Raw genomic sequence first — 55696 nt, forward strand, 5'->3', positions numbered from 1 at the left:
GACGGAGAGCCACTGGTGGACGCGGGGCACGTCGATGCGCGCGGGATCGGTGGATATCTCATACATGCCGGGCAGCGTAGGGCTGCTTAAGAGTTCCGTGCACGACATTTAACTGGACCTTGCGGTTCCCGGCGGCGCACACTCGCAGGCATGATCCACGTACCGCTGATCACGCCGTTCGCGCCGGACGGGCGGGTCGAACCGGCCGCGCTGGAACGCCTCGGGCACGGCCTGCTGGACGCGGGGGCCGGCGGCCTGGTGGCCCTGGGCACCACCGCGGAGGCGGCCGCCCTCGAATCGGAAGAGCGGGTCTCGGTCACCACCGTGGTCGGGCGGGTCTGCCGCGCGCACGGTGCCCGGTTCACCGTCGGGGTGGGCGGTGCCGGCTCCACCCGGCGCGCCGCCCGCGAGGCGGCCGCCCTCGCCGATCTGCCCGATGTGCCCGACGCCGTCCTCGCCACCGTCCCGTCGTTCACCCGACCGGGCGAGTCGGGCGTGCTCGCCCACTTCCGCGAGGTCGCCGCCGCGAGCCCGGTGCCGGTGCTCGTCTACCACGTCCCGCACCGCACCGCGCAGCCGCTCTCCGCCGCCGCGCTGGCCGCCCTCGCGGCGATCCCCGGGGTCGTGGGCGTGAAGTACGCCACCGGGGAGATCACGCCGGAGACCGTCGCGCTCCTGGCGTCGGCGCCGCCGGACTTCGAGGTGCTGGCCGGGGACGACGTCGTCGCACCCGCGCTGCTGGCACTCGGCGCGCACGGCGCCGTCCTGGCCGCGGCCCACCTGGCGACGGGGGAGTGGGCGGCCCTCGCCGGGGCCGGGCCGGACGGTGCGGCGGAACCGGAGCGGGGGCGCCGGCTGGCCGCCCTGGCCGCCGCCGTCTTCCGCGAGCCGAACCCGGCCGTCGTGAAGGCGGTCCTGCACGCCCAGGGCCGTATCCCGACCCCGGACGTGCGCCTGCCGCTGCTCCCGGCGAGCCCGGGCGCGCTGGCCGCCGCGCTGGAGGCGCTGGCCGCCGTGGCGGACGGTGAGGCGGCACCCGCGGCAGGGGCCGCGGCAGGCCCCGGCCGTCTCGCCCCGTGAAATCCCGGGGCGCCCCACCCACCGGCCGGGGATACTCGAAACGGACGGGCACCCCCAGACAGGCATGATCGGAGAGATACCGCAATGAGGATCGGAATCGTCGGAGCCACCGGACAGGTCGGCGGGGTCGTCCGCAAGGTGCTGGCCGAGCGCGGGTTCCCCGTCACGCAACTGCGCCTGTTCGCCTCGGCCCGTTCCGCGGGCCGCGCCCTTCCCTGGGAGGGCGGTCCGGACGGCGCGACCGTCACCGTCGAGGACGCGGCGACCGCCGACTACACCGGCCTGGACATCGTCATCTTCTCCGCCGGCGGCGGCACCTCCCGCGCGCTCGCCGAGAAGGTCGCCGGCCAGGGCGCGGTGGTGATCGACAACTCCTCCGCGTGGCGCCGGGACCCCGACGTGCCGCTGGTCGTCTCCGAGGTCAACCCGCACGCCCTCGCGAACCGCCCGAAGGGCATCGTCGCCAACCCGAACTGCACCACCATGGCCGCCATGCCGGTGCTCCGCCCGCTGCACGCCGAGGCCGGACTGGTCTCCCTGGTCGTGGCCACCTACCAGGCGGTCTCCGGCTCGGGTCTGGCCGGCGTGGCCGAGCTGCACGGCCAGGCCGAGAAGGTCACCGGGCAGGCCGACCGCCTCACCTTCGACGGCTCGGCCGTCGAGTTCCCCGCCCCGGCCGTCTACCAGCGGCCGATCGCCTACAACGTGGTGCCGCTCGCCGGGAACCTCGTGGACGACGGCAGCCTGGAGACCGACGAGGAGCAGAAGCTCCGCAACGAGTCCCGGAAGATCCTGGAGATCCCCGAGCTGAAGGTGTCCGGCACCTGCGTGCGGGTCCCGGTCTTCTCCGGCCACTCCCTCCAGATCAACGCCCGCTTCGCCCGTCCGATCAGCGTCGAGCGCGCCTACGAGGTGCTCGCCGCCGCGCCGGGCGTGGAGATCTCCGACATCCCCACCCCGCTCCAGGCCGCGGGCGCCGACCCCTCCTACGTGGGCCGCATCCGCCGGGACGAGACGGTGGACAACGGCCTGGCGCTGTTCGTCTCGAACGACAACCTGCGCAAGGGCGCCGCGCTCAACGCGGTGCAGATCGCGGAGCTGGTGGCGGCGGAGCTGGGAGCGGTCGCCGTCTGAGGCGGTGCGGGGCGGGTCCGCGCCGCCGGGGTGCCGGGCGGGGGCGGTGCACGGCGCGGCGGACCCGCTCCGTTCCGGTGCCTTCATCCCCCTCGTACCGTCATCCGCCTCGTGCCGTCACTCCCCGGCGACGGCCAGCCGGAAGGCCGCCAGCACCGCTTCCGACTGGAGCCTCACCTGCTCCTCGACCGGCACCCAGACGGGATCGTGGCCGGTGCTCAGCTCGTCCGCCCAGCGGGTGAACTGCTGCGCGCACGCGGCCCTGACGCCGGTGGTGGCCGGGTCGGGACTGCCGTCGAGCAGCCGCATCAGCAGGCCAGCGGCCCGCAGCGGGATCCGGCGGGCGGCGATGTCGAGGGCCGCGACGTGCGCGGCGGTCAGCGGCATCGTGCCCGGGGGCAGCGCGTCCGGTGGCAGCCGTTCCCACTCCGCTGCCACCTGCGGGCAGGCCGCGGCCAGCGCCGCGACCACGCGCAGCAGGTGGGCCCGCTCCGGTGCCCCGGTCGGCAGCACCGCCCGCGCCTCCGCGAGGAGCACCTCCACCCGGCGCGCGTGGCCGCGCAACTGCCGCCCGATCCGGGCCAGTTCCCGCTCCGAGTCCGGGCACGGCGCGGGATCGGCCACGCTGCGGGCCGTCCACATCGGCACCTCGAACAGCGCGGTCATCCCGCCGTGGCGGTGCGGCCGGACCCAGGTCGAGCGCTCGACGTCCGCGGCCGCCGACCGGTCCCCGCAGCCCCGCGCGCCCGGCTCGGGCAGCACGTAGACGCCGGGCCCCGACACCGTCCACCGCAGCGCGTCGTACGTGCCGATCTGCACGGGCACGTCGTGCTCGGCCGCCAACTTGCCCAGCGGCTCGGCGAGTCCGGGGACGTCCCGGGTGAGCTGGATCCAGCAGCCGCCGACGTCGTTGGCGTGCAGCGAGCACTGCATGACCGGGCGCAGCTCGTCGATCAGGTCCACCAGTGCCCGCGACTCGGGCAGTTGGTCGTCCGGCGGACGCACCGACGGCGCCCACTCCGGCTGCTCGTCCGCCGGCGGGCGGTAGGCGTGCCGGAAGTGCGCGGCGGGCGTGCGGCGTATCGCGGGTCCGGCCTCGTGGCGCACCGCGCCGTCCGGGTCCAGGCAGAGCAGCAGGTGCCACGACACGTCCGCGCCGGCGTGCAGCACCGGGTCGTGCGCGACGTGTTCGGCCAGCCGCAGCGCGGTCGACGCCCCCACCCGCTCGTCGGAGTGCGGACCCGCGACCACCAGGACGTTCCGCCGGCCGTGCCCCACGGTCAGCAGGTGCAGCGGTCTGCCCGCCCTCGACCTGCCGACCACCCGCAACGTGCACAGCCCGGGGTGGGACAGCGCGAACGCCGCCGCCGTCGCCACCACACCCGCGACACTCGGATAAGCATCGGCCATCGCCGGAGTCACACTCCGCCGGTCATCGTCGCCACGGGATCTCCTTGCTGTCCAAACCAGCCGAACCGGCGCTGAGTTGACGGGGAAATCGCCGATTTGCCCGATGCCCCGCCAAGGTTCCGATCCCCCGGCCCCGCTGTCAAGACCGCCCCGCGCCCCCGCGACGACCTTCGGCCGCACCGTCCGCGGGCGGTGGCGGAGGCGGTGGCGGCGGGCGGCCCGCCCCGCGGCGGCAGGACGGGTGCCGGCCGCCGCCGCGCCTACCCGATCCGCGCCGCGGCGGCCAGCACCGTCCGCGCCTGCAACTCCATCTGCTCGGGTATCGGCACCCACACCGCGTCCATCGCCGCGATCAGGTCCGCGGCACCGGCGTCCAGGCGCCGTTCCAGCCGCGCCCGCAGCCGGGCGGGCCCGCTGTCGGGGTCCTCGTCCAGCCGCGCCTCGTCGAGCAGCCGCAGCAGCATCCCGGCGGCGCGCAGCGGCGCCCGCCGCGCGGCGATGTCGCAGGCGGCCACGTGGGCCATGGTCAGCGGCAGCGACGCGTCCCGCCCGACCGCGTCGAAGTCCGCCGCGATGGCCGCCCACGCGCCGACCGCGTGCCGTGCGGCCCGCAGCAGCGGCCCGTCCGCGGCGTCGCCGAGCAGTTCCAGCGCCTGCCCGAACGCCTCCTCGCCGGTCGCCCCCTCGTTGCGCAGCCGCGCCGCCAGCACGGCGAGGGCGTACTCCGGGTCCGGGTGCGGCTCGGCGTAGGCCACCCGCCGGGTCGCCCACATCGGCACCTCGACCCTCACCTCCGTCCCGCCGTACCGCTGCCCGGCCGCCGGCGTCACGAACAGGCCGGGCCCGGCGCCCCGCGAGGCCAGCGCCTCGTACGTGCCGGCCTGCACCGGGATGTCGAGTTCGGCCGCGCTCTTGCCGAACGGCTCGGCCAGTCCCGGCACTTCGGCCGACAACCGCACCCAGGCGCCCCCCACGTCGGTGCCGTGCAGCGAGCAGCTCAGCACCGGGCGCAGTTCGGCGACGAGGGCGGACAGCGCCAGTGTCTCGGGGAGTCCGCCGACCGGGGCGAGCAACGAGTCGGCCGCATGCGGGTGTTCGGTGCCGGCCGGCCGGTAGGTGTGCCGGAAGTGCACCGCGGGCGGCCGTCGCCCGGCCGGCCCCCGCTCGTTCAGGAGCGCGCCGTCGGGGTCGAGGCAGAGCAGGAAGTCCCAGGTCAGACCAGCCGCCTTGAGTCGGCGGCGGTCGTGGACGGCCTGCTCGGCGAGCCACAACGCGGCGCCGCAGCCCGCCGGCTCGTCGCAGTTCGCGCCGGCCACCACCAGCACGTGGCGGTCGCAGCCGCGCGGGGCGCCGACGGACAGCAGCCACAGCGGCTGACCGGACCGGGACTCGCCGGCCAGCCGCATCCGGCACAGGTCCGGGTGGCGCAGCGTCAGCATCCGGGCCGCCGCGGCGACGCCCGCCACCGTCGGAAACGCGTCTGGCCCCCGCATGACCGCTCCTTCGCTGCCGTCGCCCGCCGCCCCGCCGCGCGGCCGTGGCGGCACGTGCGGGGCGGTGCGTTGCCTGCGTTGCCTGCGTTGCCTGCTCTGCCGTGCGTGCCGTGCGTCCTGTGCGTGCCGTGCGTGCCGTGCGTGCCGTGCCCGTGGTGCGGACCGCGCCTGCCGTGCGCGGCGGGTGGCGGCGCGTTCGGTCGACGGTGGCGCGCCCCGCCCCAGCGTCGGCGGGTGGCCCCACGGGTGTCAAGAGCGCCCGGCGGCCTGCCCGGCGGCGTGCGAACGGGCGATGTCGGGCCCGCGGTACAGCTCCTCGGGGATGCTCGCCAGCGTGGACTCCCGCAGCCGCCCGCCGAGTCCGTACAGTTCCTGGAAGCTCATCAGCAGGGGACGCCACCGGTCGGGGTCCACGCGGTCGCGCGTGCCGGGCATCCGGATCGCGTCGTGCACGAAGACCCGCTGCACCCGCGCCTCGAAGACCATGACGCCGCCGCGCTGCCGCGGGTCGTCCTCGGCGAGCGGGTGCGCGGCCTCGACCACCGCCTCCATGGCCACCGGGCACTGCGCCGCGCGGGGCGGCCGCACGGTCTGCGAGCCGACCGGGGTGAGGCCCGCCCGCGCGAACTTCTCCTTGTGGAACCGGTACCCGCGCCGGTGCTTGCGCTCGGGCACGGGGTCGCGGCCGGTGGTCAGCGCGAGCGCGTCCACGGCGGAGGCGAGCGAGTCGTCCGGCAGGTTCAGCACGCACTCGCCGGTACGCAGCAGGTTCCGCGCGGTCTGGGACCCCGCGCCGAGGCCGAGCACGGCCCGCCAGCCGAGCCAGAAGGCCGACGACATCGGCGCGAGGTTCGCGCTGCCGTCCTCGTTCTCGGTGGAGAGCAGCACCACCGGGGTGCCGAAGTAGAGGATGCCGGGTTCGATCCGGGTGTGGGCGGCGGCGGGACCGCCGGGGCGGCCGCCACCGGTGGTCCGGTCGTTCTGCGTGGTCATGCGGCCAGTCTTTCCGCGGCGGCGGGGCGGCGCTGGCGGGAATCGGACGTCGCGTTCGCGCCGGGCGGCGGGAGCCGTGTTCCCGCGCGGGGGAGCACAGCCCGCCCGCGTGTCCGGTCAACGGGATCACGGTGCGGCGGGGCCACGGTGCGGCGGGCTTACGGTGCGGCGGGATCACGGTGCGGCGGGATCACGGTGCAACGGGCTCGCGGTGCCGCCGGGTTCCGGCGCTCCGGCCTTTCGGTGCGACAGGTCCACGGTGTCCCGGCCGCGCGGCACCACGACCCGACGGTGCAAGGGGCTCACCGCCCGGCGGCCCGGCGGTGCCTGACGGCCTGACGGGCCCGGCGCGTCCGGGTGCGGTGCGTCAGGGGGCGGCGCCGTCGAGGAGGAAGTCGAGGAGGAAGGTGCCGCCGGCCGCCTCGGCCAGTTCGGGACCGAAGAGCGCGCCGGGGGTGTGGGCGCCGGGCTTCGCCTCGCCGCGGGCGAGCCGGACGGCGACCTCGGCGGCCACGCAGGTCGTGAAGCCCATGCCGTCGCCCGCCCGCAGCCACCCTTCGCGGATGCGGCCGTCGGCGTCCTGGACCACGGCCCGCGCCCAGGAGAACTCCCGCTTCCGTGCGCTGTGTTCCACCTGGACCCGGGCGAAGCGGCGCTTCACCGCGGTGCCGATCGGCCGGCGGGCGAGCAGCAGGGCAGCGGCCGGCAGCACCGCCCGGACCGCCCGGCCGGACGGCATCATGCCGGACGCGGCGACGACGAACGGCGCACCGCTGGCGCGGCGGGCCGCCACCAGTTCGCCGGACGGTCCGCCCGCGCCGTGGGCCGTCGAGCCGTCGGGCAGCGTGAACCGCTGGAAGTCGCCGCCGAGCCGGGCACGCACCAGCCGGCCTCCCTCGTAGCGCCGCCCGCCGACGGCGATCGCGTCCACGATGCTCGCCGCCAGGGCGGAGCCGATCGGACCGGGCTCGCCGTCGACCGCCGCCATCGCGTCGACCCTCACCCGCGCGGGGGCGGGCCGGCCCGCGCACATCTTCAGCACCACGCTCTCGGTCGCCAGGACGCCGAACCCGGCGCCGCTCACCAGGCAGCGGCCGTCGGCGGCGGCCTCGTCCTGCAACGCCAGCAGCCCCGTGACCGCGCGGAGTTCGTTGGCCAGGTCGAGGTAGTGGGTGCCCGGCGGGCACGCGCGGGCGATCGGCACCGCCGTCTCGGTGAACGGGCCGATCGTGTTGACCACCACGGCGTGCTCGGCGGCCGCGAGCCGCGCGGTGACGGCGGCGACTGCGGTGCCCGCCGGTGCGCGCCGGCGACCGCCACGGGTACCAGGGCCGCCACGGGCGCCTCGGCCGCGCCCCGCGCAGCCGGTCCCGCCCGGCAGGCCGCCGCCGTCCGTTCCGGCGGCCGGACCGACCACCACCGTCCGCGACGTCCCGCCGACCGACACGGCCACGTCGTCCAGCCGTGCCGCGTCCCGCCCCACCAGGACCAGCGGCGCGCCCGACGCCGCCAGCCGGCCGGCGATCGCGCGGCCGGTCCGTCCGGTCGCTCCCAGGACCCAGATCTCGTTCATGGTCTCCGCCCGCTCCGCCGTACCGCCCGTTTCGCCCGTAGGGCCTGCTCCGCCGTACCGCCCGCACCGGCCGTCCCGCGCGCCGCGCCGTCAGGACCGGCCGACCCCTGCTGCCACCTTGCGGGAGCCCGCTGCCACCGGTCCGGTGAATGTTCCGGGAGGCGCGTCCCGGTTCGCGCATCACCGCAGCTCACCGGCCATGGAGGTGCCGCGACGGCCACACCGCCCCGCTACGCCGAACTCATGACGGAACCGCCCGCCCCCGCCGGCGGCCCTGACCTGCGACGCGTCCGCCCCTCCGCCGCAGCCGAGCGCCGGGACCCCGGGCGGGCCGCGCCCCGACGTCGTGGCGATTCGCTGGAGGGCGTCGAGCCGGGCCGCGTGGTGCCGGCCGCATGGCCACCGCCTTCCGCACGTGCGGTGAAGCCCTGCCTACCGGTCCCGGAGCGGTGGGCCCGCGGGGCCCGGGCGCCCGCCCGTAGGGTGCGACGGCGGGTTCGCGCCGGCCGCGGGCCGTCGGCCGCCCGTGCCCCGGTCGACGAGCCGACGCATCCGGACGGCGCCGCCGTCCGGGTACGGCGGCTGTCACAACCGCGGCCCCGGCGGTGTCTTCATGCCGGACACACCGACATCCGAGGAGGCCACCATGGCACCACGCGTACCGAAGGCACAGATCCCCGCCGCCCTGCGGGAGCAGATGACCGGGCAACTCGGCGCGGTGCCCGAGCCCGTCGAAGTGACCTGGCACAGCCCCGCGGTCGCCCGGGACAACCTGGAGTTCGGCAGTCGGGTGGGGCGGTGGGACGCGGCCGACGCGAGCCTGAAGTCGTTCGCCCACATGGCAGTCGCCGCGCGGGTCGGCTGCGGTTGGTGCCTGGACATCGGCTACTTCCAGGCGGACGGCCAGAACCTGGACCTGGCCAAGGCGAGCCAGGTGCCGCGCTGGCGCGAGGCGGACGTCTTCACGCCGCTGGAGCGCGACGTGCTGGAGTACGCCGAGGCCATGACGGCCCCCCCGCCGACCGTCAGCGACACGCTGTCCGCCCGCCTGCTCGACCGGCTCGGCCCGGCGGCACTGGTCGAACTCACCGCGGTCATCGCCTTCGCCAACCTCGCGACCAGGAGCAACACGGCGCTCGGCATCGAGTCGCAGGGCTACTCCGCCGCGTGCGCGGTTCCGCTCACGGCGGGCCCGCAGGCGTCCGGCGCCACTCCCGCGCGGTGACCGCTGACCCGTTCGCCGCCCACCGCGGCCTGCTGTTCACCGTCGCGTACGAGATGCTCGGTTCCGCGGCCGACGCGGAGGACGTGCTCCAGGAGTCGTGGCTGCGGTGGGCCGGCGTGGACCGGGCGCAGGTCCGCGATGCGCGGGCCTACCTCGTCCGGCTCGTGACGCGGCAGGCGCTCAACCGCTTGCGCACGCTGGCGCGCCGGCGCGAGGAGTACGTCGGCGCGTGGCTGCCCGAGCCCCTGCTGACCGCCCCCGACATCGCCGACGACGTGGTCCTCGCGGAGGGCGTCTCGATGGCGGTGCTGACCGTGCTGGAGACGCTCGGCCCGGCCGAGCGGGCGGTGTTCGTGCTCCGTGAGGTCTTCGAGCTGCCCTACGGGGAGATTGCCGCGGCGGTCGGGAAGCCGGCCGCCACCGTACGGCAGATCGCGCGCCGGGCCCGCGCGCACGTGGCGGCCCGCCGGCCGCGGGTCCGGGTCGGCCGGTCGGAGCAACAGGCCGTGGTGGAACGGTTCATGGCCGCACTGCGCACCGGTCGGCTTGAGGAGCTGATGGCGGTCCTCGCGCCCGACGTGGTGATGATCGCCGACGGTGGCGGTGTCGCGGCCGCCGCGCTCGCGCCGGTCCGCGGCGCCGAGTCGGTCGCGGCGCTTCTCGCCCGCGCCCACCGGGCGGCGGCCGGGTTCAGCGCGGCGACCGTCTGGCTCAACGGCGCGCCCGCGGGCCGCGTCGAGGTCGGCGGCGAACCGGCCGCCCTCGGCCTGGTGGTGGAGGAGGGACGGGTCACCCGGATCTACGCGGTGCGCAACCCGAGGAAGTTGACGCGGCTGGACGAACCGGCGGAGCTGAGCCGGCGGTGAGGGCGGGGACGGGGCCTGGGGCATGGGGCCAGGGGGCGGACCCGGGCCCCGGGCAGGACCAGGATGGCCGCCCGGCCCCGGTCCGGGCGGCGCTGGGCACCGTCCTGTCCGGGCTCGGACCGTCTTCCCACCCCTTCCGGGCCGCTGTTCGGGTCGTCGCCGGGATCGAACCCGGCGCCGCGCGGAGGCCCGTACCGCGGAGGCACCGCGCCACCCGACCGGGCGACGCGTACGGTCCGCGCCGCTGTGAACGCCCGCAGCCGCGCTGGTCCCAGCGGTGGACGGCGAACCGGTCCGCCAGCAGCCCGGCGAGGCCGCCGAGGAAGTCCCACAGCCCCGGCCCGCCGTGGCAGAGCAGCACCGGAGCCTCCGCGCCGGCGCGGGTCGCCCACAGCCGGGTCCCGTCGTCGGCCACCACCGTCTCGTCCGCGCCCATCCGCCCACTGCGCCGGCCTCCCGGGTCGGTTGTCACGGCGGCGCCGAGGTCCGGGCAGTGAGGGGGCAGGGGGCGGGGCGGGAGTTCTCAGGAGAGGACGGGCGGGGCGGGCGCGGGCGGAGGGAGGCCGGGCGGGGCCGCGGGGTCAGGCGAGGGACGCGACGAGGTCGGCGACATCCTGCGGCCGGGACAGGAACGGGTGGTGGCCGGCGGCCAGTTCGACCACCTCGTCCGCGCGGCGGGCGAACGCGCGCTGTGCCTCCGCCGGGGTGCCCCGGTCGTCGGCGCACAGCAGGTACGTCGTCGGCAGGTCGTGCCACGCCGCCGCGCGGACGGGCTGCCCGGTCACCGACAGGGTCTGCCGGGCCAGCCGGGTGGCCGCCGCGCGGGCGACGTCGGGCGGGCAGTCCTGGACGAACGTGTCGGCGAACAGCTCCGGCCTGGCGCCGAACGTCCCGCCCTCGGGGTCGAAGTCCAGGAACGGCGGCGGTACCGGCGCGCCGAACGTCGACAGCGACTCCCCGGGCTCGGGCAGGTAGCTCGACACCAGCACCAGGTGCCGGACCGACTCGACGCCCGCCGCGGCCTCGGCGGCCACGATGCCCCCGTAGCTGTGGGCCACGACCACGGCCGGCTCGTCGGTCGCGGTCAGCGCCGTCCGCACCGAGGCGACGTCCTCGCGCAGCCCGGGGCCCCGCGGCCCGGCCGGCCGGTCGCCCTCGCCGCAGCTCGGCAGTGCCGGTGCCGCGCTCCCGACACCGCGCTCCCGCAGGGCCGCGGCGGCCCGGTGCCACCACCACGACCCGTCGCGGACACACGCTCCGTGTACGAAGACGACGCGCATCTCTTCCTCCTGACCAGGCGTTCCGCCTCCCGTGGCGCCGGTGTCCCGGCCCCTGCCCCCACGGTAGACGTAGTGGGGATTACGTGAAAAAGTGCGGCGGTGGGACGGCACAAGCAGCCCGAGATCCGCGACCGCATCCTCGACGCCTGCGCCGACCACGCGCTCGCGCACGGGCTGCCGGACCGCTTGGAACCCCTGGCGAGGGCGTCCGGCACCTCGACGCGGATGCTGATCTACCACTTCGGCACCCGCGACGCGCTGCTGCGGGAGACGCTGGCGCGGGCGCGCAGCCGCCAGCGCGACTTCTTCGGCGGGCTGGTCGCCCCGCGACCCGGCGAGCCCTACCCGGACACCCTGCGGCGGGCCTGGCGGGAGATGACCGGCCCCGCCGGGCGCCCGTACCTCCGCGTGTTCGGCCGGCTCCGCGAGGACGCCGGGCAGCGGCTCTGGCCCGGGTTCCGCCGCGAGGCCACCACGGACTGGCTGCGGCCGCTGGAGGAGGGGATGCGGAGCATCGGCCGTCCCGAACTCGGCACCCTCGTCCTCGCGGTCGTCCGCGGTCTCGTCATGGACATCGAGGCGACCGGCGACGTCGCCCGCGCCGACCGCGCCTTCGACCACTTCCTCGCGTCCCTCACAGCCCTCCCCGCCCCCGTCACAGCCCCCGTCGCCGTCACCGCCCCTGCGCACCCGCCCGGCGGGGAAGCCCCCGGCCCCCACCCGCCCCGCCGACCCGGCGCCCGCTGACCTGACCCTGGCCGGAGGCGCTCGCCGAGCACGATGGCCGGGGATCGCCCGTCTTCGTGTGGACACGGGGAGGTTCACCGTGACGTGCTCCGAGCACATCGCGGCGGGACGGACTGCTACGTATGACGTGCGCTCATCCTGAGCGCGAGTTCTCGTGCGTGGTCGGCTGCTGCCGGTCCACGGTTCGGGTCGGGGGCCTCGGACAGGAAGACGAGGGCCAGCATCAGTGCGGCGTCCAGGCGGCCCACGGACAAGGACGGATCGCTGTCGGGCGGAACCGTGGCCGTCCTCGCGTATCCGCTGCGGACCGCAGCCACGTCGAGCTCGTTCTCCGGGTACCGGGCGTACTCGACCAGGCGCCCGAACTCCAGCGAGGGAGATCCCAACAGCGCGTTCGACCAGTCCAGCAGGGCGACGGCGCGTCCCTGCCGGCGCCGGATGTTGTCACTCCGGACGTCGAGGTGGAGGAGGCTGTCCTCGGTGAGGCCGGCGAGTCGTCCGGCGATGAGGGACGCGTCCGGCGGACCGGGCCAGTCGTCGACGAGGTGGCCGATCTCGGCCCAACGGCGCCTGATGCGTGCGGTGATCGCGCTCGCCGTGGGCACACCCTCCGACGCGACGAGCTTCAGTCCCGGCGGCGGCACCTGATGGAGCCGTGCGAGCAGCTTCCCGAGCGCGAACGAGTCGAGGTCCGACCCGTCATCGGGGACGTACGCGGACAGCAGGACGTCAGGGGAGGCCGGCTCGTCCGCCAGGACGAGCTCCCTGGCCTCCGCGACCGGTAGACCGTGGGCGGCCAGATGCCTCGCGATCTCGTACTCCTGGAGGAGCAGAGCCCGGGTGTCCACCTGGGGGTCGTTGGCGTTCGAGTCGAATCGCCGGTGCGCGAGACGTACCGCGACGGGCTGCCCGTCGCGCCCCTGTGCCCGGTAGACGGAGAATTCCAGTCCCCTGCCGGCCGGTTCCAGGCTGCTCAGGCCCCACCGTTCGGCCAGGCTGTCCAACTCGGTGGATCGCTCACTCATCATGTGCACCTTCGGGGGTCAAGCGGGTGTCGGTGAGTCTGCTGTCCCTCGACAGCGTGAAAGCGACGGGCAGGCACATCACCAGTGTGACCGCACCGCCGACCGCGAAGGCCGTCCGCGGTCCCGCTGACGTGCTCAGCCAGCCGAACGCCAGCGCGCCGAGGGGCATCGTCCCCCAGGCGAACAGCCGGTACACGCCGGTCGTCCGGCCGAGGAGGCGATCCGGGATGAGTTCCTGCCGCAGGGAGACCGCCACGACGTTCCAGACCATGAGGCCGAACCCGGCGGCGCAGTATCCGGCGGTGACCGCGTACACGCTGTCGGTTGCCGCCACCGCCAGACCTCCGACACCCATGAGGGCCAGGTTCCCGATCAGGGTGGGGACCCGGCCCACCGCTGCGGCCATGCGGCTCGCAGCCAGACTGCCGACCACGCCCCCGGCGGCTCCGGCGGCCAGCAATGCCCCGTACGCGGCGTCCGGAAGCTCCAGCACGTCGCGCACCAGGATGACGAAGACGGCGATCTGTCCGAGGTACACGGCGTTGATGACACCCGCGGAGAGAGTCAGGGCGCGCAGCAGAGGGTCACGCAGCACGTGGACCAGACCCTCGCGGATGTCGGTCAGGAGCCGGGGCCCGGCCGCGGACCGCTCGGGCCGCGGCACACGAACGGCGGTCAGCAGCGCTGCGGACATCAGGAAGGAGAGTGCGTCGAACAGGAGGGGAATCGCCCTGCCCACCACGAAGAGCACACCGCCGAGCACTTGTCCCAGCAGATCGCGGCCCACGGTCTGGACCGCGAAGAGTCGGCCGTTCGCCGCCTCCAACCTCTCCTTGGGAACGACGCTCGGCAGCAGCGCGAAGGACGCGCAGTCGAACAGCACCTCCCCGATGCCCAGCAGGAACGCCGCGGTCGTCAGGGGCCAGAACGTCAGCCGGCCGCAGGCGAGCAGCACTGCGGTGACGATCAGCGTCAGGGCGCGCAGCAGGTCGGCGACGACCATCAGGCGACCGCGCTCGAACCGGTCGGCATACGCCCCTGCCGGCAGGCCGAACAGCAGCCAGGGCACCGTCGTGGCCGCGGTGACCGCGGACACCTGGAACGCGTCGTGCAGCAGCGCGGCGGACAGCAGCGGAAGGGCGGCGAAACGCATGCCGTCGCCGACCGCCGACGCACCCGCGGCACCGATCACCCGGTGATAGCCGGAACTGAAGCGGAAGGCGGTGGGTGCGCTCACCTCGGGTCCCCCGGTGAGAACACGGCGCACCGCAGCTCACTGGTGTAGCGATGACCGCGCACGCTCAGCCAGCGTTGGTCGGGCGTGGGCAGCATCTCGGAGATCTCCAGCGTGCCGACCTGCCGCGCGGCCAGTCGGCACAACTGCCGTACCAGGAGCGGAGCCTGCCAGTCGACGTAGATCGGCTTCGGCTCACCGGAGATCTTGACGAAGACGTGCCGGGGCAGGCCGAGCTCGAAGCGCAGCCGACAGGCCGCGACGAACCCCGCGGCCTCCTCCCCGCCCGTCTGTTCCGCGGGGCCGTCGAAAGCGGCCGCACCACGCAGGCGGGCGGCGGGGACCCGCCAGGTCTCGCGTTGCAGGACGACACGGCCGCACCGGATACGGGGGAGGTGTTCCAGGGTGGGGGCGTCCAGTCCCGCCCCGCCGAAGTGACGCGGGAAGGCGAACGGGGAGAGCGGGTCCTGGCGGATGCTCGGTCCGCCGGCCGGGGGCGCCATGAGGCGCAGTCTTCCCGCGACACCGTGGGCACGCAGCTCCAGCCGTCCGTCACGCAGCACGACGTACAGGTGCGAGGGCTGCACCACCCGGTCGCGCGACTGGCCGGAACGGCCGTAGACCTCCAGGTCGTGGCAGGGGTAGACGAGCTGTGTCGAGGACTTGTCCGGGTGGCCCCGGGACAGGTTGGCGAGGACCTCGCCGTCGTCGAGCAGGGACTGGTAGCCCTCGTGGACCTCTGGCAGCAGCTCCGGGGCGCGTTCCTGGATCAGGGGGCCGAAGCTGGTGTGGGTGATGACCTCCCGGACGGCGTGGCAGTCTCCGATCACCGCGGTGAACCGGCCCTCGCGCAGGTCCTGACGGCTCGTGGCAGCGAACAGCACGTCCGGATCGACGACCGCGGCAGGAGTGCGGGGATGGGCGGCGAGGATCGCCTCCATCCGGTCCCGCTCCACGACGACCTCCGGCCGGTCCACACCCCCGCTCCCCAGCAGGGCGTCGGTGATCGACCGGTCGAGCGCCGCCAGTTCGGCCTCGACGGCTGCGCACTCCTCCTCAAGGGCGTGCCGGTCCCGGAAGAACTCCGAGTAGAGGCGGTCCAGGGGGACCTCGACGTCGGCGCCGAAGCGCTCCGCCACCCATCGGGTGAGAACGGCCAGTTCACGCCGCATGCGCAGCCGTGGACGCGCGAGCACGGTCTCGTACACGATGGACAACTCGTCCGTGATGAAGCGGGCGATGTCCGGGCCGATGGTCAGGCCGGCCGGCTCGCCGTGGGCCTCCTCGAACAGGATGCTCCGGTCGGCGTAGTGCAGGCCGCTGTTGCGGTTTGCGGCGGTTCCCGTCAGCTTCTCGAACCTGGCTTTCGTCGCGGTCAGCGCGGCAGGGCGCTCGGCGAGGGGCAGCCTCGCGAAACAGGCCAGATCCTCCTCGAAGCGGCCGATGGCCGAGAGCACCGGTGCGGCCTGTTCCGGTGGAGCGGGCAGCAGTTGTCGGCGCAGGGCGGCCAGCGGCTCGTGGTCGCCGACGGGGATCTCGAACTCGGCAACCACCCATTCCCGCACGACCAGCTCCTTCAGCACCTGGTCGAAGGGGACGGGGGCGTGGGAGCCGAGCTCGGTGTCCCACTCCGAGCGCAGTTCGCGGAGCGTTCGTTCGCCGTCGCAGCGCTGCCACAGCCATGCCTCGTGGGCCGCAACCTCCCTGCCTCCCAGGTGCTGGAAGTTCCAGTCGGTGTCCAGCCCGTCCCGGGTGGTGAACGCGTAGAGGTCGATCCGTCCCTCGCGCAGGAAGGACAGCGGGCGCCTTCGAGGACGTACGAAGTCGAACAGGCCGGGGACCGCCGCGGCGCTCTGGGCGAGCTTCTCCGCCGCCCAGTGGCTGAAGAGCGTCCGGCGCTCCATCTCCCGCTCCGAGGTCCATGCGATGCCCGGCACGTCCCCGACCCGGCCCACGGTGAACGGTCCGAAGTGGGAGTGGGTCTCGTTCTTCGTCGTCACCCGCTGGAGGTACATCGTGAGCAGGTCGGTCATTCTTCGGGAGTGCCGGCCCATCTCCCCCTGGAAGGCGTCGAGCCATGCGGCGAACTCCGGATACGCGGCGTCGTTCGACAGCAGCAGCACTTGCCGCAGGCGCTCGTCGCCGAACGCCTCGGCCACGGCGGTTCTCGCACGGTCCAGGCGGGTGCGGTGCCGGGCGGCGAAGTCCTCCAGTTCCCCGGCGAACTCCTCCGCGGACGCCTGGTAGGCGTGCAGGGTGCGGGCCGCCTCGTCGGGCAGCGCTGCGGTGGCACGTCGCAGTTCACGGCCTGGCAGCGGTCGCAGCCGGCCCACGCGCGACGCCGACTGCGGGCAACCGGGGACCGGGTGCTGCCGCAGCACCGGCTTGAGTTCCCGCGCCAGCGAGGCCAGCCGACTCCTGCTCCGCAGGAGAGCGTGGGCCTCATCGACGGAGGCGGCGTCCACGAGGGGGTCGAGCGCCTCCATCGGAAAACCGGCCTGCCGGAGCACGACGACCGGTACGAGTCTCCACGCCCCGCCCGGGACGGGGTTCGTGGTGGTCTGGGAGTCGTTGACGCTGATCACAGCCCTGCCTCGGTACTCGTGCGGACGGGACGACGGTCGTGCAGCGCGTCGATGACGGCCAGGGGATCCACGGGGAGCGCGGGCAGCAGGCCGGGCCGCGGCGCCCAGGGCTTGACCCGCACCCCGTGGTAGTCGGACCCGGCGGTCGCGACGAGACCGAGCCGGTCGCACACACCGGCGAGGCGGTCGCTGTCAGCCGGCGTGTGCCAGCTCGTCCACACCTCGAGCCCGGCCAGCCCGGCTTCCCGCAGCGGCTCCAGCAGCGCCACGCACTCGGAACCGTCCAGTGCCGTCACGAACTGGCCGGGGTGTGCGAGGACACCGACCCCGCCCGCCTCCTCGATCCATGACAGGACGTCGACCACGTCGGGCTTCTCAGGATGCTCCACATGGAGCGGCCGCCCGGGACGGCACCAATCGGCCACGAGCCGGCCGTAGTCCTCCGTCGGGTAACCGGCGAACCGCGGGTCGCCCTGCGCCGCCTCCAGCAGCAGGGCGAGATAGTCGCCCACATAGGCCACACGGTGGCCGCCGAGGCGTCGCGCCACCTCGTCCCAGGTGAGCGGCACTCCGATGGCCTGCGCGCGGTCGGTCCAGGCGCGCCACCACGCCAGCTCGGCGTCGTGGACACCACCGATCCGCTCCTGGAACCGCAGGTCGTGGGGATCGACGAGGTAGGCCAGGCAGTGGGCCTCTTCGCCACGCCAGGTGGCGGTGACCTCGCAAGCCGGGACCACGGTGAGGCGTCCGCCGACGGCCTGCTCGAACGCGGCGATGCCGGCCACGGTGTTGTGGTCGGTCACGGCGGCCACATGCAGCCCCGCGTCGACACAGCGCCGCGCCAGGTCGGCCGGAGCCTCGTCCCCGTCGGAGTGCCGGGTGTGCAGGTGCAGGTCGACCGGGGTGGCGAGCGTGGCGGACGCCCCCCGCATCAATGCGCTCCGGGCAGGGAGCGCCGCCAGGACGCGGCCAGCCATCGCTCGTACTCGGGGCCGGCGGGGGTGTCCATGACCAGGCACAGCGGCTCGATGATGCGCCCCGGGCCGCCGGCCAGGCCGCCGTGGAGCATGGTGAGGTTGTGGCCGAACAACAGGTCGCAGTGCTCACCCGGTGCGAGCACCTCCCAGCGGTGTCGGAACTGCGTCCAGGTCAGGCCGGTGGCCATGAGGACCTGGTGGCAGAAGAGACGCGCCGCCTCGCCCTCGCACTCCCCGCAGGCACAGCGCCGGGACAGCGGTACGGCGGCGGGGTGGCGGACGCGTTCCTCCTTCGTCAGCACGGCCTCGCCGTGGTGGAAGGACAGGCCGTGCCAGAGGGGCTCCTCCAGCCCGAGCATGGCCCCGAACGACGGATAGGCGCAGCCGTGCTCCGGCTGGCGTTCCAGCCCCCGGCGCAGGTTGCCACCGAGCCAGCGCGCCGCCGTGGCCGACCGATCGTCCCCCGTGTCGATTCCGCGTCGGTCGAGCACGTCGTCGATGACGCCGAGCCAGTCGTAGTACGTGGTGACGCTCAGTCCCTCTCCCACGTCGGGGAGGAAGATGCCCTGGTACATCTTGTGCGCGGGCGTGGTGGTGTAGCCGGAGCTGCCGAACTCCCGCCAGGCGGGATCCCAGTCGGGTGCGTCCTGGAGACTGGGGGTCAGGTACGAGCAGTGCTGTCCGTCGTGGTGGGGCAGCAGGGTCCGGGTGGAGAAGCCCTCGGGTACGTACGTCTGCTGCGGTCGGTCGATCTCCAGCCGCGTCTGCGCGGGGACGCCACGAGCGATCAGCGCGGTGCGGATCCGTTCGGCCAGGGCTGTCGACAGCCTGCGGCTCTCCTCGACGCCCAGCCGCAGGCGGCCGATGCGGAACACCGCGAAGCCGACCCGGTGGATGACGTCGACGGACGCGGTGGCCAGGTCGTCCAGCGCCTGCTCGCGCCGGTCCTGCGGCCCGGAGACGAGACCGGCGCAGTCGAACTGAGCCTCGGCAGGGGTGAATTTCACTGGTGCTCCAGGGGTTCGTCGCAGGTGCTGTCGGACCAGGGCGCGAGCTCGGAGGGAGCGCACTCGGTGCGGAAGAGGAACTCGAAGAGCAGGCGGGCCGCGATCTGCGCGGTGCCGCCGGACGGGTCGTAGCGGGGGGCGACCTCCGCCACGTCGACAGCGCCGACGGGAAGCGCGCGGAGCTCCTCGTAGACGTCGAGGAGGTCTCCGGTGCCGATGCCGCCCATGGTCACATGGCCGGTGCCGGTCGCCGAGGCGCTGTCGAGCACGTCGATGTCGAGCGAGACGTAGACCGTGTCGCATCGCGAGCCGAGTTCGTCGATGAGGGGGCGCAGTGCGGCGGCGGCGCCCTCTCTGACGATCCGGGAGCCTGGCACGATGTGGAAGCCAGTGTCGATCAGCCCTCGGTACTGGTCGTACTTGGTCACGTCGCCGACACCGACGAAGGCCATGTCCTCCGGACGCATCTGGGGGATCTCGCTGATCCTGCGGGAGTTGGAGCCGTGGTACAGCGGCCCGTGCAGCGTGCTCCAGTTGCCGAAGTCGAAGTGGTGGTCGATGTTGATGAACCCCACGCGGCCCGCGCCCCGGTCGAGCCGCCCGGCACGGAAACCGGCGAACGTCGGGAAGGTGCACGAGTGGTCACCGTTGAGGAAGACCAGGCGCGGCGCGGACTGGCTCAGCCGGCGGCTCTCCGCCGCGACGGCCTGGAACGTCCGCACGGTGTCCGTCGGGTAGACGTGCAGGTCGCCGGCATCCGCGACCTGGGGGGCGCGGTAGCGGAAGGCCTGGCCGGTGCGGGTGTCCAGCATCCGCCACTCGCCCAGACTGGTCAGGTAGCTGGAGAAGACCAGGCTCGCCTGGCGGATGGCCCGGGGCCCTTCCGCGGCTCCCGGCCGGGAACTGGCGGTGGCGTCGAAGGGAACGCCGGACACCACCCAGCCGTCCTCTCCGACGTCCACCTGGTCGGCGCGGGTGGTGGGGGTGCCGAAGAGCGTCGCGACGCCGGCCCATCCCGGCAGCGGGTCCTCTTCGAAGTCCTCGGCCTTGACGCTGTTCTGCAGCGCTTCGAAGTCGGGGAGCTCGGTCATGTCACTTCTCCTGGGCAGAGGACGAGGGAACGGTCACGGGGGTGCGGATGATGTCGTGCGCAGCGGCGATCTTCTGCTGGAACAGGTCCCAGCTCGCTTCGGGAGACAGGTGCTGCGGCCGGTAGACGACGGGTACGTCCTCCCGCCAGTCGGCGAAGTCCCAGTTGAATATGCGCTCACGCAGCCTCGGGAAGTCCGGGGTGAGTGGGTAGGGAACGAAGTTGTAGAGGTTGAAGAGCCACAGCGCCGAGCTGTTCTCGCGCATCCAGTCGACGGTCTGGCCGTGCGAGGCTTCCGTTTCCTCGTCGAGGCCGCCCATCATGTTGAGCACGACCTTCAGGCCGGCGTCGCTCAGTTGGTGGATCTTCGCGGTGTAGTCGTCGAGGCCGCGGGAGAGTTTGTTGAGCCGCTTCAGCATCTGGGAGTCGGCCGACTCGAAGCCGAGTTCCACGGCGACGACGCCGAGTTCCAGCATGGCGTCGACGATCCAGTCCTTCACCTGCATGACATGTGTCTGCACGATGAACCGGTATCCGGGCCGGCCGCGGAAGACGTCCACCAGGTTGGCGACGGCTTCACGTGACTGGCCGAACGTCTTGTCGCCGATGTAGAAGAGCCGGGTGTCCGGGAACCGGGCGGTGAGTTCGTCCACCTCCCGCTGGAGGGCGCCCTTCTCCACGAGTGTGAGCTGCTTGCTCCAGGCGTCGCCGCAGAACGAGCACTGGTACAGGCAGCCGTGGCTGGCGTTGAGCCGCAGCAGGGGAACCCGGCCGTCGTAGCCGCCGAGATGGCGGTAGTCCGGTGCCCAGGTGATCCGTTCGGACGCCAGCCCGGGAAGAAGGGGCTTCTCCAGGTCCCCGCCCGTTCCGGAGGCGAGCCCCACGATCCTGCGCACGAAGGTGGCGTCGAGCTGGCCGCGGTGTACCGCGTGGACGGCACCGTCCGGGGCGAGCGGGGCCATGTTCCCGCCGAGGACGACCCGGCGTCCGGCGTGCTCCAGGTGTTCGGCCACGTCCAGTGCGAGGCGGAAGTTCTGGGCGAGCGGCGACATGAGGACCAGATCGCCGGGGGCCGTCGCCTCCAGCAGTGGTGCGGAGCAGGCGTCCGGTTCCGCCGGCGTCCTCGACAGGTCACGGAAGACGGAGTCGATGCCCGCGGTGTCCAGCAGGGCAGTCAGGTGGGCGACCCACAGCGGCATCTCCCATAACCCGTCAGTGGGGATGAAGTACTCGGGGAGCGACGCCCGGAACCTCCGGTCGTAGTCGTCGTAGTAGCTCGACAGGTGGGGGTCCGGGTCATGACTGGAGGGGAAGGGAAGTTGGACTATGCAGCTCTTGGGCATGGTCGTCCCTTTGCTCGATGACGATGGGACATCCTCGAAGTGGAGCGGTCAGCCGGAACCGCGGGAGAAGACCGCACAGCGCAGTTCGCTCGTATGGCGTTCGCCGTCGATCTCGAGCCAGAGTTGTTCCGGCGACGGGAGCATCTCGCTGAATTCCAGGGGGGAATCCGATCTCCGGGCAAGACGGAAGATCTGCCTGACGAGGAGAGGGGACTCCCAGTCGACGTACACCGGCTTCGGCTCGCCGGGGATCTTCAGGAAACCGTGGCGGGGCAGACCGAGGCCGCGGCGGAGCCTGCGAGCGGCGGCGAACTCGGCCGCGTCCCCTTTCGCCGGCCGCGTCCCGGGGCTCCATCCCCGCAGGGCCTTCGCGGGTATGCGCCAGCGTTCCCGGTGCAGTACGACGCGGCCGCAACGGATGCGCGGCAGATGATCACGGCCGACGCTGCGTATGCCGACGCCCCCGAAGTGCCGGGGGAAGGCGAACGGGGACAACGGGTCCTGGCGGATGCTGGGTCCGCCCGCCAGCGGAGCGAGCAGCTTCAGCCGGCCTTCCACGCCCTGAGCGCGGAGTTCCAGGCGTTCGGCGGTCGCCACGACGTATAGCTGACGGGGCTGGAGCACGGCGTCCCGGCTCTTCGGGGACAGCCCGTGTACCTCCAGGTCCGGGCAGGGGTAGGTCAGTTGGACGGCGGTCTTGTCGGGATGCGCGCGGGAGAGGTCGATCAGCACCTCGTCCTCGTCGAGAAGGCCCTGGTACCGCGCGTAGACCTCGTCCAGCAGGTCCGGAGCCTCGGCCTGCATCATCGGGGCGAAGCTGGAGTGGGTGAGCGCCTCGCGGACGGCGTGGCAGTCGCCCACAACGGCGAGGAAGTCGCCCTTGCGGAGCGCGTCCGCGTCCCGCGCGGCGAGCATGACGTCCGGATTGCACAGCGCCGGCGGCGTGGCCGGATGGCGGGCGAGCAGTTCGTCCAGCCGACCCCGGTCGACGACCGTCTCGTGCTGATCGCCGGCGGTCCCTGCCAGCAGTACGGTGGTGATCTCGTGGTCGAGCGTCGCGATGTCCCGGTCCACTTCCTCGCACTGCCGGGCGAGCCGCGGCTTGTCCTCGAAGAAGCCGGCGTAGAAGTGCTGGAGAGCAACGGGGTTTCCCAGGCCGAAACGTTCCTTCATCCAGCCGTGCAGGATTTCCTGCTCGCGGCGGACCCGGAGCCGGGGGGCGAGGAGTGTCAGATCGTAGACCACGGACAGCTCGCGACCGATGACGCTCTCGACGTCCCGGCCGAGGGCCATGTTCCTGACGGGGCTGTAGGCCTCCTCGTAGAGGACACTCCGGTCGGAGTAGTGCAGTCCCTGGGAACGGTTGGCCGCGGACCCGGTGACCTGCTCGAAGGTCTCCTTGAGGCGGCCCAGCAGAGCCGCACGGTCCTCGGCCGGTCCGTCGGCGAACTGTCGCAGCGTGTCGGCGAACCACCGCACCACCGCGAGTTCGGCCGCTCCCTTCTCCAGGTGCCCGTTCAGCGTCCGGAGGGGATCGGCGGCCCCGACGGGAATCTCCCAGCGCGCTGTCAGCCAGTCCCTGCCCACCAGTTCATGAAGCACCTCGTCGAAGGTGCGACGGGGCGGAGTGCCGCCGCGTCGCGTCCATGCGGCGCGAAGCTGTGCCACCGTGCGCTCACCGTCGCATCGTTCCCACAGCCACGACTGGTCGTCGTCGAACGTCTCGGCCGTCACCTCGACGAAGCGCCAGTCGTCCGGCATACCCGTCCGCGTCTCGAACGCGTACAGCCGGATCCGCGAGTCCTGGCCGAACGCGAGCGGGCGCCGCCGAGGACGTACGGTCTCGAAGTGCTCAGGGCGGCCGCTGAACGCCTCGGCGATCGCCTCACCGGCCCAGTGGCTCAGGACGGTGACGCGGCGCAGTGCACCGGTGGACCAGGAGATCCCCGTGGTGCCGGGTGTCACCCGGGCTACCGCAAGAGGGCCGAAGTGCGCATGCGTCTCGTTCTTCGTCGTGACCCGCTGGAGGTACATGGCGAGCAGGTCGGTCATGCGCCTGACATGCCCGTCCGAACCCCCTCCGCCACCGTCGATCCAACTGGCGAACTCCTCGAAGCGGGCGTCGTTCGACAGGAGCAGGACCTGCTGGAGCGCGGGGTCCCGGAAGAGGCCTGTGACCGTCTCCCGACCGCGAGCCAGCGCGGCGGCATGGTCCTTCTCGAAAGCCGTCCACAGGCTGTCCAGAGCCAGGACCGCGTCCTGGTAGCGCTTGACCGTCTCCATGGACGTCGGGCTGAGATCCGCCTCCAGGCGGGTGAGGTCCCGCGGTGGGAAAGGGCGCAGCATGCCCACCCCGGAGGCGATGTCTCCCTTCGTGCCCACACGCTCCTCGCGGAGCAGCGCCTTCACCTGCTGCCCGATCCGAAGTGCCTCGTCACAGTGGGTGAGTACGGCGTCCGCGGCTTGCGGAGTCGACGGATCGGCGACCTTCTGAAGGAGCGAGCAGGGGAACCCGGCGTGGCGCAGCAGCATGACCGGGGCGAGCGCCCACTCGTCGTGGTCGTCGGAAGTGTCGGCCAGGGTCCCGCCACCCTGAAACCGTGTGCCGTCCTGTCCTCGCCCGTCCATGACTGCCCCCGTCGGCCGCGCAGTGCCCGCAACAGGGCGTGACGCTAGTCACGCGATGAGGTGCCTTCAACGGCATATGCGAGGGCTCGCCGACTTCCAGCCAAAGATGGCGTGATCACTCTGTGCGTCGGGCGCCTCGCGCTCCGCCGCTCAGGCCGTGCCGGTTTTTCCGTCCCGAGCGGTCCGGCGGCACGCTGGCGGGGCTTTTCCCGGCGCACGAGGGGCGTCCCGCGCATGCGCCGGGAGTCGGTCTCCTGACCCGTACGGGTGATGGGGGAAACAGTTGCAAGCGGGTTGCTTGCAAAAGTTAGCGGACTGCTGCACGCTGGAGCGCATGAGTGCGTTGAAGGTGGGCGGGCTGGGGGAGTTCCTGCGGGAGCAGCGGCGCAGTGCGCAGCTGAGCCTGCGGCAGCTCGCCGATGCCGCGGGGGTGTCGAACCCCTATCTGAGCCAGATCGAGCGCGGGCTGCGGAAGCCCAGCGCGGAGATCCTGCAGCAGCTCGCGAAGGCGCTGCGGATATCCGCCGAGACGCTCTACGTCCAGGCCGGCATCCTCGACGCGCGCGAGCGGGACGAGCTGGAGGTGCCCGCGGCGATCCTGGCCGACCCCTCGATCAACGAGCGGCAGAAGCAGGTGCTGATCCAGATCTACGAGTCCTTCCGCAAGGAGAACGCCGCGGCGCCGGACGGGGCGGACGGCACGGGCACCGGCTGGGAGGCGGACCGCGACGAGGCGGCCGCGTCGGTGGCCGCGCGACGGGCGGCGCAGCACACGACGAGCAAGCGACGAAGCAAGGAAGAAGAGGGCTGAGAGCAATGACGATCACCGACGACATCGTGAAGGGCCTGCGCAACCCCACCCCGCTGTACGCCGTCGCGGGCACCGCCGACCTGGCAGCGGAGAAGCTGCGCGAGGTGCCGGGGATGCTGGACAAGCTGCGCGAGCAGGCGCCCGAGCGGATCGGGAAGCTGCGGGCGACGGACCCGAAGGACGTGCAGCAGCGCGTCACCGAGGGAGCCCGGGACGCCCAGACCAGGCTCAACGAGACGTTCTCCGACCTGGACCTGAAGGAGCTGCGCCCCGACCTGCGGAAGATCGGCGAGTCCGTGCAGGGACTGGCGCTCCAGGGCGTCGGCCGCGCCGCGGGCTACGCGGTGCGCACCCGCGAGACGTACGACGAGCTGGCCGAGCGCGGCAAGGGCGCCGTGGCGAAGTGGCGCGGCGGGGCCGCCGACACCGGGAAGGAGTCCGCGGAGATCGCGGCCAAGCCGCCGGCCGGGCCGGCGGACGAGCCCGCGCCCGCGGCCAAGGCGAAGCCGCGGTCCGCCGAGGCGGCGGACGCGCCGAAGCCGGCCGCCCCGAGGAAGCCCGCCGCCCAGCGCCGCACCACCCCCAAGAAGCCGGCCGAGTAGTCCGCCGAGCGAAGGGTGACAGCCCCCGTCCGGGAGCGGGCGGGGGCCGCCGGACCGTGGTGGCGGACCGGGCACGGGATGCGCGTCCGGTCCGTTAGGCGGGTAGGACCGGTACGGTGGCCATGACCAGACAGTGACTGAGGCGGTGGACGACTTGCTGATCACAGCGTTCTTTTCGGTGTTCGGCCTGATCTCGTTGGCGCTCTTCCTCTTCGCGCTCTTCGCGTTCGTCGACGCGGCGATCCGCCGTGAGGACGCCTACCGCGCGGCGGACAAGAACACCAAGGCGTTCTGGCTGATCATCCTCGGCATCGCGGCTGCGGTGATGAAGCTGTTCAGCATCATGTCGTTCCTGCCGGTCATCGGCCTGATCGCGGTGATCGTGTACATGGTGGACGTCCGTCCGGCCGTCCGCGCGGTCAGTGGCCGCGGGCGCGGCGCCGGCCGGATCGGCGGCCGTTTCGGGCGCCGTGGTGGCGGGGGCAGCAGCAGCGACGGCCCCTACGGCCCGTACAACGGCCGCCGCTAGGAGCCAGCCGAGCCGGCCGGGGGAGCGGAGAGCCGTGACCGGTCGGGGGCCCTGGCCCGCCGGCAGCCGTCGGACCCGTGCTTGAGGGGCTGCTACGCCTGCCGCTCCAGCAGCACCACGGCCACGTCGTCCGTCAGTTCCCCGCCGTTCAGTTCGCGCACCTTCGCCATGGTCGCGTCGAGCAGTTCCTCGCCGCCGAGCCCGGCCGCCATCAGCTCCCCGGCGAGCCCGATCATGCCCTCCTGGCCCAGCCGCTGCGTGCCTTTGCCGATCCGGCCCTCGATCAGGCCGTCCGTGTAGAGCATCAGTGACCACTCGCCGTCGAGCCGCACCCCGATCCGCTCCCACGCGGCGTCCGGCAACAGCCCGAGCGCCGGACCGCCCGCCTCGTACGGCAGAAGTGCCGGCGGCCGGCCGGGCGCGGCGATCATCGGGGTCGGGTGCCCGGCCAGGTGCAGCCGGGCCGTCCGGTTGTCCGGCGCGATGTCGACCGCGCACAGTGTCGCGAAGACCTCGTCGTCGGCCCGCTCGTGCACCAGCACGTTCTGCAGGGTGCGCAGCAGTTCCTCGCCGCCCAGACCGGCGAAGGTCAGCGCCCGCCAGGCGATCCGCAGTTCCACGCCGAGCGCGGCCGCGTCCGGGCCGTGCCCGCACACGTCGCCGATCATGGCGTGCACGGTTCCGTCGGGGGTGCGCACGGTGTCGTAGAAGTCGCCGCCGAGCAGGGCCCGGCTGCGGCCGGGGCGGTAGCGCGAGGCGAACCGCAGCCCGTTCGCCCCCTCCAGCAGCGGAACGGGCAGCAGTCCGCGCTCCAGGCGCCGGTTCTCCTGGGCGAGCAGCCGGGTCTCGGTGAGCTGCCGCTGCGCGAGGTCGGCGCGCTTGCGCTCCACCGCGTAGCGCACGGCCCGGGTGACGGTGCCGCCGTCGACGCCGTCCCGTACGAGGTGGTCCTGCGCGCCGACCCGGACCGCCTCGGCGGCCGCCTCCCCGCCGTCCGTCCCGTCGGTGAGCACGAGCACGGCGGTGCCCGGGGCCAGCCGCAGTACCTGCTGGAGCCCGTCGAGCACGTCCGGCAGGTCGAGCAGGATGCAGTGCACGTCGTCGGTGAGCAGCCGCCCCGCCGCGGTCAGGTTGCGGGCCCTCAGCACGCGGATGCGGGGGCCGCCCGGCTCGTGGAAGTAGGGCGCGGTGAAGGCGCCGGCCGGGTCGTCGCCGATCACCAGCAGCGTCAGCACGGTCGGGTCGGGGACGGTGTCCTGCCGCTGGCGGGGCAGCGTGACCGACGGCCCGCCGCCATCGGGCTCGGCGCCCGGTGCCGCCGGCCCGGAAGGAGCGTCCTGCCGGGCCGGGGCATCCGTCGAGGAATCCGTCGCGGCGTCCGCGGGCACGCCTGCCCGGCCCTGGGCACCGCTGCGGGTGTCCGAGGGCCGTTCGGTGCCGCGCCTGGCTGCGGACATCACTCGACTCCTTCCCTCCCCTGAGGTCTCGGTCTGGCGACCCTAGTGGTTCCGGAGGACGGTGAGGGAGTGCCCAAAGTGAATCCCGAGCGGCATATGCCGGGGCGGACGGGCGGTTTGGGAGCCAATGAGGGCATCCGCGCATGACGAAGGTCACGCGTGGTGGGTGCAACCGTGTGGCGAACGCGACCCTGATCCGGGTCCGGGGCCCTCCGCCGGGCGGATCACGCGGTCGTCTGGGGCGCTCACCGGTCCGGTTCGCGCGGTGGGCGGGCGGCCCGACGTTTCGGTTCGCGCGGTCGCCTGGGCGCTCGCCGGTCCGGGCCTTCCGTCCCGCTCGCACGCCGCGCTCGCCCGCCCCGTCGTCTGCCCGGCTCACCCGTCCGGCCCATCTGCCCGGCTCACCCGTTCGCCGAGGTCGTTCACCCGGTCGGCCGGCATCCGATCAGCCTGCATCCGCTGATCCGCCGATCCGCCCGATCAGCCGATCCGGCGGCCTGTCGGCTTCTCGGCCCATGAGCCCCGGGCCCGCTCAGCCGGCGGGCGCGACGGACGTCCACGCCACCGTGACCTCGCCCTGCCGCCAGCGGGCGGGCCCGTCGAGCACCGGCCACCCCTGCCCCCGCAGGTCGCCGACCGCCCTGATCCAGCGCTGGCGGGCGCCGAGCGCGGACAGGGGAGCCGCGGTGGCCCAGGCGCGGTCGAAGGCCGTGAGGAACGCGTGGACCGGCTCACCCGGCACATTACGGTGGATGAGCGCCTTCGGCAGCCGTTCGGCGAGGTCGGACGGGCGGTCGAGCGAACCGAGCCGGGTCGCGAAGGTGACGCTGCGCGGGCCTTCCGGCCCGAGCGCGACCCAGACGTGCCGGCGCCCGATCTCGTCGCAGGTGCCCTCCACCAGGAGGCCGCCGGGTGCCAGCCGGCCCCGGAGCGCGGCCCACACGCCCGCCACCTCGGCCTCGTCGTACTGCCGCAGGACGTTCGCCGCGCGGATCAGCAGCGGGCGGCGGCCGCCAGGCAGCGGGAGCTCGAAGCCGCCGTGCAGGAAGGCCAGTCCGTCGCGGGTGTAGGGGAGCGCGGCGGCGACCCGGGCGGGATCGATCTCCACGCCGACCACCTCGGCCTGCGGCCGTACCCGCCGCAGCCGTCCCAGCAGCTCGACGGCGGTCCAGGGCGCGGCGCCGTAGCCGAGGTCGACGGCGAGCGGGTCGGCGGCGCCGCGCAGCTCCCGGGCGAGGGTGGCCGCGATCCACCGGTCCATGCGGCGCAGCCGGTTGGGGTTGGTGGTGCCCCTGGTGACCGTGCCCACTGTGCCCACCGCGCCGGTCGGGTGCCTGCCGCTCATGGAACGAGGGTAGAAGCGGTGTGCGGGCCCGCCGATCCGGGGCCGCCGCGGCGCCCGGCCGCGCATGCCCGCCGGCGGGTCGGCGGGGTGCTCGGAGGGGCTCGCCCCGCGGGAAGGGCCCTGCCCGCCCCGTAACGACCGGGCATCGGTTCGGCCGGCCGGAAATGGAATCGCCGGTTCCGATGTTGACGCGGGTTGACGACGAACGTACGGCTGCCGGAAGGATCGCATGGTGACCACGCACACGTCCCGGCTCGCCGCCCGCCGCGGGGCCCTCTACAAGCGGTGGGCGGGCGGACGCCGGGTGCGGCGGGTGGCGATGCTGAGCGTGCACACCTCCCCCCTGCACCAGCCGGGCACCGGCGACGCCGGCGGCATGAACGTGTACATCGTGGAGCTGGCCCGGCGGCTGGCCGAGCAGAACGTCGAGGTCGAGATCTTCACCCGGGCCACCACCGGCGACGCGCCCGCCGTGGTCGAGCTGGCCCCCGGCGTGCTGGTGCGGCACGTGGACGCGGGACCGTACGAAGGGCTCGCCAAGGAGGACCTGCCGGCGCAGCTGTGTGCGTTCACGCACGGCGTCATGCAGGCGTGGGCCGGCCACCGCCCCGGCCACTACGACCTGGTGCACTCCCACTACTGGCTCTCCGGCCACGTCGGCTGGCTGGCCGCCGAGCGCTGGGGCGTCCCCCTGGTGCACGCCATGCACACGATGGCGAAGGTGAAGAACGCGGCGCTGGCCGACGACGACTGCCCCGAACCGACCGCCCGGGTGATCGGTGAGACGCAGGTGGTCGCCGCGGCGGACCGGCTGATCGCGAACACCGACGAGGAGGCCGCCGAACTGGTGCGGCACTACGACGCGGAGCCCGACAGGGTCGCGGTGGTGCACCCCGGGGTGAACCTCGACCGCTTCCGGCCCGAGGCCGGCGGCCGCGCCGCCGCCCGGCAGCGGCTCGGACTGCCGCAGGACGCGGTGATCCCGCTGTTCGCCGGCCGGATACAGCCGCTGAAGGCACCGGACGTGCTGGTCCGGGCGGCGGCGGTGCTGCTGGAGCGCGACCCCTCGCTGCGCGACCGGCTGGTGGTGCCGATCGTCGGCGGTCCCAGCGGCAGCGGGCTGACCAGGCCCGAGGCGCTGCACAAGCTGGCCGCGCGGCTCGGGGTGTGCGACGTCGTCCGGTTCCGGCCGCCGGTGGACCAGGAGCAGCTCGCGGACTGGTACCGCGCGGCGACCGTGCTCGTCATGCCGTCCTACAGCGAGTCGTTCGGGCTGGTCGCGATCGAGGCCCAGGCGTGCGGCACGCCGGTGGTCGCCGCGTCGGTCGGCGGTCTGCCGGTCGCGGTCGCCGACGGCCGGACCGGCTTCCTCGTTCCCGGGCACGACCCCCGGGACTATGCCGAGGTGTTGCGGCGCTTCGTGGACGACCCGCAGCTCGCGGACGGCCTCGGCGCGGCCGCGGCCCGGCACGCCCGCGGCTTCGGCTGGGACGCGGCGGCGGCGCACACCGCCGACGTGTACGCGGCAGCGCAACAGGAGTACCGCCGTCACCTACGATCGGCCCATGGCTGACGATTCCCCGGAGCGGCCCGGGTCCCCACAGTCCTCCGCACCGAAGGGATCGGCGGCGGCCCCCGCCGCCCGGGCCCGCGCGGCGGTGGAGCAGGCGCTGCGCGAGGCCGAACTCCCGTGGGAGTCGCCCCGCGCGGGCACCTACGTCACCCAACTCCCGGGCACCCGCAAGCTGTCCACGACCACCCAGCTCATCGTGGGCGAGCACACCCTCTCCCTCAACGCCTTCGTGATCCGCCACCCGGACGAGAACCACGACGCCTTCCACCGCTGGCTGCTCGAACGCAACCTCCGCACCTACGGCGTCGCCTACGCCGTCGACCGGCTGGGCGACGTCTACCTCACCGGCCGGCTGCCGCTGGCCGCGGTCACCCCGGAGGAGGTCGACCGGCTGCTCGGCGCGGTCCTGGAGAACGCGGACGGCCCCTTCAACGCGCTGCTGGAGATCGGCTTCGCGTCGGCGATCCGCAAGGAGTACGCCTGGCGCGTGTCCCGCGGCGAGTCCACCCGCAACCTCGACGCGTTCGCCCACCTCACCGAGTCGTAAGGCCCGCTTCACGATTTCACGCCTTACGTGGGGAGGCGGGGCGAGGCCGGATCGCGACGGCTGCGGCGCGGGTGCGGGGCGGCGGAGGGGCGGGGCAGGGCGGTCGAAGGGCGCCCGCCGATCTCCATTACGCTCGGGGCATGGCTGCTGCTGCGTACAAGCTGATCCTCCTCCGCCACGGCGAGAGCGAGTGGAACGCGAAGAACCTCTTCACCGGCTGGGTGGACGTCAACCTCAACGACAAGGGCGAGAAGGAGGCGGTCCGGGGCGGCGAGCTGCTCAAGGACGCCGGCCTGCTCCCCGACGTGCTGCACACCTCGTTGCTCAAGCGCGCGATCCGCACCTCGCAGCTCGCCCTCGAATCGGCCGACCGCCTCTGGATCCCGGTCCGGCGCTCCTGGCGGTTGAACGAGCGGCACTACGGCGCGCTCCAGGGCAAGGACAAGGCGCAGACCCTCGCGGAGTTCGGCGAGGAGCAGTTCATGCTCTGGCGCCGCTCCTACGACACCCCGCCGCCCGTGCTCGCCGACGGCGGTGAGTTCTCCCAGTCCGACGACCCGCGCTACGCGAGCATCCCGCCGGAGCTGCGGCCCCGCACCGAGTGCCTCAAGGACGTCGTCGACCGGATGCTCCCGTACTGGTACGACGGCATCGTGCCCGACCTGCTCACCGGCCGCACGGTGCTGGTGGTCGCCCACGGCAACTCGCTGCGCGCGCTGGTCAAGCACCTCGACGGCGTCTCCGACGCCGACATCGCGGGCCTGAACATCCCCACGGGCATCCCGCTGTCCTACGACCTCGACGCCGACTTCCGCCCGGTCACCCCCGGCGGCACCTACCTCGACCCCGACGCCGCGGCCGCCGCGATCGAAGCGGTCAAGAACCAGGGCAAGAAGTAGTCCGCTCCGGCTCGACCGTGCCCCCTGTCCGCGACTTCTCCCGCGGGCAGGGGGCACGGTCGCGTCCTGGAGCCGGGCCCAGGCCCGGGGCCGGGACGGGGGTCAGGGGCGGAGGGCGGCGCGGAGGGTGTCCACCGCGAGGGTGATCGCGGCCTCGGCGGCGTGGGTCCCGCGCAGCGCGTCGACCATGACGAAGTCGTGGATGATGCCCTGGTAGCGCACCGCGGTGACCGGCACCCCGGCGGCGCGCAGCTTGTTGGCGTACGCCTCGCCCTCGTCGCGCAGGACGTCCGCCTCGCCGGTGATCACCAGGGCCGGGGGCAGGCCGGCCAGTTGCTCGGTGGTGGCCCGCAGCGGCGACGCGGTGATCTCGGCCCGCTCGGCCTCGCTGGTCGTGTACTGGTCCCAGAACCACTGCATGCCCTCGCGGGCCAGGAAGTAGCCGGTGGCGAACCGGTGGTAGGACTCGGTGTCGAACGACGCGTCGGTGACCGGGTAGAAGAGCACCTGCTGGCGCAGTCGGACGTCCCCGCGCTCCTTGGCCTGGAGGGTGAGGGCCGCGGCCATGTTCCCGCCGACCGAGTCGCCGGCGACGGCGATCCGCTCGGGGTCCAGGCCGTGCCCCGCCCCCTCGGTGCCGATCCACCGCGCGACGGCGTAGTTCTGCTCGATGGCGACGGGGTAGCGCGCCTCGGGCGAGCGGTCGTACTCGGGGAAGACCACGGCCGCCCCGGTCCCGACGGCGAGCTCCCGCACCAGCCGGTCGTGGGTGTGCGCGTTGCCGAACACCCAGCCCGCGCCGTGGATGTAGAGGACCACCGGCAGCGGGCCCTCGGCCCCCTGCGGGCGGACGATCCGGGCCCGCACGCTGCCGGTGGGGCCGCCCTGCACGGTCACCCACTCCTCGTCGACGGCCGGCTTCGGGGTGTCGCCCGCCTGCACCTCGTCCACGGCGGCCCGTCCCTCGGCCGGCGGCAACTGGTAGAGGAACGGCGGCTTGGAGGTGGCTTCGGCGAAGGCCGCGGCGGCCGGTTCGAGGACCGGGGAGCGGGGCGTGTAGTCGGCGGCGCCTGCGGCGGGTGCGGTGGTCATGGTGTTCCTCCCTGCGGTTCGGGCCCCGCGTCGTCCGCGGAACCTCGTGAGCAAGAGACTATGACGCGATTGCCTCGTGTGCAAGTTAAACGGTGGTGAGGTAATCGTGGGCCATCGAATCGTGTCCTCTGTCCTCGGTCGCGTGGTGAGCAGTAGCCTGGAGCCCGCGAAACCAACGGAGGAGGCGCGATGGCCAACAGCGACACGCAGGCGGCGGCCGCGGTGAGCGGGGCGGCCGAGCGGGCGGCGGACGGACCGGACTCCGGGGCCGCGCCCGCGACCCTGCTCCTGGACGACCAGTTGTGCTTCGCGCTCTACGCCGCTTCCCGCGCCGTCACCGCGCGCTACCGGCCGCTGCTCGACGCCCTGGGGCTGACCTACCCGCAGTACCTGGTGATGCTGGTGCTCTGGGAGCACGAAGCGGTCGCCGTGAAGGAACTCGGCGCCGCGCTCCAACTCGACTACGGCACCCTGACCCCGCTGCTGAAGCGCCTGGAGGCGAACGGGCTGGTCCGGCGCGAGCGCCGCCCCGACGACGAGCGCTCGGTGCTGGTCACCCTCACCCCCGAGGGCGTCCTGCTCCGGGAGCGGGCCGCGGAGGTGCCGCCGGCGATGGGCGACGCGATGGGCCTCGACGCGCGGCAGACCGCGCAGATCAGGGACCTGCTGCGGCGGCTGACCGCCAATGTGACGCGCGGCTGACCCGCCGCCCGAGCGTGCGTGGGCCCCGCCCGGTCGACCGGGCGGGGCCCACGCACGGGTGAACGACGCGAACTAGTGGGTGCAGCCGCTGCACTGGCAGGGGCCGCCGGACTGGCAGCCGCAGCCGCAGCCCGAACCGCAGCCGCAGGCGGCCACCAGGGGGAGCGGGATGCGCAGCGGGGGCGCGGCGTCCGGAGTGAGGCGGTCGCGGGCGGGCGGTGCGGTGGGGGACTGCGGCATCGGTGACACCCTCCTCAGGCTTGCCTGACCACCAGTGAACCCGGCGCGTACCGGTGTTTCAAGGGCGCACAAGGGCATCCCGGGCGCCCGCCCGCACCTCGCGCGCCCCCTTCCCGACCGCCGGCCGTGCCCCGCGGCGGCCCCGCCTCCCTGGTCGGTCCGCCGCCGTCACACGCCCTCGGCGGACGACGGCGCCGGGCTCAGCTCGTCCGCGTGCTCGCCGGTCACCAGGTAGACCACGCGCTTGGCCACCGACACCGCGTGGTCGGCGAAGCGCTCGTAGTACCGCCCGACCAGGGTGACGTCGACCGCGGTCTCGATGCCGTGTTTCCAGCGGTCGTCCAGGAGGTGCTGGAAGAGGGTGCGGTGCAGCTCGTCCATGCGGTCGTCGTCCGCCTCCAACTGGAGCGCGTCGTCGACGTCCTTGGTGATGATCACCTCTGCGGCCTTCGCCATCAGCCGCTGGGCGAGCTGGCCCATCTCCAGGATGGTGCTGTGCAGGTCGCGCGGCACCACCGTCTCCGGGAAGCGCAGCCGGGTGAGCTTGGCCACGTGCCGCGCCAGGTCACCGGACCGCTCCAGGTCGGCGCTCATCCGCAGACTCGTCACGACGATCCGCAGGTCGGTGGCGACCGGCTGCTGCCGGGCGAGCAGGGTGATCGCCCGGTTCTCCAGCTCCCGCTGGAGGTCGTCCACCTTCTCGTCCGCGGCGATCACGCTCTCCGCGACCTTGAGGTCCGCGTCCAGCATCGCGGTGGTGGCCCGGCCTATCGCGGACCCGACCAGCCGGGCCATCTCGACCAGCCCGTCACCGATCGAGTCCAGCTCCTCGTGGTATGCGTCCCGCATCGCTTTCCTTCCGTACAGGCCGAGGGCACACGTGCCGTGGCCGGAAACGTGTGCTCAAGGGAGAGGCTTCTCCGCCACGCTCACACGCTGATGGCCGTACGCGTACCGATCGCGCATCGCAGGTGAATCCGGACCAACCTCAAGGTGAACTCTTGGCAACGTACATCCGAGAGCTCGTTCGCAGGGTTGTAAAGCGATTGAACAGGCCACCTAACCTGTAGCTGTGGACGTGAACGCGGCAGTGGCCGCAGCCAGCGCGATAGCCGGTCTGCTGACCGGCGCCAGCGCCGTTCTCGCGTTCCGGTGGAGCGAGCGGGAGCAGGCCCGCCCCACCCGCAAAGCGCTACGGACCGACAACATGACCGCTGTACTACCGCCGGGCGTGGACACCGTCCTGTCCGTGCTCCGCTCCTCCGCCGTCGTCCTCGACGAGGGCGACACCGTGGTCAAGGCCAGCTCGGCGGCGTACGCCCTCGGGCTGGTCCGCGGCGGCCGGCTGGCCGTCGACCAGATGCTCCAGATGGCCCGCGAGACCCGCCGGGACGGCGAGATACGGCAGGTCGAGCTCGACCTGCCGCGCCGCGGCGCCGGGCGGGGCGAAGGGCTGGCGGTCTCCGCCCGGGTCGCCCCGCTGGGCTCCCGGCTGGTGCTGCTGCTGGTGGAGGACCTGACCGAGGCGCGCCGCATCGAGGCGGTGCGCCGTGACTTCGTGGCGAACGTCAGCCACGAGCTGAAGACCCCGGTCGGCGCCCTGTCGCTGCTCTCCGAAGCGGTGATGGACGCCTCCGACGACCCCGAGGCGGTCAACCGCTTCGCCGGCCGCATGCAGATCGAGGCCACCCGGCTGACCAGCCTGGTACAGGAGATCATCGACCTGTCCCGGGTCCAGGACGACGACGCCCTCGTCGACGCCGAGCCGGTCGCCGTGGACGACCTCGTCGCCGAGGCCGTCGACCGCTGCCGGCAGCCCGCCAACTCCAAACAGATCACCATGGCCACCGGCACCACCCCCGACCTGTACATCTGGGGCAACCGCGGCCAGCTCGCCGCCGCCCTCGGCAACCTCGTCGAGAACGCCGTCAACTACAGCCCGGCCCGCACCCGGGTCGGCATAGCCGGCCGCAGGATCAGCGGGTCGGGAGGGGACCGGATCGAGATCTCCGTGACGGACCAGGGCATCGGCATCTCCGAGCGGGACCGCGAGCGGGTCTTCGAGCGCTTCTACCGGGTCGACCCGGCGCGTTCGCGGGCCACCGGCGGCACCGGCCTCGGCCTGTCCATCGTCAAGCACGTGGCCGCCTCGCACGGCGGGGAGGTCACGGTGTGGAGCGTCGAGGGACAGGGCTCCACCTTCACGCTGCGGCTGCCGGAGGCGGCCCGCGGCCGCTCCCCGGAAGCGGGCGCGGGGCCGGACCGCTCCGGCCGCCGCTCCCACCCGGCGGACCGCTCCGACCCCCCCGAGCGCTCCGACCCGGACGAGCAGGACGACGACGCCGTCGAGGAACCGACGGACGACAAGCTCTTCCAGACCCTCCCCGAACACATCCCCGCCCCGGAGGTCCTCCCGTGACCCGCGTACTCGTCGTAGAGGACGAAGAGTCCTTCAGCGACGCGCTGTCGTACATGCTCCGCAAGGAGGGCTTCGAGGTCGCGATCTCCGCGACCGGGCCCGACGCGCTGGACGAGTTCGAGCGCAACGGCGCCGACCTGGTACTGCTCGACCTGATGCTGCCCGGCCTGCCCGGCACCGAGGTCTGCCGCCAGCTCCGGCTCAAGTCCAACGTCCCGGTGATCATGGTGACCGCCAAGGACAGCGAGATCGACAAGGTGGTCGGCCTGGAGATAGGGGCCGACGACTACGTGACCAAGCCCTTCTCCTCCCGCGAGCTGGTCGCCCGCATCCGCGCGGTGCTGCGCCGCAGGGGCGAGCCGGAGGAGGTCTCGCCGGCCGCGCTGGAGGCCGGCCCGGTCCGGATGGACGTGGACCGGCACGTGGTCACCGTCGGAGGCGGCAAGGTGGACCTGCCGCTGAAGGAGTTCGACCTGCTGGAGATGCTGCTGCGCAACGCCGGGCGGGTGCTGACCCGGATGCAGCTCATCGACCGGGTCTGGGGCGCTGACTACGTCGGCGACACCAAGACCCTCGACGTCCACGTCAAGCGGCTGCGCGCGAAGATCGAGCCGGACCCGGGCGCGCCGCGCTACCTGGTGACGGTCCGCGGCCTCGGCTACAAGTTCGAGCCGTAGGACGGCCCGCCGCCTCCCCGCGGGCGCGGCCGCCGGGAACGTGAGCCGCCAGGAACGTGAGGGGGCCGGCACCAGGTGCCGGCCCCCTCACGTTCCTGGGCGCGCCCCTACGACGCGGGCGCGCGCCTCACGACGTGGGCGTCGCGGAACCGGTCGGGGTGCTGCCCGTCGTCGGCGTGCCGCCGGTCGTCGGGGTCGCCGGGGTGGCCGGCTTCGTCGGCGCCGCGGTGGTGGGCAGCGAGCCGGGGCCGTACGGCGCGAAGTAGCTGCTCGCCGGCGTCACGTTGACGTTCATCTTCACCGCGCCGGAGGAGCTGAAGGAGAAGACGGCGTTCTGGACGTCGCCGTCGCGCAGCGCCTCGCCGCCTCCGGTCAGGACGGCCGCCGGGTTGCCCTTGCCGCCGAGCAGCACGCTGCCGTGCGCCGGCACGCTGATCGTCGACTCGCCGTTCGAGCCCTTGAGCTGGGCCATCGTGGTGCCGCCGATCTGCACGGACTGCAGGCTCTGGGCGGACGAACCGTTGTTGAACAGGCGGGCGGTGATGGTCGCCGGACCGCTCGGGTCGGTGAGCACGAAGGCGTTCTGCACCTTCACGCTGCCCGCCGACCCTGAGTCGCTGTCCGGGTGGACCCCCAGCGTCTGCGCGTCGTTGCCCGCCGAGCAGGCGGCGGCGAGGGGCGCGATCGAGAGCGCGAGTACGGCGGCGACAGCGCCGCGACGGATGCTGCGGACCACGGCGGCGGCATCTCCTTGGGCAGGTTACGGAAGATCTTCCAGCGGCCTTACATTACCGACGCGGTGCTCTCGGCCGCGCACCGGCCCCGCCATTAGGGCGGGTTGATTAGCGACGCGCCCGGGGCGGGGCCGGTGCGCCTTTTCCATGATCGGGCAAAATTCGATCTTCGGAGGGCCGGTAACCGGCCATCGGCACGAACGGCGTAGCGAGGACGCACTCCTGCAGGAGGGACGAATCGGGACGTATCGCCCCGTGTTCGGGGCCGCCGGGGGTCGTAACGGGCACGTTTCGCCCCCGGCGCATACCCGCTCCGACCTGCGGATACCCCGCCCCGGAGGTCCCCTCCAGCACGTTCCGGGGGCGCTTGTCAAGCCCCGAGATATGCCCTGACCTGCGGAAACGCCATTCAGAAGACGCCGTTCCCGTGTTACCCTGGATAGCCACGGAAGGGGTACCTGTCACATGACGTTCAAGGTTGGCGACACCGTGGTCTATCCCCATCACGGGGCCGCGCTGATCGAAGCGATCGAAATTCGCCAGATCAAAGGCGTGGACAAGACCTACTTGGTGCTCAAGGTCGCCCAGGGCGACTTGACGGTGCGCGTGCCCGCGGACAATGCGGAGTTCGTCGGCGTGCGCGACGTGGTCGGTCAGGACGGTTTGGACCGGGTCTTCGAGGTGCTGCGCGCGCCGTACACCGAGGAGCCCACCAACTGGTCCCGCCGCTACAAGGCGAATCTCGAGAAGCTCGCGTCCGGCGACGTGATCAAGGTCGCGGAAGTCGTGCGCGACCTGTGGCGCCGCGAGCGCGAGCGCGGCCTGTCGGCGGGTGAGAAGCGCATGCTCGCCAAGGCGCGACAGATCCTGGTCAGCGAACTGGCACTGGCCGAGAACACCAACGAGGACAAGGCCGAGACGCTGCTCGACGAGGTCCTCGCGTCGTAAGACCGTCCCTCTTCGGACGTTCTCGTGTCACGTCCTTGCCGGTGTGCCACCCCACGCCGCCCCATGTGACGTACCGACTTACGCAGACGCACCCCCCGGCCACCCCCGGGGGACCTGCCGTGGCACCCGGTTCAGCAGGACGACCGGGTGCTGCGGCATGCTGATGCCACGGCATGCCCGCCGTGCCGCGGCGGCGACGGTCCTCCGGAGGTCACGGAAGGGGTCCGGAAGAACACCGCGCCAGGCACTCTGAGTGCGATACCCATCTGACACAAGGACACAAACCTGCGTACCGCAGCTGTCATTCCCGCCGCCGGACGTGGCGTCCGGCTGGGCCCCGGCGCGCCCAAGGCGCTGCGCACCCTGGGCGGGGTACCGATGCTCGTCCACGCCGTCCGAGCGATGGCCGCGGCCGAAGCCGTGCAGGTCATCGTGGTGGTCGCCCCGCCGGAGGGCGCGGCCGAGGTGCGGGCGCTGCTCGACTCCCACGAAGCCCCCGGGACCGCCGGTGTGACCACTGTCACCGTCGTGCCCGGCGGGGAGAGCCGGCAGGAATCGGTGCGGCTCGGCCTGGCCGCCCTGCCCGACGACGTCGACGTGGTGCTGGTCCACGACGCGGCCCGCCCCCTGGTGCCCGTCGGGACCGTCGAGGGCGTCGTCGAGGCGGTGCGCGCCGGCGCGCCGGCCGTCGTCCCCGGCCTGCCGCTGGCCGACACCGTCAAGAGCGTCGAGCCGGCGACCGGCGCGGTCACCGGCACCCCGCAGCGCGCCCTGCTGCGCGCCGTGCAGACCCCGCAGGGCTTCGACCGCGCGGTGCTCGCCAAGGCGCACGCCACCGTCACCGAGGACGTGACGGACGACGCGAGCATGGTCGAGCAGCTCGGCCTGCCGGTCCGGGTGGTGCCCGGACACGAGGAGGCGTTCAAGGTGACCCGCCCGCTCGACCTCGTGCTCGCCGAGGCCGTACTCGCCCGCAGGAGGGGCCATGACCGCTGAGCAGCCGACCGTCACGGGCGCGTACGGGACCGGGGCGCCGCCGCTGCCGCAGGTCGGCGTCGGCACCGACATCCACGCCTTCGAGGAGGGCCGCGAGCTGTGGTGCGCGGGCCTGAGGTGGGAGGGCGAGGGGAGCGGGCTGGCCGGCCACTCCGACGCCGACGTGGTCGCGCACGCCGCGTGCAACGCGCTGTTCTCCGCGGCCGGCCTGGGCGACCTCGGCGCCCACTTCGGCACCGGGCGGCCGCAGTGGGCCGGCGCGTCCGGGCTGACACTGCTGGCCGAGGCCGCGCGGATCGTCCGGGACGCGGGCTTCACGATCGGCAACGTCGCCGTCCAGGTGGTCGGGAAGCGGCCGAAGATCGGGAAGCGGCGCGAGGAGGCGCAGCGGGTGCTGGCCGAGGCCGTGGGCGCCCCGGTCTTCGTCAGCGCGGCCACCTCCGACGGGCTGGGCTTCACCGGCCGGGGCGAGGGACTCGCGGCGATCGCCACGGCGCTGGTCGTGCGGAGCGGCCCGGGCGGGTCCTGACGCGGCCGTCCGCGAGGGCCCGCCGGACACGCCCCGCCGGACACGCCTCCGGCGGGCGCCTTCGGGCGCGCTCCCACGCGAGCCGTTATGTGTCCGCCGTATGTGCACTTCGCCCAGGGGCGCGGGGCACGGGACATCTCCCACTACCCTTGTGCCGTGACCATTCGCCTGTACGACACCAACGCGCGCCAGGTTCGTGATTTCGCCCCGCTCACGCCGGGCCGCGTCTCGATCTACCTGTGCGGCGCCACCGTGCAGGCGGCCCCGCACATCGGCCACATCCGGTCCGGGCTGAACTTCGACATCATGCGCCGCTGGTTCGCCCACCGCGGCTACGAAGTGAGCTTCGTGCGCAACGTGACGGACATCGACGACAAGATCATCAGGAAGGCGGCCGAGCAGGACCGCCCCTGGTGGGCCATCGGGTACGAGAACGAGCGCGCCTTCACCAGCGGTTACGACGCGCTGGGCTGCCTCCCGCCGACGTACGAGCCGCGCGCCACCGGCCACGTGCCGGAGATGGTCGAGATGATGCGCGGCCTGATCGAGCGCGGCCACGCCTACGAGGCCGACGGCAACGTCTACTTCGACGTGCGCTCGTACCCCGGCTACCTGGAGCTGTCCAACCAGGAACTGGACAACCTGCGGCAGCCCGAGGGCGAGGGCGAGACCGGCAAGCGCGACCAGCGGGACTTCGCGATGTGGAAGGCCGCCAAGCCCGGTGAGCCGTCCTGGGAGACCCCGTGGGGCCGCGGCCGGCCCGGCTGGCACCTGGAGTGCTCGGCGATGGCCCACAAGTACCTGGGCGGCGTCTTCGACATCCACGGCGGCGGCATCGACCTGATCTTCCCGCACCACGAGAACGAGATCGCCCAGGCGAAGGCGTTCGGCGACGAGTTCGCCCGCTACTGGGTGCACAACGCGTGGGTCACCATGAGCGGCGAGAAGATGAGCAAGTCGCTCGGCAACTCGGTGCTGGTCTCCGAGATGGTGCGGCGCTGGCGGCCGATCGTGCTGCGCTACTACCTGGGCACCCCGCACTACCGGTCGATGATCGAGTACAGCGAGGAGGCCCTGCGCGAGGCCGAGTCGGCGTTCGCCCGGATCGAGGGTTTCGCGCAGCGGGTGGTGGAGAAGGCGGGGGCGGTCGAGCCGGCCGCCGAGGTGCCGCCGGCCTTCGCCGAGGCGATGGACGACGACATGGGCGTCCCGCAGGCGCTGGCCGTGGTGCACACCACGGTCCGGCAGGGCAACAGCGCGCTCAACGCCGACGACAAGGAGACGGCGGTCGCGCGGTTGGCCGAGGTCCGTGCGATGCTCGGAGTACTGGGTCTGGACCCCCTCGACCCGCACTGGAGCAGCGCCGAGGGCGGCGACGACCTGCACGGCGTCGTCGACTCCCTGGTCCGGCTGGTCCTGGAGCAGCGCCAGTCCGCGCGTTCCCGCAAGGACTACGGCACCGCCGACGCCATCCGCGACCAGCTCGTCCAGGCGGGACTGGAGATCGAGGACACCCCGACCGGCTCGCGCTGGACGCTCAGGGGCTGACCCGTTCACCGGCTCGCGGGACCCGTGGAGCCTTGAAGCGTTCGACCGAAGAAGTGAGAGAGTCCGATGGCCGGCAACAGCCAGCGCAGGAACCGCCGTACGTCCAACAAGAAGGGCGCCACGGTCGGCAGTGGCGGGCAGCGCCGCAAGGGCCTCGAGGGCAGGGGCCCGACGCCGCCAGCCGAGGCGCGCAAGGGCCACAAGAAGAACCGGATCGCGAACGCGCAGGCCCGGTCCACGGTGTCTGCCCAGTCCCGCCGCCCCTCGGGGCGCGGCGCCAAGTCGACCTCGGAGATGGTGGTCGGCCGCAACCCGGTGGTCGAGGCGCTGCGCGCCGACATCCCCGCGACGGCCGTCTACGTCCAGCAGTACATCGACAACGACGACCGGGTCCGTGAGGCGGTGACGCTCGCCACCGACCGCGGGGTGCCGCTGCTGGAGGCGCCGCGCCCGGAGCTGGACCGGATCACCTCGGGCCTGAACCACCAGGGCCTGGTGCTCCAGATCCCGCCCTACGAGTACGCCCACCCCGAGGACCTGGTGGCCGCCGCGACCGGCCGCGGCGAGGACCCGCTGATCGTGGCGCTCGACGGCGTCACGGACCCGCGCAACCTCGGTGCCGTGGTGCGCTCGGTGGCCGCCTTCGGCGGGCACGGCGTGGTGGTGCCCGAGCGGCGCGCGGCGGGGATGACCGCGGGCGCCTGGAAGACCTCGGCGGGTACCGCCGCCCGGGTGCCGGTGGCCCGCGCCACCAACCTCACCCGCACCCTGGAGGCGTACCAGAAGGCGGGGCTGACCGTCGTCGGGCTGGCCGCGGACGGGGAGTTGGAGCTCCAGGACCTGGAACTGCTCGACGGTCCGGTGGTCGTGGTGGCCGGCTCCGAGGGCAAGGGGCTGTCCCGGCTGGTCGGCGAGACGTGCGACGTGCGGGTGCGGATCCCGATGCCGGGCGGCGCGGAGTCCCTCAACGCGGGCGTCGCGGCGGGCGTGGTGCTGTACGAGGCGTCCCGCCGCCGCGCGTAAGGGCCGTCTCCCAGGACGGGCGCCCCTTACCGAAGGGGGCCGTCCTACCGCGGGGGCGTCCGGACCCGAGCGCTCCCGCGGTGGCTGCCGCGGGTGCTCAGCAGGGGTACTCCCACTTGCGGGTGATCGCCCGCAGGGGTTCCGGCACGTCCTCGGGGCTCGGCAGCGGCCGCGGCTCCTGGATCCGTCCCGACTTGATCTTGTCGCTCCAGTCACCCATCGCGACCTGGAACGGGCCGTGGTCCTTGCGCCCGTACCGCACCATCTTGGGCGTGAACTCGACGCCCAAGTAGGTACACAAGCGGCGACACTCCGCCTCCGGGTCGGCGGTCAGGTCCTCGTAGCGCACGGTGATGCCGTCGAGCGCGTCGCGGGCGGCGTCGACCCGCTCCACGTAGCGGCGGATGTGGCGGACCGTCCAGTCGATGCCCTTGTCCGGGCGTGAGTCCATCTGCGAGGCGACCACCGAGGCCGGGTGGCGCAGCAGGAAGACGAACCGGGCCTTGGGCCACGCCTCGTGCAGCCGCTGCCACAACTCGGCGTTGCCGGGTGTCTTGTCGACGATGACCTTCTTCTCGCTGCGCACCAGCTCGCGGTGGAGCACCCGGTCCCACAGCAGGTGCTCCAGCTCCCGCTGGTCCAGCTCCAGCAGCCCCATCGCCTTCTCGGTGTAGGGCTCGGAGTACGACAGGGTGAGGGTCCGCAGGTGCATCTCGTGCGGGGCGCGGATGTCGGGGTGGCTGTTGAGCAGCACCCGCAGCAGCGTCGAGCCGGAACGGATCGAGGAGATGACGAACACGGGCTCGGGCACCAGGCGGGTGGCCTCGGGCCCGAGGACCGGCGGCGGCGCGGTGATCACCCTCCTGGCCTTGACGCGGACCCGCCGGGCGAGCCGGCGCACTCGAGGGTCGTGCAGGATCATCGCACCGCTCCCGGACGAAGGTGGACTTGGACTGTCCACCGCATCCTGCTGGCCGAATCTTGGTGGCGCCTTGGTGACACCATGGGAAACGGATGAGATTTCGGTGAGATCCACGCGGGAGGGGAACGGATCGCGCCGAAACCCCGTCCGCCGGGTTCGGCCGCTCGTCTGACGGGGGACCGTCAGGCAGTGTCCTAAACGACCGTCACTCGGTTAGATGAGTGTGGACACCAGAACACCCCGCACCTCGACGGGGGGAGGGACGCCCGGTTTTGATGAGCGCGTGCTGACCATGGCACGGGTGCCGAGCGATCCCGCCCAGGTCATCGTCAACCACGCGAGCTTCCGGGTGCAGCTCGGCGCGGCCTCGACCCGCGCCCTCGCCGTCGCGGACACGGTACGGATGCCGGCCGTGCGGCGCGGCAGGCCCGTCGTGTGGTCCGGGCACACCTCGCCCGAGTTGACGCAGGCGGTGCGCCGGCAGGCCGGCACCGCGGCCGGGCAGGGGGGTGCCGGAGCCGCGACCCAGGTGCTGCCGCGGATCGACGAGACCGCCGTGCTGCCCGCCGCGGTCCCCACGGTGGTCGGCCAGCGTGCCCCCTACGACGAGCCGCTGGTCGGCGCCGGCGGCGGCCGCGACGACGACCGCTACGGCGACGAGGACGCCTCCGGCGGCGCCGAGCGGGCCCGCCCCGGCCGCCAGCGCGGGCGGCGCGACTCCGTCCGGCACGCCTACTACCCGCACCGGCGGATGAACCTGGGCATCGTCCTCCTGCCGCTGCGCGTCTTCCTCGGCTTCGTGTCGATCTACGCGGGCATGGGCAAGCTGTGCGACCGGGTCTACTTCGACGGCGGCAGCCGCGGCTCCATGGTCAAGTGGCTGTCCTCGCTGCACCCCTGGGCGGCCGCCGAGCCGCTGCGCGACGCGGCGCTCAACCACCCGGTGGGCGCGGGCCTGTCCGTCGCCTTCCTCCAGGTCGTGGTGGGCGTGCTCACCGTCTTCGGCCTGTGGCAGCGGGTCGCCGCGGTGTTCGGCGCCGCCGTCTCGATCGCCCTGCTGGTCACCGTCAGTTGGCGGACCGTCCCGGTGTACGACGCGCCCGACTTCATCTACCTGGCCGCCTGGAGCCCGCTGGTGATCGCCGGCGCCCCGGTCTACTCGGTCGACGGCCACCTCGCGAGCGACGCCTGGCGCCGGCTCGGCCCCCGCGTCACCCTGTGGGACCTGCGGCGGCGCGTGCTGCGCCGGGGCACGGTCCTCGCCACCGTCACCATCGGCCTGACGCTGCTGATCGGTTCGGTGCTGGGCGCGGCGGTCCGTGCCAGCAGCACGGAGCACGGCCGGCCCGGCTCCGGCTCGACCCCGGTGAACAACCTGCCCGGTTCGCCGCTTCCGGAGGTCTCCGGCGGGGACAGCGAGGGGAGCTCGGGATCGCCGGCCGACCCGTCGCCGTCGGCCGGGAAGGGCAAGGACGGCGGAAGCGGGTCCGGCGCCCGGCCCGGGTCGACGCCGAGCGCGACGCACGCGCCGGCCGGCGGCGGCGCGCCGCAGAGCACCCACACCACCATCGGCACCGGCGGCGGTTCCACGGGGACCGGCACCGGGTCCGGTAGCGGTTCCGGGTCCGGATCCGGGTCCGGCGGCTCCTCCGGGGGCTCCTCCGGCGGCAGCGCGCCGGCGACCCAGGCTCCGCCTCCCGTCGCGACGCAGGCGCCCGCGCCCTCGGCCCCGGCGCCGAAGCCGTCGCAGGGCGCGATCGGCGGGCTGCTGGGCAGCGGGCCGCTGCTCGGGCTGTCGGCGGGGCCGGGGCACTCCGGGGCGCCGCAGGACACGGCCTGACCCGACCCCCGGGCCGGACGGCCGGAACAGCACGCAGGGGCGCCCCCTTCCGCGGGGGGCGCCCCTGGCGCGTGTCCGGCGGCGGATCTCGTCCGGGCCGGGGCGGAAGGGTGGTGTGTCGGAGCCGGGCGGAGGGTGCCCGGTGCCGTGCCCGGGCGGACGTGTCCGGTGCCGCGCCCGGGCCGAGGGGGCCGGCGTGCGGGCTGAGGATGGCCGGTGTCCGGTCCGGGAAGGGGTGCCGGGTGTCCGGGGCGGGTGCCTGGCGCGTCGGCCGTAGTACGCGGGTGCGCGGGCCCGTGTCAGCCCTGCTGCGAACCCAGCTCCTTGGCGGCCTCGTTGAGGTCCTTGGCGGTGTCGATGGCCCGCCAGTAGGCGCCGTGCGGGATCGGGAAGCCGGCGAGCCGGCGTTCGCGGGCGAGCCGGGGGAAGGTGGTCCGCTCGTGGTCCCCGAGGTCGGGCAGCATCGCGGCGAACTCCGGCGCGAAGACGTACACGCCGGCGTTGATCAGGTAGGGCGAGGGCGGCGCCTCGATGAAGTCCAGCACCTGGCCGAACTCGTTGGTCTCCACGGCGCCCCAGGGGATGCGGGGGCGGGCCAGCGCGAGCGTGGCGACGGCGGCGCGCTCCTCGTGGAACCCGGCCATCTCGTTCAGCGGGAAACGGGTCCAGATGTCGCCGTTGGTGGCGTACCAGGGCTCGTCGGGGCGGGGCAGGGAGGCGGCCGCGTACTTCAGGCCGCCGCCGCGCCCCAGCGGCTCGCGCTCGATGACGGTGGTGACGTTGAGCGGGAGCGGGGTCGCGTCCAGCCACTCCTGCAGCACCTCGGCGAGGTGGCCGCAGGAGATCACCGCGTCCGTGACGCCTTCGGCGGCCAGCCAGGCCAGTTGGTGCCCGATGATCGGCGTCCCGGTGCCGGGGATCTCCACCATCGGCTTGGGCCGGTCGTCGGTGTACGGCCGCAGCCGCGAGCCCTGGCCGCCGGCGAGCAGGACCGCCTGGGTGACCGGGGCCGGGACGGAGGGGGCGGAGGTGCCGGGAAGTCGGGAGGCGCGCGTCATGCAGCGCACCTTATGCGACGGGAGGCGTACGGCCCCTGTGTGCTGGGCCGTACGCCTGGGCGCGTCCGGGGGTTCGCCGTCTGCGGAGCCGCCGTCCGTCCGCCATCGGTCTGCTGTCGGTCTGCCGCGTGGCGGCTAGGGGCGTACCCGGGTGGGCCGTGGGCGTACGGAGGCGTACGACCGGCCTCATGGGGTGGACCTGGTCTGACCGGGGCCATACCGAGGTCGTGCCGGGGGGTCGTGTCGGGCGGGTGTCGTCCTGGGCGGCCTCAGCCGACGGACGCCACGCCGGTCGCGAACGAGGTGTCGCAGACCGGCCGGGACCACGCCTGCGCGCGGTTGGCGGCGCCGTCGTACTTCGCGACGGCGGCGCGGCCCAGCGAGCGGGCGATGTCCACGCAGTAGCGCGCGAGGCCGGGCTGCTTGGTGATGGCCGTCTGGAGATCGGTCAGGGCCGCGCCCGGGTCCTTCTCCTGGAGTTCCGCCAGCAGCTTCTGGCGCAGCGCCTCCTGGGGCGCGAGGGATGCCTGCTTCTTCGACGACGCCGCGGTCAGCACCTGTCCGTCCGACGACGACGAGGAGGCCCACGGCACGCGGGTGACGGCGAGCGTCCCCGACAGCACGAGGACGACCGGAAGAACGAGCGCGAATGTCTTGCCGAGACGGCGAGCTACCTGGTTCACGCATCGGATCGTAGCGACTGGTGATGATTTGGCGACATTTAGTCACTCTGACGAGGGAGGTGAAACGGGGCAGCCGCAGTCACGGTGTTGACGAACCCACCCGAAAGGCCGGGTTTGACTATTTATGCCGGGTGTCTGCGCGGGGGCGGGAGCGGGTACCGACGCGGGAGCGCGGGAGGGCGTGGGGAGTCGGATGCGGTGCGTCCGGGGGAGACCGCGAAACGGCGGCGGGCCGGCACGTCCGTCGTGGACGTACCGGCCCGCCGCCGCGTTCGTTCGCGCGTGCTCGCCCGCCGTGAGGCGCCGGGCCTCAGTCGCTGAGGCGCTCGCCGGTGGAGGTGGCGAACACGTGGGTCTCACCCGGGCGCGGCACGACGTGCAGCACGGCGCCCTTCTCCGGGATCTCGCGGCCGCCGACGCGGAGCACCAGGTCCTTGTGCTCGCCGCCGACCTCGGCGGAGCCGTACACGTAACCGTCGGCGCCGAGTTCCTCGACCACGTTGACGGTCACGGCCAGGCCCTCCGGGCCCTCCTTGGACAGGCCCGAGGCGCCGCCGCCGGAGGTGACGTCGAAGTGCTCGGGACGGACGCCGACGGTGACCGTCTTGTCGCCCTTGTCGGCCGCGGCCTGCACCGCGTCGCGCGCCACGTTCACCACGGTGTTGCCGAACTTCACGCCGCCGTCGGTGATCGGCACCTCGACGAGGTTCATCGCCGGGGAGCCGATGAAGCCCGCGACGAAGAGGTTGGCCGGGCGGTCGTACATGTTGCGGGGGCTGTCGACCTGCTGGAGCAGACCGTCCTTGAGCACCGCCACGCGGTCGCCCATCGTCATGGCCTCGACCTGGTCGTGGGTGACGTAGACGGTGGTGACGCCCAGGCGGCGCTGGAGGCTGGCGATCTGGGTACGGGTCTGCACGCGGAGCTTCGCGTCGAGGTTCGACAGCGGCTCGTCCATGAGGAAGACCTGCGGCTCGCGCACGATCGCGCGGCCCATCGCGACACGCTGCCGCTGACCACCGGAGAGCGCCTTCGGCTTGCGCGAGAGGTACTCGGTCAGGTCGAGGATCTTCGCGGCCTCCTCGACGCGCTTGCGGATGTCGGCCTTGTTGACGCCGGCGATCTTCAGCGCGAAGCCCATGTTGTCCGCGACGGTCATGTGCGGGTACAGCGCGTAGTTCTGGAACACCATCGCGATGTCCCGGTCCTTCGGCGGCAGGTGCGTGACGTCGCGCTCGCCGATGCGGATGGCGCCGGCGTTGACGTCCTCCAGCCCCGCGAGCATGCGGAGCGAGGTCGACTTGCCGCAGCCGGACGGGCCGACGAGCACCAGGAACTCGCCGTCCCCGACCTCGATGTCGAGCCCGTCGACCGCGGGCTTGTCGCCACCCGGGTAGATCCGGGTCGCCTTGTCGAACGTGACAGTAGCCATGACTGTGTCAGTCCCTTCACCGGCAGGAACGTGCCGGACGATCCGAGTAAAGGAACCTCCCGGAGCAGCTCCGGAGGTGTTCCGCCAAACCGAGCGGACCCGCCTCGTCAGCGGGCCCACCGCGACGCTACCTGCCGATTTCCCTCTTGTCACCAGCCCCTGGGGCAGGATTTTCCCCGCCCCGGGCACCCCCGGCCCGGTACACTTGCCCCCGCGCCTCCTTAGCTCAGCTGGCCAGAGCGACGCTCTTGTAAAGCGTAGGTCGTCGGTTCGAACCCGACAGGGGGCTCCAACTTCGCCCAGGTCACCGCGCAAGTGGCCTGCGGCGTAGATCACTCCGAGGGCGTCTGCGTGAGCGATGCGTGAGCGGATGTGCCGTCCGGAGCCTTCCGCGCACGCGGTACCGCCGCCGCCGAGCGCTCCGTCAGCTCGTCCGCGTACTCCTCGAACAACTCCATGTAAGTGTCGCTGGTCAAGACGATCGTCTTGTGCCGCAGCTTCACCTTCGCGTCGTGCAGGTCCCCGCCGCCGGCCTTCACCAACGCCGCCGCCCCATGCCGCAAGTCCCGCAGGTTGATCGGCGGCAGACCGGCCGCCTCGCGGATCTCCTGGAAGGCGTCGGACACCGAGTCGGGATGCAGCCACGTCCCGTCCTCCTGGACGAAGACCTTGCCCGTGTCCGTCCACGGCAGCCGGTCCGCCTCCCGCTGCACACGCTCGGCCGACTGCCGCTCGCGGTGCGCCTGGAGCACGGCCACGGTGCCGGAGTCGATCCTCACCTCGGCCGCCGAGCCGTCCGTCTTCGGCTCGGTCTCGATCGGGGTGTATCCGTCACGGACGATCTCCCGCGCCACTGCGAGGGTGCGGGCGGCGTAGTTGATGTTGCGCCAGTCCAGTCCGACCGCTTCGCCGCGCCGCAGGCCGTGGTGGGCGACGACATGGAACAGCGCGTACAGCCGATGGTCCTCGGCGGCATCGAGGAACGCCCCGAGCTGCGACGGCGTCCACACCATCACCGGCCCGGGTTTCTGCCCGGTCTCTTCCCAGTGCGCGACGCGCTCGGCCGTCCACAACTGCCCCTTGGCGCGGCGCACGGTCTCCATCTCGACGAACGCGGCCGGGTTGAAGGTGATGTACTGCCTGCGGATCGCGAAGTTCAGCGCGGACCGCAGGGTGTTGCGGACTTCGAGCTTGGTCGCCGGCCCGGTGATGCGGCGGAACGGTGGCATCTCCGCCAGCTTGGCCCGCTCGGCGTCCAGGCGCTCCCGCTCGGCGGCCGGCGGCCGGGACCGCTTCCCCCAGGTCGCCCGCGCGGTCTGGTCGCGCCGGGCCGCGTTCTCCGCGCGGATCGCCTCGTTCGCGTCCTCGATGGCGTCGAAGTACGCCTGGCAGTGCCCGACGTTCAGCCGGTCGAGCCGGTAGTGCCCGAGCCCGGGGCGCAGGTGGTACTCGACCCGCGAGGCGTAGTTGTTGACGGTCGTGGCCCGCTTCGTCTTCCGCTTGGCCTCCAGCCACTCGTCGAGCAGGTCGCCGACGGTCATGGCGGAGGTGAGCTTCTGCCCGTACTGGAGACGGCGGCGGATCTCCGCGAGGGCCGGCAGCGGCGCGTCCTTGTCCTTGGAGACGCCCTCCAGGAGGTCGCCGACCTGGGTCTGCGCTTCGACGTCGTCGGCGTCCGGCAGGGCGAGCAGGGCCCGCACGGCGTCGAGGGCCGACTGCGCGTCCTTCGCCGTCTCGTACCCGGAGCGGGAGAACGACCGCCGGGTCCCGTCCTCGCGCGGCGGCAGCTCCTGCCGGACCGCATACACGCCGTGCCGCCGTGACGTGAGCTGCGGGCACGCCTTCCCCAGCGGTTTACCGTCCTCACCGCGGCAGTAGCAGCGGCGATACGTCGAACCCTTCACTCTGGACCCACCTTTCGATTCATCTATGGCTCTTCTTTCAGCCCGACGAAGCCCGGTCCTCGCTTTCGTGGACGCGCCGGATTACCAGTTCTCTGCTCGTACTCTCTCCAGTCGGCGAGCTGTTTCGTTAGCCGTTCGTACTTGATTCTCAGCGAATTTGATCTCTCGTCGGCGGCCCGTTCTGCCGCCCGGGTCGCCATGGCGATGTGCTGCGCCCTGCTCTGGTCATCGAGCGCGTGCATGTAGGCCACGCGTGCGTGTTCACGTTCGGCTTCCGCCTCATGCAGCAGTCTCAACACGGTCCCGATCTCCTCTTCGAGAAGATCTTTATTCATCGAATCCTTGATTCCAAGGTCTGGGTGGGGAGTGTATCCATCGGCGATCATTTCGTGCACTGTCGTGCCGAGCGCTTTTGCCAAGATATCCGCCTCGGACAACTTCAGGGCTCGTTGTCCGGACTCTAGTTTCGCAATGGTCTGCTGGTACATATTTCCGCCCAGTGCGGCTACTCGCTCGGCTACATCTCCTTGGGAAAGTCCAAGGATCGACCGGCGCACTTTCATCTGCTCGATGAAGGCAGACTCGGCCGGGGAGGTCCCTTCGCGGCGGTCAGCCAACGCAATCAACATCCTTCATGCACTACACGCTACAACCTGGCGTTGTTGTTGCGCTACACCATCGCCGGGTACATACTCATGGTGTTCAACGCCAACACCGTAAGGGGGTGGGATGGTGGCGACCCCGCTTGCCAACCACCAGACGCAGTACCTGACCACGGACGATGTCGCCGCCCGGTACCGCACGGCTCCGAGCACGATCCGCTACTGGCGCCACATCGGGTACGGCCCGAAGGGCATCAAGGTCGGCCGCAGGGTGCTGTACACCCAGGCCGAGCTGGACCGCTTCGAGCAGAAGCTCGCCGAGCAGGAGTCGGCGTGACGGCCGCCGAGGCGGTCCAGGCCGCCACCGACACCGTCCGCCGGCGCGGCTGGAACATCGGGCAGATCCTCGCCCACCAGCCGCCGCTCATGGACATCCGCACTTTCGCCGAGGCCATCGGCATCCCCGCCTCGACGGGCTACCAGCTCGCCGCCAGCGGAGACCTGCCCATCGAGATCCTGCGCGTCGGCCGCACCAAGTACGTGCGCACCGTCGACGCCTGGAAGTGGCTCGGCCTCATCGGAAACGACGACGACGCCGAGGTTGCCGCCTCGACGCCGCCTGTCCGGCAGTACCTCAGCACGTCCACCAGCAAGTAGAAGAACCGCAGGTACCACTATGACCAAGGCTCTCACGGCGCTCGCCGCGCCGACCACCCGGACCGACCGGCGGCCGCTGTTCGCGCCGGACGGGCGCGTCCACCTCGACGCCCTGTCCGAGCAGATGGCCGACGCCGACAAGCGGGGGCGCAGCTTCCCCCTCGCCGAGATCGCGCGCCTCGCCAAGGCCGACGCGCTCAACGTCCGCGAACGCCTCACCTGGCCCCGCGTCGTCATCGAGGAGTGCCCCCTCGACGAGGGCACCGTCATCGTCTACCGCGAGGTCAAGAGCACCGGCCGTTACCACCTCGGCTGGGACCCCGCGCAGACCACCCGCGACCAGGTCGAGGTGTTCATCAACATCTACATCGCGGGCAGCGGCGAGTACCACGCGATCAGCCCGGCCACCTACCGCGACCTGCGCCGCATCGAGTCCCACCGCCGCGCCGACGACGACCCGAACATGACCGCGATGTGGGACGCGATCGTCGACCTGATCCTCACCCACAACGACGCCCCCGGCGTCATGAACCAGGTCGGCGACATCATGCGCGCCGAGCAGGCCCGCAAGGCCGCTACCGCGCAGGTGGTCGCGTGAGTACCGCGACCCGGTTCTGCGGCAAGTACGACTGGTGCGTCCAGCACGACACGTCCGGCGACGGGCTGGAGCACTACGGCGCCAACGTCACCGTGCCCCTCCCGGTCGGCGTCGACCCCGGCATCGGCGGCACGTCGATCATGCAGGCGCAGGTGTACGGCGCCGACCAGTACGACGCCCCGAACGTGTGGCTCGGCGTCGACCAGTACGACGAGATGGTCTTGAACGCCGACCAGGTCGGGCAGCTCATCGACTCCCTCGACGTGCTGCGCGCCGGCCTCGTCCGGATGCGCACCCAGCTCCAGGGCGGTGCGAAGTGACCGCGCCGATCAAGCAGCCAGTGCCCGCGGCCTTGCCGGCCCGGCCGGTGCGGTTCGACGACCCTGAGCGGAACGCTGCGTACTGGGCGCGCATCGTCGCCATCGTCGACCAGGCGCCGCCCCTCTCGGACGAGCAGCGCGTCGCCATCCGCCTCGCCGTCCACGGGAACAGCCGAAGGGCCGCGGCATGAGCGAGCCCACCACCACGGCGGCCGGGGACGACACCCCGGCCGCCCGGCCGGAGATCCGCCCGACGGACGGCTCGTGCTCGCACTGGATCGGCGCCGAACTCCGCTACTGCCGCGTGGTTGACGGGGTCCGCCACTACCTGCCGGGGATGCGCTGCCCCAACCACACCCCGGCCCGTCTCAAGGGCCAGCCCGAGCCGCCGGAGATGCCCGGCTGGGGACCCGGAAGCCGCAAGGAGATGCAGGGATGATCGAGCCCGTCAGCACCCCGCTGCCCGCGCTCCCCGCGCACTACCGGGCCGCCGTCCGACGCGACCGCGCGGCGGGCCGACTGAAGAAGCACAGCGCACGCACCCTGATGTCGATCTGCGACCTCGCCGAGCGCCACAACCGGCTCATCCCCGACATCAGCAAGGTCACCGCGTTCATGGGCCTGGGCGAGCTGAGCCATGTCCTCGCCGACCCGACCGACGGCGACGGCGACTGGTTCTTCGTCCACGAAGTCCTCAAGCTCGCCGGAGCCACCCCCGAGCTGTGGGCCGAGATCCGCGACGGCGAGATCGCCGAAGCCGCAGCAGAACCGCCCGTGCCGCCGCGTGTGGACGAGTACACCGTCTACAGCGGCGACGGCACCTCCCACCAGGTCCCGGTCTGCAACTGGCAGGTCGCCATGGACATCGCGCTCAGCGGGCCGTGGGGCGACGAGCTGATGGAGAACATCCTCCCGTCGCTGCGACTGGCCGCCATCGAGAGCGGGCTCGCCGAGAAGTTCGAGACCGTACTGCTCGGAGACGACGGGACCGTGCAGCCGGGCGGGACTCTCGCCGATCTCATCCGCGCCAACGGGCCGCTCCCCTCGCGGGAGGTCGCACGCCAGCAGGTCGCCGACGGCCTGGCCGGCGCGTTCCACCGCGGAAACGGGGAGTCGTCGTGACCCGTACTCCGCAGGACACGTTCCTGTCCGACCAGACCCTCGCCGCCGCCCGCGAAGCCGCCCTCGACCCGGGCACCGTCCCGGTCGCGATCACGGCGGCCGACGGCAAGAAGCGCTGCACCTGGTGTGACTGCCCCGACGGGCCCGACTCGCCCCACAACCGGCCCGGCTACCGGTGCGGCGGCTGCCCCGCCCTCGCGGTGCACGTCGTCAGCGTCCACCTCGGACCCAACCTCCGCTACGACTACCCGGCCTGCGGGCGGCACTGGACCGAGGTCGTCGCACGCGTCGCCAGCACCGTGTCCGCCAGTCGCACCTGATCGCCCCCGCGCGGGGTCCGGCATCCCACCAGACACCGGGCCCCGCGCGCGCCACGAACCACCAGACCGGCACGGGCAGAAAAGAGCCATCGTTCGTGAACACCTCGCAGAGCCGCCAGCGCGCCGCCGCCGCCTTCATCGCCCGCGGCTGGCCCGTCTTCCCCCTGACGCCCGGCGCCAAGAAGCCCCTGCGGCACTGCAACCTGTGCAGCAGCAAGTCCCCCGACTACCAGCCCCACCGCACCGCAGCCGACTGCCCGCACCCCGCAGACACCTGCCACGGCTTCCATGTCGCCACCACCGACCCCGACAAGGTCACCGGCTGGTTCAGTCGCTACCCCGACATGAACATCGGGATCTCCACCGGCCCGGCCCGGCTGGTCGTCGTCGACCTCGACGTCAACAAGGAAGGTGCTGCCCCGCCTCCGCAGTACAACGGGCTTGCCGCCCACGGCGGTGACGTCTTCGCGCTCGCCCTGGAGCGGTACGGGCAGACCTACCCCGGAGACACCCTCATCGTCGGCACCCCCAGTAAGGGCCTGCACCTGTACTGGACGCTCCCCGACGGGATCACCGTCAACAAGTCCGAGGGTGCCTTCGGGTGGAACATCGACGTCCGGTCCACCGGCGGCTACATCGTGGCCCCCACCAGCGCCACCCCGGACGGGGAGTACCGGCGTCTTTCCGCCGGGCTCGACCCGCTGCCCGCCCCCCAGTGGCTGCTGCACCATCTGGAAGGCACCGGCCACATGCCCAAGCCGCCGGCGCCCGTGAACCGCCCCCCGTACCGGGGGCCGCGCACCACCAGTCAGCAGGGACGCGTCGGACTCGCCGACCTCGCCGCCCAGCTCGCCGGAGCCCCCGAAGGACAACGCCACCGCGTGCTGTGCACGGTCACCACCGCCGCGGCCTACCTCGTACAGGCCGGCCGGTGCACCGAAGCCGACATGCGAGCCGAGATCTACTCCGCCGGCCGCGTCGCCCAGCGCGACGAGAACGAGATCCACCAGGCCATCGAGTCCGCCTTCGACTACGTCGGTCGCCGGGGGGCCGCGTGACCACCTACGCCGAGCCGGGCGCGCCTGCGGACGAAGACCCGTGGGCGGGGACGGTGCCGCCTATGCCCGAACCGGAACCCGAACCAGAAGCGGACGAGCAGGGGATGACGTCCGAGGAGCACTTCGAGGACCGGTTGCGGAAGCTCGAAGCCGAACTCCTCGACACCGACGACCTCAACAACATCCCCGCCCTCGAACCCATCATCAACGACGTCCTGTTCAGGGACACCCTCGCCCGGATGTACGGAGCGTCCGGCACGTTCAAGTCCTTCGTGGCCCTGGACTTCGCGGCCAGCGTCGGAACGGGAACGAACTGGCACGGCCAGCGGGTCCACCAGGGCGACGTCATCTACCTGGTCGCCGAGGGCAGCCGAGGTATCCGTAAGCGTGTCCGCGCCTGGGAGCAGCACCACAACCGGAAGATGACCGGCGTCCGGTTCCTGCCGCGCCCGGTACAGGCCATGGATGTCGAATGGCTGGTGCTGATCGAGTTGTGTCGCCGCCAGCAGCCCGCGCTCATCATCGTTGACACCCAGGCGCGCGTCACCGTCGGCGTCGAGGAGAACTCCAACACCGAGATGGGCCGCGTCGTCGACCGCATGGAACAGCTCCGTGGCGCCTCCGGTGCCTGTGTGCTGCTGGTGCACCACAGCGGCCACGACAGCGACCGCGGCCGGGGCGCCACGGCCGTGAAGGGCGCGCTCCAGACCGAACTCGGGGTCGAGCGCAAGGGCAAGTCCCTGGAGGACATCACGGTCACCCTCAAGACCGGCAAGCAGAAGGACGACGAGGAACTTGGCGACGTGGTGTTCGGCTTGC

At 72.9% G+C, this 55696-nt stretch carries 57 protein-coding genes and 1 tRNA gene (2 of these 58 cut by a window edge); 31 read left to right on the plus strand and 27 right to left on the minus strand.

The annotated features are described in order from the left end of the window. On the minus strand, positions 1–66 hold the 5' portion of the coding sequence (locus tag RVR_RS20365; protein ID WP_237404871.1) for a GNAT family N-acetyltransferase. The gene continues 345 nt to the left of window position 1, outside the view; only the first 66 of its 411 coding nucleotides appear in the window; it begins with the start codon at positions 64–66; its stop codon lies off the left edge, out of view. Between the two features lie 84 nt (positions 67–150). Here RVR_RS20365 and RVR_RS20370 point away from each other — a divergent pair, with 84 nt between their 5' ends. Beyond that, positions 151–1080 (plus strand): dihydrodipicolinate synthase family protein, encoded by a 930-nt coding sequence (locus RVR_RS20370; protein ID WP_202235212.1) that lies wholly within the window; start codon positions 151–153, stop codon positions 1078–1080. Positions 1081–1164: 84 nt separating this feature from the next. Continuing rightward, the gene (locus RVR_RS20375) at positions 1165–2214 is read left to right on the plus strand and encodes an aspartate-semialdehyde dehydrogenase (RefSeq protein WP_202235213.1); all 1050 of its coding nucleotides are present in this window, start codon (positions 1165–1167) and stop codon (positions 2212–2214) included. A gap of 117 nt (positions 2215–2331) precedes the next feature. Here the strand turns inward: RVR_RS20375 and RVR_RS20380 are convergent, their stop codons facing one another. The 4 genes from RVR_RS20380 to RVR_RS20395 form a co-directional block, all read right to left on the minus strand. Then, positions 2332–3624 carry a M14 family zinc carboxypeptidase gene (locus tag RVR_RS20380; RefSeq protein ID WP_202235214.1) on the minus strand — a complete coding sequence of 431 codons (1293 nt, stop codon included), beginning with the start codon at positions 3622–3624 and terminating at the stop codon, positions 2332–2334. Between the two features lie 260 nt (positions 3625–3884). Further along, positions 3885–5117 carry a M14 family zinc carboxypeptidase gene (locus RVR_RS20385; protein ID WP_202235215.1) on the minus strand — a complete coding sequence of 411 codons (1233 nt, stop codon included), beginning with the start codon at positions 5115–5117 and terminating at the stop codon, positions 3885–3887. A gap of 249 nt (positions 5118–5366) precedes the next feature. Next, on the minus strand, positions 5367–6110 hold the full coding sequence (locus RVR_RS20390; RefSeq protein ID WP_202235216.1) for a flavin reductase family protein: 744 nt from the start codon (positions 6108–6110) through the stop codon (positions 5367–5369). A gap of 367 nt (positions 6111–6477) precedes the next feature. Then, complete coding sequence (locus RVR_RS20395) at positions 6478–7683, minus strand: saccharopine dehydrogenase family protein (RefSeq protein ID WP_202235217.1); 1206 nt, start codon at positions 7681–7683, stop codon at positions 6478–6480. 646 nt (positions 7684–8329) lie between these two features. On the opposite strand from RVR_RS20395, the gene RVR_RS20400 reads away from it, so the two are divergent. Further along, on the plus strand, positions 8330–8908 hold the full coding sequence (locus RVR_RS20400; protein WP_202235218.1) for a carboxymuconolactone decarboxylase family protein: 579 nt from the start codon (positions 8330–8332) through the stop codon (positions 8906–8908). Continuing rightward, positions 8905–9774, plus strand: a complete 870-nt coding sequence (locus tag RVR_RS20405; protein ID WP_202235219.1) for an RNA polymerase sigma-70 factor — start codon at positions 8905–8907, stop codon at positions 9772–9774. Before RVR_RS20400 ends, RVR_RS20405 begins: the two co-directional genes overlap by 4 nt. Here the strand turns inward: RVR_RS20405 and RVR_RS38920 are convergent. Then, positions 9698–10210, minus strand: a complete 513-nt coding sequence (locus RVR_RS38920) for an alpha/beta fold hydrolase (protein ID WP_346731463.1) — start codon at positions 10208–10210, stop codon at positions 9698–9700. The two genes, RVR_RS20405 and RVR_RS38920, sit on opposite strands and share 77 nt — an antisense overlap. Positions 10211–10355: 145 nt before the next feature. After that, positions 10356–11054 carry an alpha/beta hydrolase gene (locus RVR_RS20410; RefSeq protein WP_202235220.1) on the minus strand — a complete coding sequence of 233 codons (699 nt, stop codon included), beginning with the start codon at positions 11052–11054 and terminating at the stop codon, positions 10356–10358. A gap of 99 nt (positions 11055–11153) precedes the next feature. On the opposite strand from RVR_RS20410, the gene RVR_RS20415 reads away from it, so the two are divergent. After that, complete coding sequence (locus RVR_RS20415; protein ID WP_202235221.1) at positions 11154–11801, plus strand: TetR/AcrR family transcriptional regulator; 648 nt, start codon at positions 11154–11156, stop codon at positions 11799–11801. A 116-nt stretch (positions 11802–11917) separates the two neighbouring features. Here RVR_RS20415 and RVR_RS20420 read toward each other — a convergent pair whose 3' ends face one another. Genes RVR_RS20420 through RVR_RS20455 form a run of 8 tightly spaced genes read right to left on the minus strand, consistent with a single transcriptional unit; the run spans position 11918 to position 23690 of the window. After that, the gene (locus RVR_RS20420; RefSeq protein ID WP_202235222.1) at positions 11918–12826 is read right to left on the minus strand and encodes a phosphotransferase family protein; all 909 of its coding nucleotides are present in this window, start codon (positions 12824–12826) and stop codon (positions 11918–11920) included. Continuing rightward, positions 12819–14063, minus strand: coding sequence for an MFS transporter (locus RVR_RS20425; protein ID WP_202235223.1), 1245 nt, complete (start codon positions 14061–14063; stop codon positions 12819–12821). Before RVR_RS20425 ends, RVR_RS20420 begins: the two co-directional genes overlap by 8 nt. Continuing rightward, positions 14060–16645, minus strand: a complete 2586-nt coding sequence (locus RVR_RS20430) for a lantibiotic dehydratase (protein WP_202235224.1) — start codon at positions 16643–16645, stop codon at positions 14060–14062. The genes RVR_RS20425 and RVR_RS20430 overlap by 4 nt, the downstream gene beginning before the upstream one ends. Continuing rightward, a complete protein-coding gene (locus RVR_RS20435) occupies positions 16642–17577 on the minus strand; it encodes a PHP domain-containing protein (RefSeq protein WP_202235225.1) in 936 nt (311 codons plus the stop codon). Before RVR_RS20435 ends, RVR_RS20430 begins: the two co-directional genes overlap by 4 nt. Further along, the gene (locus RVR_RS20440) at positions 17577–18629 is read right to left on the minus strand and encodes a hypothetical protein (RefSeq protein ID WP_202235226.1); all 1053 of its coding nucleotides are present in this window, start codon (positions 18627–18629) and stop codon (positions 17577–17579) included. Before RVR_RS20440 ends, RVR_RS20435 begins: the two co-directional genes overlap by 1 nt. Next, the gene (locus RVR_RS20445; protein WP_202235227.1) at positions 18626–19720 is read right to left on the minus strand and encodes an arginase family protein; all 1095 of its coding nucleotides are present in this window, start codon (positions 19718–19720) and stop codon (positions 18626–18628) included. Before RVR_RS20445 ends, RVR_RS20440 begins: the two co-directional genes overlap by 4 nt. A gap of 1 nt (position 19721) precedes the next feature. Continuing rightward, entirely contained in the window at positions 19722–21062 is a 1341-nt protein-coding gene (locus tag RVR_RS20450) for a B12-binding domain-containing radical SAM protein (RefSeq protein WP_202235228.1), read from the minus strand. 48 nt (positions 21063–21110) lie between these two features. After that, positions 21111–23690, minus strand: a complete 2580-nt coding sequence (locus RVR_RS20455) for a lantibiotic dehydratase (RefSeq protein ID WP_202235229.1) — start codon at positions 23688–23690, stop codon at positions 21111–21113. A 334-nt stretch (positions 23691–24024) separates the two neighbouring features. Here RVR_RS20455 and RVR_RS20460 point away from each other — a divergent pair, with 334 nt between their 5' ends. The 3 genes from RVR_RS20460 (at position 24025) to RVR_RS20470 (ending at position 25632) form a co-directional block, all read left to right on the plus strand. Next, positions 24025–24501 carry a helix-turn-helix domain-containing protein gene (locus RVR_RS20460; RefSeq protein ID WP_202235230.1) on the plus strand — a complete coding sequence of 159 codons (477 nt, stop codon included), beginning with the start codon at positions 24025–24027 and terminating at the stop codon, positions 24499–24501. Positions 24502–24506: 5 nt separating this feature from the next. Beyond that, positions 24507–25103 (plus strand): hypothetical protein, encoded by a 597-nt coding sequence (locus RVR_RS20465; RefSeq protein ID WP_202235231.1) that lies wholly within the window; start codon positions 24507–24509, stop codon positions 25101–25103. 154 nt (positions 25104–25257) lie between these two features. Then, positions 25258–25632, plus strand: coding sequence for a DUF2516 family protein (locus tag RVR_RS20470; RefSeq protein WP_202238829.1), 375 nt, complete (start codon positions 25258–25260; stop codon positions 25630–25632). 92 nt (positions 25633–25724) lie between these two features. On the opposite strand, the gene RVR_RS20475 is transcribed toward RVR_RS20470, so the two are convergent. Further along, positions 25725–27089, minus strand: coding sequence for a PP2C family protein-serine/threonine phosphatase (locus RVR_RS20475; protein WP_202235232.1), 1365 nt, complete (start codon positions 27087–27089; stop codon positions 25725–25727). A gap of 532 nt (positions 27090–27621) precedes the next feature. After that, positions 27622–28434, minus strand: coding sequence for a class I SAM-dependent methyltransferase (locus tag RVR_RS20480; RefSeq protein WP_202235233.1), 813 nt, complete (start codon positions 28432–28434; stop codon positions 27622–27624). Positions 28435–28663: 229 nt separating this feature from the next. Here RVR_RS20480 and mshA point away from each other — a divergent pair, with 229 nt between their 5' ends. The 3 genes from mshA (at position 28664) to RVR_RS20495 (ending at position 31453) form a co-directional block, all read left to right on the plus strand. Next, positions 28664–30007, plus strand: coding sequence for a D-inositol-3-phosphate glycosyltransferase (gene mshA, locus RVR_RS20485; RefSeq protein WP_202235234.1), 1344 nt, complete (start codon positions 28664–28666; stop codon positions 30005–30007). Then, entirely contained in the window at positions 30000–30554 is a 555-nt protein-coding gene (locus tag RVR_RS20490) for a type III secretion system chaperone family protein (RefSeq protein WP_202235235.1), read from the plus strand. Before mshA ends, RVR_RS20490 begins: the two co-directional genes overlap by 8 nt. 140 nt (positions 30555–30694) lie before the next feature. Beyond that, positions 30695–31453 (plus strand): phosphoglyceromutase, encoded by a 759-nt coding sequence (locus tag RVR_RS20495; protein WP_202235236.1) that lies wholly within the window; start codon positions 30695–30697, stop codon positions 31451–31453. 102 nt (positions 31454–31555) lie between these two features. Here RVR_RS20495 and RVR_RS20500 read toward each other — a convergent pair whose 3' ends face one another. After that, positions 31556–32545: an alpha/beta hydrolase gene (locus RVR_RS20500; RefSeq protein ID WP_202235237.1), complete on the minus strand. Its 990-nt coding sequence runs from the start codon at positions 32543–32545 to the stop codon at positions 31556–31558. 189 nt (positions 32546–32734) lie between these two features. Here RVR_RS20500 and RVR_RS20505 point away from each other — a divergent pair, with 189 nt between their 5' ends. Continuing rightward, positions 32735–33247 carry a MarR family winged helix-turn-helix transcriptional regulator gene (locus tag RVR_RS20505; protein WP_202235238.1) on the plus strand — a complete coding sequence of 171 codons (513 nt, stop codon included), beginning with the start codon at positions 32735–32737 and terminating at the stop codon, positions 33245–33247. 72 nt (positions 33248–33319) lie between these two features. On the opposite strand, the gene RVR_RS20510 is transcribed toward RVR_RS20505, so the two are convergent. After that, the gene (locus RVR_RS20510; protein WP_202239703.1) at positions 33320–33487 is read right to left on the minus strand and encodes a hypothetical protein; all 168 of its coding nucleotides are present in this window, start codon (positions 33485–33487) and stop codon (positions 33320–33322) included. Between the two features lie 168 nt (positions 33488–33655). Then, complete coding sequence (gene phoU / locus RVR_RS20515; protein WP_202235239.1) at positions 33656–34336, minus strand: phosphate signaling complex protein PhoU; 681 nt, start codon at positions 34334–34336, stop codon at positions 33656–33658. A gap of 223 nt (positions 34337–34559) precedes the next feature. Between phoU and phoR the strand changes: the two genes are divergently transcribed. Continuing rightward, on the plus strand, positions 34560–35906 hold the full coding sequence (phoR, locus tag RVR_RS20520) for a two-component system sensor histidine kinase PhoR (protein WP_202235240.1): 1347 nt from the start codon (positions 34560–34562) through the stop codon (positions 35904–35906). Further along, the gene (phoP, locus tag RVR_RS20525) at positions 35903–36583 is read left to right on the plus strand and encodes a two-component system response regulator PhoP (RefSeq protein WP_202235241.1); all 681 of its coding nucleotides are present in this window, start codon (positions 35903–35905) and stop codon (positions 36581–36583) included. The genes phoR and phoP overlap by 4 nt, the downstream gene beginning before the upstream one ends. Before the next feature lie 127 nt (positions 36584–36710). On the opposite strand, the gene RVR_RS20530 is transcribed toward phoP, so the two are convergent. Next, positions 36711–37319: a DUF461 domain-containing protein gene (locus RVR_RS20530; protein ID WP_202235242.1), complete on the minus strand. Its 609-nt coding sequence runs from the start codon at positions 37317–37319 to the stop codon at positions 36711–36713. A gap of 463 nt (positions 37320–37782) precedes the next feature. On the opposite strand from RVR_RS20530, the gene RVR_RS20535 reads away from it, so the two are divergent. From RVR_RS20535 to rlmB, 5 genes are all read left to right on the plus strand, one after another. Then, entirely contained in the window at positions 37783–38265 is a 483-nt protein-coding gene (locus RVR_RS20535; protein ID WP_103889522.1) for a CarD family transcriptional regulator, read from the plus strand. A gap of 285 nt (positions 38266–38550) precedes the next feature. Next, positions 38551–39261 (plus strand): 2-C-methyl-D-erythritol 4-phosphate cytidylyltransferase, encoded by a 711-nt coding sequence (ispD, locus tag RVR_RS20540; RefSeq protein WP_202238832.1) that lies wholly within the window; start codon positions 38551–38553, stop codon positions 39259–39261. Then, a complete protein-coding gene (gene ispF, locus RVR_RS20545; protein WP_202235243.1) occupies positions 39251–39790 on the plus strand; it encodes a 2-C-methyl-D-erythritol 2,4-cyclodiphosphate synthase in 540 nt (179 codons plus the stop codon). The genes ispD and ispF overlap by 11 nt, the downstream gene beginning before the upstream one ends. 156 nt (positions 39791–39946) lie before the next feature. Beyond that, complete coding sequence (gene cysS / locus RVR_RS20550; RefSeq protein WP_202235244.1) at positions 39947–41338, plus strand: cysteine--tRNA ligase; 1392 nt, start codon at positions 39947–39949, stop codon at positions 41336–41338. A 66-nt stretch (positions 41339–41404) separates the two neighbouring features. Beyond that, the gene (rlmB, locus tag RVR_RS20555; protein ID WP_202235245.1) at positions 41405–42361 is read left to right on the plus strand and encodes a 23S rRNA (guanosine(2251)-2'-O)-methyltransferase RlmB; all 957 of its coding nucleotides are present in this window, start codon (positions 41405–41407) and stop codon (positions 42359–42361) included. 97 nt (positions 42362–42458) lie between these two features. Here the strand turns inward: rlmB and RVR_RS20560 are convergent, their stop codons facing one another. Then, positions 42459–43283 carry a sulfotransferase family protein gene (locus RVR_RS20560; protein ID WP_202235246.1) on the minus strand — a complete coding sequence of 275 codons (825 nt, stop codon included), beginning with the start codon at positions 43281–43283 and terminating at the stop codon, positions 42459–42461. Between the two features lie 217 nt (positions 43284–43500). Here RVR_RS20560 and RVR_RS20565 point away from each other — a divergent pair, with 217 nt between their 5' ends. Beyond that, positions 43501–45123, plus strand: coding sequence for a DoxX family protein (locus RVR_RS20565; protein ID WP_202235247.1), 1623 nt, complete (start codon positions 43501–43503; stop codon positions 45121–45123). A 299-nt stretch (positions 45124–45422) separates the two neighbouring features. Here RVR_RS20565 and RVR_RS20570 read toward each other — a convergent pair whose 3' ends face one another. The 3 genes from RVR_RS20570 to RVR_RS20580 all read right to left on the minus strand — a co-directional run bounded on the left by RVR_RS20570 (position 45423) and on the right by RVR_RS20580 (position 48296). Beyond that, on the minus strand, positions 45423–46181 hold the full coding sequence (locus tag RVR_RS20570; protein WP_202235248.1) for a nucleotidyltransferase family protein: 759 nt from the start codon (positions 46179–46181) through the stop codon (positions 45423–45425). A gap of 269 nt (positions 46182–46450) precedes the next feature. Then, positions 46451–46864, minus strand: coding sequence for a hypothetical protein (locus tag RVR_RS20575; RefSeq protein WP_202235249.1), 414 nt, complete (start codon positions 46862–46864; stop codon positions 46451–46453). 310 nt (positions 46865–47174) lie between these two features. Continuing rightward, positions 47175–48296 carry an ABC transporter ATP-binding protein gene (locus tag RVR_RS20580; protein ID WP_202235250.1) on the minus strand — a complete coding sequence of 374 codons (1122 nt, stop codon included), beginning with the start codon at positions 48294–48296 and terminating at the stop codon, positions 47175–47177. Between the two features lie 215 nt (positions 48297–48511). On the opposite strand from RVR_RS20580, the gene RVR_RS20585 reads away from it, so the two are divergent. Continuing rightward, positions 48512–48588: transfer RNA gene (locus RVR_RS20585), tRNA-Thr, on the plus strand. Between the two features lie 40 nt (positions 48589–48628). Here the strand turns inward: RVR_RS20585 and RVR_RS20590 are convergent. Then, the gene (locus tag RVR_RS20590; protein ID WP_202235251.1) at positions 48629–50200 is read right to left on the minus strand and encodes a tyrosine-type recombinase/integrase; all 1572 of its coding nucleotides are present in this window, start codon (positions 50198–50200) and stop codon (positions 48629–48631) included. Between the two features lie 23 nt (positions 50201–50223). Then, on the minus strand, positions 50224–50829 hold the full coding sequence (locus tag RVR_RS20595) for a helix-turn-helix transcriptional regulator (RefSeq protein ID WP_202235252.1): 606 nt from the start codon (positions 50827–50829) through the stop codon (positions 50224–50226). A gap of 100 nt (positions 50830–50929) precedes the next feature. On the opposite strand from RVR_RS20595, the gene RVR_RS20600 reads away from it, so the two are divergent. The 10 genes from RVR_RS20600 to RVR_RS20645 form a co-directional block, all read left to right on the plus strand. Continuing rightward, on the plus strand, positions 50930–51139 hold the full coding sequence (locus RVR_RS20600; protein WP_202235253.1) for a helix-turn-helix transcriptional regulator: 210 nt from the start codon (positions 50930–50932) through the stop codon (positions 51137–51139). Further along, on the plus strand, positions 51136–51459 hold the full coding sequence (locus RVR_RS20605; protein WP_202235254.1) for a hypothetical protein: 324 nt from the start codon (positions 51136–51138) through the stop codon (positions 51457–51459). Before RVR_RS20600 ends, RVR_RS20605 begins: the two co-directional genes overlap by 4 nt. Before the next feature lie 19 nt (positions 51460–51478). After that, the gene (locus tag RVR_RS20610) at positions 51479–52057 is read left to right on the plus strand and encodes a hypothetical protein (protein ID WP_202235255.1); all 579 of its coding nucleotides are present in this window, start codon (positions 51479–51481) and stop codon (positions 52055–52057) included. Beyond that, on the plus strand, positions 52054–52377 hold the full coding sequence (locus RVR_RS20615) for a DUF6907 domain-containing protein (protein WP_202235256.1): 324 nt from the start codon (positions 52054–52056) through the stop codon (positions 52375–52377). Before RVR_RS20610 ends, RVR_RS20615 begins: the two co-directional genes overlap by 4 nt. Further along, entirely contained in the window at positions 52374–52568 is a 195-nt protein-coding gene (locus tag RVR_RS20620; protein ID WP_202239705.1) for a hypothetical protein, read from the plus strand. The genes RVR_RS20615 and RVR_RS20620 overlap by 4 nt, the downstream gene beginning before the upstream one ends. After that, on the plus strand, positions 52565–52816 hold the full coding sequence (locus tag RVR_RS20625) for a hypothetical protein (protein WP_237404872.1): 252 nt from the start codon (positions 52565–52567) through the stop codon (positions 52814–52816). The genes RVR_RS20620 and RVR_RS20625 overlap by 4 nt, the downstream gene beginning before the upstream one ends. Then, positions 52813–53499, plus strand: a complete 687-nt coding sequence (locus RVR_RS20630) for a hypothetical protein (protein WP_202235257.1) — start codon at positions 52813–52815, stop codon at positions 53497–53499. The genes RVR_RS20625 and RVR_RS20630 overlap by 4 nt, the downstream gene beginning before the upstream one ends. Next, complete coding sequence (locus RVR_RS20635) at positions 53496–53819, plus strand: hypothetical protein (protein ID WP_202235258.1); 324 nt, start codon at positions 53496–53498, stop codon at positions 53817–53819. The genes RVR_RS20630 and RVR_RS20635 overlap by 4 nt, the downstream gene beginning before the upstream one ends. Positions 53820–53914: 95 nt before the next feature. Beyond that, on the plus strand, positions 53915–54877 hold the full coding sequence (locus RVR_RS20640; RefSeq protein WP_202235259.1) for a bifunctional DNA primase/polymerase: 963 nt from the start codon (positions 53915–53917) through the stop codon (positions 54875–54877). A 62-nt stretch (positions 54878–54939) separates the two neighbouring features. Next, positions 54940–55696 carry the 5' portion of an AAA family ATPase gene (locus RVR_RS20645; protein ID WP_202235260.1) on the plus strand. The gene runs 377 nt beyond the window's last position, so the window shows 757 of its 1134 coding nt (coding positions 1–757); the start codon lies at positions 54940–54942; its stop codon lies beyond the right edge, outside the window.

The sequence above is a fragment of the Streptomyces sp. SN-593 genome (genome assembly GCF_016756395.1).
GTDB lineage: Bacteria > Actinomycetota > Actinomycetes > Streptomycetales > Streptomycetaceae > Actinacidiphila > Actinacidiphila reveromycinica.

Coding starts and splice junctions, on each gene's coding strand:
- RVR_RS20370 (WP_202235212.1), top strand. CDS start 151: ATGATCCACGTACCGCTGATCACGCCGTTCGCGCCGGACGGGCGGGTC.
- RVR_RS20375 (WP_202235213.1), top strand. CDS start 1,165: ATGAGGATCGGAATCGTCGGAGCCACCGGACAGGTCGGCGGGGTCGTC.
- RVR_RS20380 (WP_202235214.1), bottom strand. CDS start 3,624: ATGGCCGATGCTTATCCGAGTGTCGCGGGTGTGGTGGCGACGGCGGCG.
- RVR_RS20385 (WP_202235215.1), bottom strand. CDS start 5,117: ATGCGGGGGCCAGACGCGTTTCCGACGGTGGCGGGCGTCGCCGCGGCG.
- RVR_RS20390 (WP_202235216.1), bottom strand. CDS start 6,110: ATGACCACGCAGAACGACCGGACCACCGGTGGCGGCCGCCCCGGCGGT.
- RVR_RS20395 (WP_202235217.1), bottom strand. CDS start 7,683: ATGAACGAGATCTGGGTCCTGGGAGCGACCGGACGGACCGGCCGCGCG.
- RVR_RS20400 (WP_202235218.1), top strand. CDS start 8,330: ATGGCACCACGCGTACCGAAGGCACAGATCCCCGCCGCCCTGCGGGAG.
- RVR_RS38920 (WP_346731463.1), bottom strand. CDS start 10,210: ATGGGCGCGGACGAGACGGTGGTGGCCGACGACGGGACCCGGCTGTGG.
- RVR_RS20410 (WP_202235220.1), bottom strand. CDS start 11,054: ATGCGCGTCGTCTTCGTACACGGAGCGTGTGTCCGCGACGGGTCGTGG.
- RVR_RS20420 (WP_202235222.1), bottom strand. CDS start 12,826: ATGAGTGAGCGATCCACCGAGTTGGACAGCCTGGCCGAACGGTGGGGC.
- RVR_RS20435 (WP_202235225.1), bottom strand. CDS start 17,577: ATGCGGGGGGCGTCCGCCACGCTCGCCACCCCGGTCGACCTGCACCTG.
- RVR_RS20445 (WP_202235227.1), bottom strand. CDS start 19,720: ATGACCGAGCTCCCCGACTTCGAAGCGCTGCAGAACAGCGTCAAGGCC.
- RVR_RS20450 (WP_202235228.1), bottom strand. CDS start 21,062: ATGCCCAAGAGCTGCATAGTCCAACTTCCCTTCCCCTCCAGTCATGAC.
- RVR_RS20455 (WP_202235229.1), bottom strand. CDS start 23,690: ATGGACGGGCGAGGACAGGACGGCACACGGTTTCAGGGTGGCGGGACC.
- RVR_RS20460 (WP_202235230.1), top strand. CDS start 24,025: ATGAGTGCGTTGAAGGTGGGCGGGCTGGGGGAGTTCCTGCGGGAGCAG.
- RVR_RS20465 (WP_202235231.1), top strand. CDS start 24,507: ATGACGATCACCGACGACATCGTGAAGGGCCTGCGCAACCCCACCCCG.
- RVR_RS20475 (WP_202235232.1), bottom strand. CDS start 27,089: ATGTCCGCAGCCAGGCGCGGCACCGAACGGCCCTCGGACACCCGCAGC.
- RVR_RS20480 (WP_202235233.1), bottom strand. CDS start 28,434: ATGAGCGGCAGGCACCCGACCGGCGCGGTGGGCACAGTGGGCACGGTC.
- mshA (WP_202235234.1), top strand. CDS start 28,664: ATGGTGACCACGCACACGTCCCGGCTCGCCGCCCGCCGCGGGGCCCTC.
- RVR_RS20490 (WP_202235235.1), top strand. CDS start 30,000: ATGGCTGACGATTCCCCGGAGCGGCCCGGGTCCCCACAGTCCTCCGCA.
- RVR_RS20495 (WP_202235236.1), top strand. CDS start 30,695: ATGGCTGCTGCTGCGTACAAGCTGATCCTCCTCCGCCACGGCGAGAGC.
- RVR_RS20500 (WP_202235237.1), bottom strand. CDS start 32,545: ATGACCACCGCACCCGCCGCAGGCGCCGCCGACTACACGCCCCGCTCC.
- RVR_RS20505 (WP_202235238.1), top strand. CDS start 32,735: ATGGCCAACAGCGACACGCAGGCGGCGGCCGCGGTGAGCGGGGCGGCC.
- RVR_RS20510 (WP_202239703.1), bottom strand. CDS start 33,487: ATGCCGCAGTCCCCCACCGCACCGCCCGCCCGCGACCGCCTCACTCCG.
- phoU (WP_202235239.1), bottom strand. CDS start 34,336: ATGCGGGACGCATACCACGAGGAGCTGGACTCGATCGGTGACGGGCTG.
- RVR_RS20535 (WP_103889522.1), top strand. CDS start 37,783: ATGACGTTCAAGGTTGGCGACACCGTGGTCTATCCCCATCACGGGGCC.
- ispF (WP_202235243.1), top strand. CDS start 39,251: ATGACCGCTGAGCAGCCGACCGTCACGGGCGCGTACGGGACCGGGGCG.
- rlmB (WP_202235245.1), top strand. CDS start 41,405: ATGGCCGGCAACAGCCAGCGCAGGAACCGCCGTACGTCCAACAAGAAG.
- RVR_RS20560 (WP_202235246.1), bottom strand. CDS start 43,283: ATGATCCTGCACGACCCTCGAGTGCGCCGGCTCGCCCGGCGGGTCCGC.
- RVR_RS20565 (WP_202235247.1), top strand. CDS start 43,501: ATGAGTGTGGACACCAGAACACCCCGCACCTCGACGGGGGGAGGGACG.
- RVR_RS20570 (WP_202235248.1), bottom strand. CDS start 46,181: ATGACGCGCGCCTCCCGACTTCCCGGCACCTCCGCCCCCTCCGTCCCG.
- RVR_RS20580 (WP_202235250.1), bottom strand. CDS start 48,296: ATGGCTACTGTCACGTTCGACAAGGCGACCCGGATCTACCCGGGTGGC.
- RVR_RS20595 (WP_202235252.1), bottom strand. CDS start 50,829: ATGTTGATTGCGTTGGCTGACCGCCGCGAAGGGACCTCCCCGGCCGAG.
- RVR_RS20600 (WP_202235253.1), top strand. CDS start 50,930: ATGGTGGCGACCCCGCTTGCCAACCACCAGACGCAGTACCTGACCACG.
- RVR_RS20610 (WP_202235255.1), top strand. CDS start 51,479: ATGACCAAGGCTCTCACGGCGCTCGCCGCGCCGACCACCCGGACCGAC.
- RVR_RS20625 (WP_237404872.1), top strand. CDS start 52,565: ATGAGCGAGCCCACCACCACGGCGGCCGGGGACGACACCCCGGCCGCC.
- RVR_RS20630 (WP_202235257.1), top strand. CDS start 52,813: ATGATCGAGCCCGTCAGCACCCCGCTGCCCGCGCTCCCCGCGCACTAC.